This is a genomic window from uncultured Ellagibacter sp. (assembly GCF_934643285.1).
In the GTDB taxonomy this organism is placed as follows: domain Bacteria; phylum Actinomycetota; class Coriobacteriia; order Coriobacteriales; family Eggerthellaceae; genus Ellagibacter.
On the sequence record NZ_CAKUBT010000012.1, the window covers coordinates 1 to 44,706 of the forward strand.

At 61.4% G+C, this 44,706-nt stretch carries 42 protein-coding genes, 5 tRNA genes, 1 other RNA gene and 1 riboswitch; of the genes, 39 read left to right on the top strand and 9 right to left on the bottom strand.

Annotated features, from left to right (window positions below; translation table 11 throughout):
• Positions 1-81 precede the first annotated feature (81 nt).
• The 10 genes from Q0I65_RS06710 to map all read left to right on the top strand — a co-directional run bounded on the left by Q0I65_RS06710 (position 82) and on the right by map (position 5,214).
• Positions 82-157, top strand: a tRNA-Thr gene (locus tag Q0I65_RS06710).
• 9 nt (positions 158-166) lie between these two features.
• Positions 167-243 (top strand) — tRNA-Met (locus tag Q0I65_RS06715).
• 82 nt (positions 244-325) lie between these two features.
• Positions 326-1,528, top strand: a complete 1,203-nt coding sequence (gene tuf, locus Q0I65_RS06720) for an elongation factor Tu (RefSeq protein WP_296061498.1) — start codon at positions 326-328, stop codon at positions 1,526-1,528.
• A gap of 111 nt (positions 1,529-1,639) precedes the next feature.
• Entirely contained in the window at positions 1,640-1,789 is a 150-nt protein-coding gene (gene rpmG / locus Q0I65_RS06725) for a 50S ribosomal protein L33 (protein WP_158049739.1), read from the top strand.
• Between the two features lie 23 nt (positions 1,790-1,812).
• A tRNA-Trp gene (locus Q0I65_RS06730) sits at positions 1,813-1,889 on the top strand.
• An 81-nt stretch (positions 1,890-1,970) separates the two neighbouring features.
• Complete coding sequence (secE, locus tag Q0I65_RS06735) at positions 1,971-2,393, top strand: preprotein translocase subunit SecE (protein ID WP_296061503.1); 423 nt, start codon at positions 1,971-1,973, stop codon at positions 2,391-2,393.
• 3 nt (positions 2,394-2,396) lie between these two features.
• Positions 2,397-2,927 (top strand): transcription termination/antitermination protein NusG, encoded by a 531-nt coding sequence (gene nusG, locus Q0I65_RS06740; protein WP_158049737.1) that lies wholly within the window; start codon positions 2,397-2,399, stop codon positions 2,925-2,927.
• Positions 2,928-3,039: 112 nt separating this feature from the next.
• Entirely contained in the window at positions 3,040-3,531 is a 492-nt protein-coding gene (rplK, locus tag Q0I65_RS06745; RefSeq protein ID WP_158049736.1) for a 50S ribosomal protein L11, read from the top strand.
• Between the two features lie 67 nt (positions 3,532-3,598).
• Positions 3,599-4,309, top strand: a complete 711-nt coding sequence (gene rplA / locus Q0I65_RS06750) for a 50S ribosomal protein L1 (RefSeq protein ID WP_296061506.1) — start codon at positions 3,599-3,601, stop codon at positions 4,307-4,309.
• A gap of 107 nt (positions 4,310-4,416) precedes the next feature.
• Positions 4,417-5,214, top strand: a complete 798-nt coding sequence (map, locus tag Q0I65_RS06755) for a type I methionyl aminopeptidase (RefSeq protein WP_296061510.1) — start codon at positions 4,417-4,419, stop codon at positions 5,212-5,214.
• Here map and Q0I65_RS06760 read toward each other — a convergent pair whose 3' ends face one another.
• Both Q0I65_RS06760 and murJ read right to left on the bottom strand, forming a co-directional pair.
• Positions 5,215-6,510: a carboxylate--amine ligase gene (locus Q0I65_RS06760; protein WP_296061512.1), complete on the bottom strand. Its 1,296-nt coding sequence runs from the start codon at positions 6,508-6,510 to the stop codon at positions 5,215-5,217.
• Positions 6,511-6,537: 27 nt separating this feature from the next.
• Complete coding sequence (gene murJ, locus Q0I65_RS06765) at positions 6,538-8,535, bottom strand: murein biosynthesis integral membrane protein MurJ (RefSeq protein ID WP_296061514.1); 1,998 nt, start codon at positions 8,533-8,535, stop codon at positions 6,538-6,540.
• Between the two features lie 64 nt (positions 8,536-8,599).
• Between murJ and Q0I65_RS06770 the strand changes: the two genes are divergently transcribed.
• Positions 8,600-9,565: an NAD(+)/NADH kinase gene (locus Q0I65_RS06770; protein WP_296061516.1), complete on the top strand. Its 966-nt coding sequence runs from the start codon at positions 8,600-8,602 to the stop codon at positions 9,563-9,565.
• Positions 9,566-9,654: 89 nt separating this feature from the next.
• Here Q0I65_RS06770 and panD read toward each other — a convergent pair whose 3' ends face one another.
• From panD to Q0I65_RS06790, 4 genes are all read right to left on the bottom strand, one after another.
• Complete coding sequence (gene panD / locus Q0I65_RS06775; RefSeq protein WP_296061518.1) at positions 9,655-10,041, bottom strand: aspartate 1-decarboxylase; 387 nt, start codon at positions 10,039-10,041, stop codon at positions 9,655-9,657.
• A gap of 21 nt (positions 10,042-10,062) precedes the next feature.
• Positions 10,063-10,908 (bottom strand): pantoate--beta-alanine ligase, encoded by an 846-nt coding sequence (gene panC, locus Q0I65_RS06780; protein ID WP_296061519.1) that lies wholly within the window; start codon positions 10,906-10,908, stop codon positions 10,063-10,065.
• A 24-nt stretch (positions 10,909-10,932) separates the two neighbouring features.
• On the bottom strand, positions 10,933-11,769 hold the full coding sequence (gene panB / locus Q0I65_RS06785; RefSeq protein ID WP_296061521.1) for a 3-methyl-2-oxobutanoate hydroxymethyltransferase: 837 nt from the start codon (positions 11,767-11,769) through the stop codon (positions 10,933-10,935).
• 227 nt (positions 11,770-11,996) lie between these two features.
• A complete protein-coding gene (locus Q0I65_RS06790; RefSeq protein WP_296061524.1) occupies positions 11,997-13,478 on the bottom strand; it encodes a DUF1846 domain-containing protein in 1,482 nt (493 codons plus the stop codon).
• Between the two features lie 384 nt (positions 13,479-13,862).
• On the opposite strand from Q0I65_RS06790, the gene Q0I65_RS06795 reads away from it, so the two are divergent.
• The 22 genes from Q0I65_RS06795 to Q0I65_RS06900 all read left to right on the top strand — a co-directional run bounded on the left by Q0I65_RS06795 (position 13,863) and on the right by Q0I65_RS06900 (position 38,652).
• The gene (locus tag Q0I65_RS06795; RefSeq protein ID WP_296061528.1) at positions 13,863-15,122 is read left to right on the top strand and encodes an S-layer homology domain-containing protein; all 1,260 of its coding nucleotides are present in this window, start codon (positions 13,863-13,865) and stop codon (positions 15,120-15,122) included.
• Between the two features lie 188 nt (positions 15,123-15,310).
• Positions 15,311-16,918: a CTP synthase gene (locus tag Q0I65_RS06800; RefSeq protein WP_296061531.1), complete on the top strand. Its 1,608-nt coding sequence runs from the start codon at positions 15,311-15,313 to the stop codon at positions 16,916-16,918.
• Positions 16,911-17,801, top strand: coding sequence for a site-specific tyrosine recombinase (locus tag Q0I65_RS06805; RefSeq protein ID WP_296061532.1), 891 nt, complete (start codon positions 16,911-16,913; stop codon positions 17,799-17,801). Before Q0I65_RS06800 ends, Q0I65_RS06805 begins: the two co-directional genes overlap by 8 nt.
• Positions 17,802-18,175: 374 nt before the next feature.
• Positions 18,176-18,670, top strand: coding sequence for a division/cell wall cluster transcriptional repressor MraZ (locus tag Q0I65_RS06810; RefSeq protein WP_296061533.1), 495 nt, complete (start codon positions 18,176-18,178; stop codon positions 18,668-18,670).
• A gap of 12 nt (positions 18,671-18,682) precedes the next feature.
• A complete protein-coding gene (gene rsmH / locus Q0I65_RS06815; protein ID WP_158050219.1) occupies positions 18,683-19,639 on the top strand; it encodes a 16S rRNA (cytosine(1402)-N(4))-methyltransferase RsmH in 957 nt (318 codons plus the stop codon).
• 78 nt (positions 19,640-19,717) lie between these two features.
• Positions 19,718-20,173: a cell division protein FtsL gene (locus tag Q0I65_RS06820; RefSeq protein WP_296061537.1), complete on the top strand. Its 456-nt coding sequence runs from the start codon at positions 19,718-19,720 to the stop codon at positions 20,171-20,173.
• Positions 20,174-20,566: 393 nt separating this feature from the next.
• Positions 20,567-22,219 (top strand): penicillin-binding protein 2, encoded by a 1,653-nt coding sequence (locus Q0I65_RS06825; protein WP_296061538.1) that lies wholly within the window; start codon positions 20,567-20,569, stop codon positions 22,217-22,219.
• A gap of 10 nt (positions 22,220-22,229) precedes the next feature.
• Entirely contained in the window at positions 22,230-23,729 is a 1,500-nt protein-coding gene (locus Q0I65_RS06830) for a UDP-N-acetylmuramoyl-L-alanyl-D-glutamate--2,6-diaminopimelate ligase (RefSeq protein ID WP_296061541.1), read from the top strand.
• A 1-nt stretch (position 23,730) separates the two neighbouring features.
• The gene (murF, locus tag Q0I65_RS06835; protein ID WP_296061544.1) at positions 23,731-25,200 is read left to right on the top strand and encodes a UDP-N-acetylmuramoyl-tripeptide--D-alanyl-D-alanine ligase; all 1,470 of its coding nucleotides are present in this window, start codon (positions 23,731-23,733) and stop codon (positions 25,198-25,200) included.
• On the top strand, positions 25,200-26,237 hold the full coding sequence (mraY, locus tag Q0I65_RS06840) for a phospho-N-acetylmuramoyl-pentapeptide-transferase (protein ID WP_296061588.1): 1,038 nt from the start codon (positions 25,200-25,202) through the stop codon (positions 26,235-26,237). Before murF ends, mraY begins: the two co-directional genes overlap by 1 nt.
• Before the next feature lie 30 nt (positions 26,238-26,267).
• Entirely contained in the window at positions 26,268-27,767 is a 1,500-nt protein-coding gene (gene murD, locus Q0I65_RS06845) for a UDP-N-acetylmuramoyl-L-alanine--D-glutamate ligase (RefSeq protein ID WP_296061547.1), read from the top strand.
• A gap of 14 nt (positions 27,768-27,781) precedes the next feature.
• Positions 27,782-29,128 (top strand): FtsW/RodA/SpoVE family cell cycle protein, encoded by a 1,347-nt coding sequence (locus Q0I65_RS06850; protein WP_296061549.1) that lies wholly within the window; start codon positions 27,782-27,784, stop codon positions 29,126-29,128.
• Positions 29,129-29,132: 4 nt separating this feature from the next.
• Complete coding sequence (gene murG / locus Q0I65_RS06855; protein WP_296061551.1) at positions 29,133-30,254, top strand: undecaprenyldiphospho-muramoylpentapeptide beta-N-acetylglucosaminyltransferase; 1,122 nt, start codon at positions 29,133-29,135, stop codon at positions 30,252-30,254.
• Positions 30,255-30,297: 43 nt separating this feature from the next.
• The gene (murC, locus tag Q0I65_RS06860; RefSeq protein WP_296061554.1) at positions 30,298-31,707 is read left to right on the top strand and encodes a UDP-N-acetylmuramate--L-alanine ligase; all 1,410 of its coding nucleotides are present in this window, start codon (positions 30,298-30,300) and stop codon (positions 31,705-31,707) included.
• 3 nt (positions 31,708-31,710) lie between these two features.
• The gene (murB, locus tag Q0I65_RS06865; protein ID WP_296061557.1) at positions 31,711-32,637 is read left to right on the top strand and encodes a UDP-N-acetylmuramate dehydrogenase; all 927 of its coding nucleotides are present in this window, start codon (positions 31,711-31,713) and stop codon (positions 32,635-32,637) included.
• A gap of 76 nt (positions 32,638-32,713) precedes the next feature.
• Positions 32,714-33,598, top strand: a complete 885-nt coding sequence (locus Q0I65_RS06870; protein WP_296061560.1) for an FtsQ-type POTRA domain-containing protein — start codon at positions 32,714-32,716, stop codon at positions 33,596-33,598.
• 152 nt (positions 33,599-33,750) lie between these two features.
• Positions 33,751-34,869, top strand: coding sequence for a cell division protein FtsZ (gene ftsZ / locus Q0I65_RS06875; RefSeq protein ID WP_158050201.1), 1,119 nt, complete (start codon positions 33,751-33,753; stop codon positions 34,867-34,869).
• 14 nt (positions 34,870-34,883) lie between these two features.
• A complete protein-coding gene (locus tag Q0I65_RS06880) occupies positions 34,884-35,726 on the top strand; it encodes a polyphenol oxidase family protein (protein ID WP_296061562.1) in 843 nt (280 codons plus the stop codon).
• A gap of 13 nt (positions 35,727-35,739) precedes the next feature.
• The gene (locus Q0I65_RS06885) at positions 35,740-36,426 is read left to right on the top strand and encodes a YggS family pyridoxal phosphate-dependent enzyme (RefSeq protein WP_296061591.1); all 687 of its coding nucleotides are present in this window, start codon (positions 35,740-35,742) and stop codon (positions 36,424-36,426) included.
• Positions 36,427-36,535: 109 nt separating this feature from the next.
• Positions 36,536-37,504, top strand: coding sequence for a cell division protein SepF (locus Q0I65_RS06890; RefSeq protein ID WP_296061564.1), 969 nt, complete (start codon positions 36,536-36,538; stop codon positions 37,502-37,504).
• 48 nt (positions 37,505-37,552) lie between these two features.
• Positions 37,553-37,813 (top strand): YggT family protein, encoded by a 261-nt coding sequence (locus Q0I65_RS06895; protein WP_158050198.1) that lies wholly within the window; start codon positions 37,553-37,555, stop codon positions 37,811-37,813.
• 32 nt (positions 37,814-37,845) lie between these two features.
• Entirely contained in the window at positions 37,846-38,652 is an 807-nt protein-coding gene (locus Q0I65_RS06900) for a DivIVA domain-containing protein (RefSeq protein ID WP_296061569.1), read from the top strand.
• Between the two features lie 82 nt (positions 38,653-38,734).
• On the opposite strand, the gene rnpB is transcribed toward Q0I65_RS06900, so the two are convergent.
• Positions 38,735-39,075, bottom strand: an RNA gene (gene rnpB, locus Q0I65_RS06905) — RNase P RNA component class A.
• A 54-nt stretch (positions 39,076-39,129) separates the two neighbouring features.
• On the opposite strand from rnpB, the gene Q0I65_RS06910 reads away from it, so the two are divergent.
• The 6 genes from Q0I65_RS06910 (at position 39,130) to Q0I65_RS06935 (ending at position 43,042) form a co-directional block, all read left to right on the top strand.
• Positions 39,130-39,801, top strand: coding sequence for a thiamine diphosphokinase (locus tag Q0I65_RS06910; RefSeq protein ID WP_296061572.1), 672 nt, complete (start codon positions 39,130-39,132; stop codon positions 39,799-39,801).
• Positions 39,802-39,867: 66 nt separating this feature from the next.
• Positions 39,868-39,993, top strand: a riboswitch (TPP riboswitch).
• Complete coding sequence (thiC, locus tag Q0I65_RS06915; protein WP_296061574.1) at positions 39,985-41,316, top strand: phosphomethylpyrimidine synthase ThiC; 1,332 nt, start codon at positions 39,985-39,987, stop codon at positions 41,314-41,316. (Overlaps the previous riboswitch by 9 nt.)
• 21 nt (positions 41,317-41,337) lie before the next feature.
• Entirely contained in the window at positions 41,338-41,934 is a 597-nt protein-coding gene (locus Q0I65_RS06920) for an isochorismatase family cysteine hydrolase (RefSeq protein ID WP_296061577.1), read from the top strand.
• Between the two features lie 9 nt (positions 41,935-41,943).
• Positions 41,944-42,729 carry a bifunctional hydroxymethylpyrimidine kinase/phosphomethylpyrimidine kinase gene (gene thiD / locus Q0I65_RS06925; RefSeq protein WP_296061580.1) on the top strand — a complete coding sequence of 262 codons (786 nt, stop codon included), beginning with the start codon at positions 41,944-41,946 and terminating at the stop codon, positions 42,727-42,729.
• Between the two features lie 139 nt (positions 42,730-42,868).
• Positions 42,869-42,942: transfer RNA gene (locus Q0I65_RS06930), tRNA-Gln, on the top strand.
• A gap of 23 nt (positions 42,943-42,965) precedes the next feature.
• Positions 42,966-43,042, top strand: a tRNA-Glu gene (locus Q0I65_RS06935).
• 47 nt (positions 43,043-43,089) lie between these two features.
• Here Q0I65_RS06935 and Q0I65_RS06940 read toward each other — a convergent pair.
• Both Q0I65_RS06940 and Q0I65_RS06945 read right to left on the bottom strand, forming a co-directional pair.
• A complete protein-coding gene (locus tag Q0I65_RS06940; protein WP_296061583.1) occupies positions 43,090-44,505 on the bottom strand; it encodes an HD domain-containing protein in 1,416 nt (471 codons plus the stop codon).
• Between the two features lie 17 nt (positions 44,506-44,522).
• The coding region (locus Q0I65_RS06945) for a hypothetical protein (protein ID WP_296061585.1) at positions 44,523-44,706 on the bottom strand (184 nt) is incomplete at its 5' end.

Below are 44,706 nucleotides of genomic sequence, written 5' to 3' on the forward strand. Positions count from 1 at the left end.
CCCGAGTGGTTAAAGGGGACGGGCTGTAAACCCGTTGACTCTGTCTACCTAGGTTCGAATCCTAGCGCGCCCACCATGATTGCCTGTTTAGCTCAGTCGGTAGAGCACTTCGTTGGTAACGAAGAGGTCACCAGTTCGAATCTGGTAGCAGGCACCAGTCTTTTACGGCGGTGTAGCTCAGTTGGTTAGAGCACACGGTTCATACCCGTGGCGTCACTGGTTCGAATCCAGTCACCGCTACCATTGATATTAGCGCGTCCTTTATGGGCGCGTCGTTGTTTATTACGTTTTTGCTCAAGCGAAAACCAAAATAAGGAGGAAAAGAATGGCAAAGGAGAAGTTCGAGCGTACCAAGCCGCATGTTAACATTGGTACGATCGGCCACGTCGACCATGGTAAGACCACGCTGACGGCAGCCATTTCCAAGACCCTGTCCATGAACGACGGGTCTCATGGTACTGCCCATGCGGACTTCACGGCTTTCGAGGACATCGACAAGGCTCCTGAAGAGCGCGAGCGCGGTATCACCATTTCAATTGCTCACATCGAGTACGAAACCGACAAGCGTCACTATGCACACGTTGACTGCCCGGGCCATGCTGACTACGTCAAGAACATGATTACCGGTGCTGCTCAGATGGACGGCGCGATCCTCGTTATCGCTGCTACCGACGGCCCGATGGCCCAGACCCGCGAGCACATCCTGCTCGCCCGTCAGGTCGGCGTTCCCTACATTGTTGTGTTCCTGAACAAGTGCGACATGGTCGACGACGAAGAGCTCATCGAGCTCGTCGAAATGGAAACCCGTGAGCTCCTCAACGAGTACGAGTTCCCCGGAGACGACCTGCCGATCATCAAGGGCTCTGCACTCAAGGCTCTCGAGGGTGACCCCGAGTGGCAGCAGAAGATTTGGGACCTCATGGACGCTGTCGATGAGTACATCCCGACTCCGGAGCGCGACGTCGACAAGCCGTTCCTGATGGCTGTTGAGGATACCATGACCATCACTGGCCGTGGCACCGTTGCTACCGGTCGTGTTGAGCGCGGCGTTCTGCATGTCAACGACCCGCTGGAGATCATCGGCATCAAGGAAACCCAGAACACGGTCTGCACCGGCATCGAAATGTTCCGTAAGCTGCTCGACGAGGCTCAGGCTGGCGACAACATCGGCTGCCTGCTCCGCGGCATCAAGCGCGAGGACATCGAGCGTGGCCAGGTTCTCTGCAAGCCGGGTTCGGTTACCCCGCATCAGGAATTTGAGGGTCAGGTCTACATCCTTACTAAGGAAGAAGGCGGCCGTCACACCCCGTTCTTCGATGGCTATCGTCCGCAGTTCTACTTCCGCACCACCGACATCACTGGTGTTGCACACCTGCCCGAGGGCACCGAGATGGTCATGCCTGGCGACAATGTCACCATTACCGCTGAGCTCATCCACCCGGTCGCTATGGAGGAAGGCCTCCGCTTCGCTATCCGCGAGGGTGGCCGCACCGTTGGTTCCGGTCGCGTGACCAAGATCATCAAGTAACTTAAGTTTGTAGTTGCTTATGGCGAGGGGATGCGATATAGTATCCCCTCGCTGTTCGAATTCATGTGTATGCGACAGCTTGCTAGAAGTGATTGGTAAAAGGAGTTATTAATGCGTACGTTGGTCACCCTGGCCTGCACTGAGTGCAAGCGCCGCAACTACACGACCAAGAAGAACAAGCAGAACAACCCCGACCGCCTCGAGTTTAACAAGTATTGCAAGTGGTGCGGTAAGCACACTGTGCATCGCGAAACTCGTTAGAGGATCGGTCTAGAATCAGGTACAGGCCAGTAGCTCCAATTGGTAGAGCGGCGGTCTCCAAAACCGTTTGTTGGGGGTTCGAGTCCCTCCTGGCCTGCCAGCTTGTCGTATGCGAGCAGCCTTGAAAGGCTGCTTGTTTGGCGTTTAGAAGGAATGATAAATTCCCGAATAAAGGAAGCACATGGCAAAGAAATCTAAGACTCAACGAGCGAAGGCTTCCGCTGCTCGTGCCCAGCGTAAGCAGGCGCGCGAGGAGCTCGAAAACGAATCGCCAGCCTCTGAGAATGTAACTGAGGCCGTCGAGGAGAAGCCGAAGCGTTCTTTGTTTAAAAAGGATACGGATTCGAAGGAAACCGCTGAGAAATCGGCGGCTAAAGCTGTCTCCAAGGACAAAAAGGACGCGAAGTCCAAAAAGAAGCGTTTCCAGTTCTTCCGCGATGTGAAGGCTGAAATGAAGCGCGTTACGTGGCCGACGAAGCAGGATGTCGCACGTTGGAGCGTCGTTGTTGTCTGCGCTTTGGTTTTCTTCGGTGTCTACGTTGCTGTTCTCGACAACTTGATTGCCACGCCGTTGCTTGTCTTTGTCTCGGGGCTGGGAGCTTAAGTCATGTCGAAGAAGTGGTATGTGCTGCACACGTATTCCGGCTATGAAAACAAGGTCAAGACCAATCTTGAGATTCGTGTCGAGACCATGGGGCTTGAGAACAACGTGTTTGCAATTGAAATCCCTACGGAGATGGTGACTGAGATCAAAGAGGGCGGTCGCCGTGTGGAAAGCGAGAAGAAGGTTTTCCCCGGCTATGTTCTCGTCCGTATGGAGCTCGACGACCGTAGCTGGGCTGCGGTTCGCAACACCCCTGGTGTTACGGGTTTTGTCGGCAGTGATGGTAAGCCCGCTCCGCTCACGCGCGATGAGTACAACAAGATTATGAAGCGCACGAGCCATGAGGCTCCGAAGAAGACTTCCACCACGTTGGAAGTGGGTCAGACTATCAAGGTGGTTTCCGGTCCTTTGGCCGAGTTCGATGGGGTTATCTCCGAGGTTGCGCCTGAATCCGGCAAGGTGAAGGTCATGGTATCCATCTTCGGTCGCGAAACGCCGGTCGAACTTTCCTTCGATCAGGTCGCTCGCATTTAAGTTGAGTGCACTAGCGTATGCGTCGGTGCCCGCGTGGACCGGGGCTTCTCACCGTGTATATGCTTTGCGATAGAGAGTAACCAGTAAGCGATTCATCTGAAAGGTAGTACAGATGGCTGAAAAGAAGCAAACCGGCTTCGTCAAGCTGCAAATTCCGGCTGGCGCTGCCAACCCGGCTCCGCCGGTAGGCCCTGCTCTTGGTGCGCAGGGCGTCAACATCATGCAGTTCTGCCAGGCGTTCAACGCTCAGACGCAGGACCAGTCCGGCACCATCATCCCTGTTGAGATTACGGTTTACGAGGACAAGTCCTTCACCTTCGTGTGCAAGACTCCGCCCGCGGCCGTGCTCATCAAGGAGAAGCTCGGCATCAAGAGCGGCTCTGGTATCCCCCAGCTGAAGACCGTCGGCACGCTGACCGACGCTCAGCTCACCGAGATCGCCGAGATCAAGCTCCCCGACCTGAACGCCAACGATATCGATGCCGCGAAAGAAATCATTGCCGGCACCGCTCGTTCCATGGGTGTTCGCATCGAGGGCCGCGAGATGAAGATCAAGTACGTTCCTTCTCGCAAGGTCGCCGCAATGCTCCAGGGCAATGCCTAATCGCACTTACCTGTTTGTTTAAGTGGAAGAGCTAACAACTCGCCAATACCACGAAAGGATTTAAAGAATGGCTAAGAAATCCAAGGCTTATCGCGAGGCAATCGCGAAGGTTCCTTCTGAGGCCGTGGCCCCGCTCGAGGCTATGAAGGTCGTCAAGGAGCTCGCCACCAAGAAGTTCGACGAGACCGTGGAAGTTCACTTCCGTCTCGGCATCGACACCCGCCAGGCTGATCAGCAGCTCCGCGGCACGGTGTCCCTGCCCAACGGCTCTGGCAAGACCGTCCGCGTTGCCGTGTTCGCCGAAGGCGCCATGGCTGAGGCTGCCAAGGAAGCTGGCGCCGACATCGTGGGCACCGAGGAACTCACCCAGCAGATTCAGGCTGGCGAGTTCAACTTCGACGCCGCTGTGGCTACTCCGGACCAGATGGGCAAGGTTGGCCGCCTCGGTAAGATCCTCGGCCCCCGTGGTCTCATGCCGAACCCCAAGCTCGGCACGGTGACCACCGATGTTGCCAAGGCTATCAAGGAGCTCAAGGGCGGCCGCGTTGAGTATCGCGCCGACCGTTACGGCATTGCTCATGTCGTCCTCGGCAAGGCCAGCTTCACCGCTGAGCAGCTCGCTGAGAACTACGGCACCGTTTACGACGAGGTTCTTCGCATGAAGCCGGCTGCTGCCAAGGGCAAGTATGTGAAGTCCATCTCCGTCTCCTCTACGATGGGCCCGGGCGTTGCGGTCGATTCTTCCGTGACCCGCGCGTACACCGAAGCTGCTGAATAGCTTATCAGGCTACTCACTCTATCGATAAAAGAGCGTGGCATTCGTGCCGCGCTCTTTTTGTATTTGCGGGCTATACTGTCTATAGCCGAGCGAAAGGGATGGTATCGATGAGAGCTAATGCTGTGATCTTGAAGTCTCCTGACGAAATCGACGCGATGCGCGAGGCAGGGCGCCTTTCTGCGAAGGTGCTTCGAATCCTGGGCGAGCATGCGAAGCCAGGCATGTCGACGCTTGAGCTTGACGAGATTGCGGAGGAAACCATCCGCTCCGAAGGGGGTATCCCGGCTTTCAAGGGTTACGGCGGATTCCCTGGTTCGATTTGCGCCTCGATCAACGATCAGATTATCCACGGCATTCCTTCCGCGAAAGCGATTCTTCGCGATGGGGATATCCTTTCGATTGACACGGGCGCCACGGTTGACGGATGGGTTGGCGATAATGCGTGGACCTTCCCAATCGGCAAGGTCAGTGAAGAAAAGAAGAAACTGTTGCGCGTGACTGAGAAATGCATGTGGGCTGGTCTCGATGCTGCTCGTGCGGGCAATCATCTAGGTGATATCGGTCATGCCATCCAAAGCATTGCCGAAGGGGCGGGCTTCGGCGTTGTACGCGATTATGGAGGCCATGGCATTGGTCGCGATATGCACGAGAACCCGCATATTCCCAACCATGGGTTTCGCCACTGGGGGCTCACGCTGCGTGTGGGCATGGTTCTTGCTATCGAACCGATGATTAACGCGGGGACGCATAAATTCGTTACCATGCCTGATGGATGGCTTGTCTGTACCAAGGACGGTAAACCATCGGCTCATTTCGAGAAGACGGTGGCGATTACCGAGGACGGCCCCGTCGTTTTGACGACCGAACCCGATTTCAAGAGGCCAGTCTCGAAAGAGAGTGAATAGCTACTTCAGCTGCTTGCCTTTCGTATCCCAATAGAACTTTTTGAACTTGCGTATTTGGTTCATGAACATGATCTTCGCCCAAAGGTTGTGAGAGAAGGTATCGGGCGTATAGTGCAGCGGATAGGACTCCTTGTTCGAGCGCAGGCGTCCGAGCGCTTCGGCGAGACGCGACTCGTTCTCCATCGAGCGCTTCAGCACATATGCGGGAACGCAGCAGTATACGAACGGGTCGTAGGCCTCGTGGTAGGGAATGTCCTCGCCGAGAACGAACTGCCGAACCATGAGCTCAACGAAGTTCTGCCCGCCAAGGCTCATGTAATAGGTGTTGCGGCCGCAGCGCGTGTTCACCTCGAAGAAGCGGAACGATCCGTCGCGCTCGTCGAGCTTGATATCGAAGTTGGCCATGCCGCAGTACCCGACGCGCTTCACGAATCGCTTTGCGCACTCAACGATGGCGTCCTCTCTTTCGCCAAGAATGCACAACGGGTTGCCGATAGCCGTGGGGTCGTGGTCCTGCAGGCACACGACGCCGCCCGACACGCAACGAACCTCGCCTTCCGCATTCGAGAAGGTTGTCAGTGTGCGAATCGCATCATCGCCACCGGGGATGAAGTCTTGGAGCACCATGAGGTTGTTGTAGCTCGATTCGCGCAGAGACTTCCAAACCTCGGCCATCTCGGCAGCATCTTCGATCTCGTAGATCTTGCGCCATCCGCGCACCGTCGGCTCGGCGTCCTGGAACTGCGCCGAGTTCGACGGCTTTGCGATAAGCGGGAACGGGAGCTCGTCTAGCGGAAGCTCGTCGGGACCTGCATCGCTGCAGTCGAAGTACCAGGTCTTGGGACAGGGGATGTCGAGCTCCTCGCACAGCTCGTAGAAGCGGCGCTTCTGTGTGATGTCGTCGAGCAAGTTGAAGTCGATGTAGGGGACGACGATGCCCGCCGCCTCGAGACGGGGCTTCGCCTCGGAGAGCATGCGCGCATGACAGTCGTCGCAGCCGAAGACCATGGGGACGAAATCGGGGTTCTCGCGGGCGAACTCGGCGGCGATGCCCTCGAGCGTCGCATAGAGCACTTCCGCGTTGTGCACGTCGGGGGTGAGGCGGTAATCGGTGAAGCGGCTCGTCGAGAGCATCTTGATGTCTGCGGCGGCAAGCACGATGGTTTGCCCGATGCCAAACGCCCGATTGAGCTCGCGCACGTAGCTGTAAGCGAGGATATCGCCTCCCACGACGATGGGCTTGAGCAGTTTTCCGACTTCTTCTTTGCGTGCGATACGAGGCTTCAAGTTGGTCATGACGTTCCTTTTCATAGTGAGCATGCGCTAACGGCGGCGCAGTTTGCGGAAAACCTTCCCAGCGATGTTGGTGATAAACGACGCTTCGGGGATATGCAGCTTATGGGCAAGGCCAAAGGTAACGATAAGGCTTACAAGCCCACCTGCGACGATGTAGCCGAATGCTTGGAGAAGGGACCCAGAAAGCGGGCTTACGAAGGTTTCGAGTGCGGTCAAAATTCCAAAGCCGCAGAGCGCTCCGATGCCTCCGAGCAGAAGGCCGGCGAATGAGGCGCCGAAGATTTTCCGAACACCCACATGTCCGAGGTGCGCCCTCAGGTAGATGAACATTGCCACGTCTCCCACCACGTAAAACGCAATCGAGGCGAGTGCTATGGACTCGATGGTCGCGGGGTTTGGATCCCCGTTGTAGGTCGTCCATGCCCAAAATGCCGTAAGCGCGACCTGCACGATGCCCGCGAGGAAGTTCAGCGCCGCGTAAACGCCCATTTTGCGCAGGCTCGAGAATACTTTCTGCAGATAGGAGCTGACACCGTAGAACGGCAGCGCAAAGGCGAGCACCACAAGGTAGCTCGAGATGGACTGAATGTTCTCCATCGTGAAGGCGCCGACGTGGTAGAGCGTGACGAGTGGGACGGAGAACACGGCGAGATAGAGCGCGAAGGGTACGAGCAGGAACATAATCTGCGCCGTGCCGTTCGTGATGGCCGATACGACGCCCTTCATGTCGCCTTCCGCCTTCATTTCCGAAAGCTCGGTAAACAGGGCGGTCGTGATGGGAATGGCCAGGAAGGAGTAGGGCAGCGTGTACCACAAACGGGAGTATGCGAGGATCGAGGGGCCGTCAACGGCAAAACAATAGGAGGCCGCGTTCATGACCGACACGGTCGCGAACGAGATGATCATCACGAGAAACGTCGGCCCGCCGATGGCGAGGGTGTCGCGAAGCGCCGGGTCGTGAAGGTCGACGCGGGGGCGCAGGCGGATACCGTTTCGCCTGAGCGCGGGGAGCTGAATCGCCATCTGGACGAAGACGCCGAGCGGGTTGCCGATGGCGATGACGTAGAGCGCGGCGTCGGGGTTTACGGGCGCGATCGCGGCGTACATGAGGAAGGTCGCGATGACGATGGCATTGTTCGCCACCGGGGCGATCGAGGACCACAGATAGTCGCGGTTCGCGTTCAAAAGACCCGACACGATCGACGAAGCTCCGTAGAACATGAGCTGAATGGCGAAGTACTGGAAGAAAAACGTCGCAAGCGCGCTCGATGATTGGTCGGAGTAGAACGTCTGCGTGTAGATGACCTGGGCAGGGAAGACCATGCAGAGGATAGACAGAACGCCGAGGAAGATGGTCACGAGCGTGAGCAGATTCGATGCGTAGGCATTGCCCGCCCTGGTGCCTGATTTCTTCTTGACCGAGATATAGACCGGGAGAAACGCCGTGACCAGCATGCCGCCCATGACGAGCTCGTAGAGCATGTTTGGCAGGTTGTTCGCAACCTGATAGGAGCTTGAGAGGAACGACGAGCCGAGCGCGAAGGCCATCGCCCACGTTCGCAAAAACCCAGTGACGCGGGAGAAGAGCACGCAGACGCTCATGAGCGCCGCCGACGCGCCGACGGAAGATGCCTTGCTTTCGGGCTCTTCGCCGACGATGGTGACATCGGGCGCAGGCGCGGGGGTCCGGACGTCGTTGCCCGCTTTGACGCGCGCTTGGACAGGCACGTTCGTGCGGGCGTCCGACGATGCGGCAAGCGTCTTGTCGACGCCTGCGTGTTTGCTCACGATGGGAATCGCCGAGGTTTCACCTGGGGCTGCACTGCGCATGAGGGTCTGTCGCTCGCGACGGGCGTCGAGCTCGGCCGCCTTATCGGTGCCGGCGTGCTTGCCTATGACGGGGATGCGGCCGGTTTCGCCTGCTTCCCAGGTGTGAGGCTGTGCTGATTGCGTCTCGTTTGCACGATGGGCGCCGTTTTGCTCAGGGGCGCGCCTATGTTGAGCTCGTGCGAGCTTGTCTGACATGCAAACGACCAATTCTCTTCGGATATAATCATCTCATCTTAGCAAACACAACGAAAGCGCTCTCATGAACCTGCTCATCGTACGCAATAACTCCAATTCGCAAGCGATAGATGCATCGCTGCTTTTAGCCACTTACCTGGGAACACAGGGAATCGGCTACGCGATATTCAATTCGTCCGACCTTGAGGGCCTCGATCCCAATCCTCTCGTTTCGCAGCAGCTAGCCCGCGGCGTTGATCTGGCGGTCGTTCTCGGCGGGGACGGGACCATCCTACGCACGGCGCGCGCCATCGGTACCTCGGGCGTCCCGATTTTGGGCATCAACTTTGGAAGACTGGGCTTTCTCGCGAACGAGAGCGACGACGGTGTGGTCGCCATCGTGGCGGCGGCGCTCGCGGGAGAGACGGTGAGCGAGCGGCGCAGCAATCTGCGTGTCGATATCGTCTGCGAAGGGGAGGCCGACCCGTGGGCGTCAAGCGATGCGGACGGGTTGTTTGCCGAATTGCCCGATGAAAAGGTTTCCACTTGGTTCGACGAAGATGAGGATGCGAGTGCGGGCTTTTTGGCAGAGAATGCCCCGGGCCATACCTTCTTCGCCCTGAACGAGGCGGCAGTGACGCGCGGTGCGAACGGGCGCATCATCGATTTCTCGCTTTCCATCTCCGATGTCCCTATCGCGGACATGCGCGGCGACGGGCTTGTGGTTGCTACGGCGACAGGCTCGACCGCCTATGCGCTCTCCGCTGGCGGACCGCTTGTGGCACCCGGCTTCAACGGGCTGATCGCCGTGCCGATAGCCCCGCACTCGCTTCGCGCCCGTGCGATGCTCACCTCGGAAAACGATGTGGTGGAAATGGATTTGTCGCAGAATGCGGCGGGACGGGAGGCGACGCTGTTCATCGACGGAGACATGGCGAAGCTTCCGTCTCCCATCAAGCATATGTACGTGCGCCGCGGTGCCGAGCCGACGACGCTTCTGCGCTACAAGGGTGAGAATTTCTACGAATACGCTTCCTCGGCTTTCTTTTAGGGGCGGCGACCCCCGTCGAAAGAGCGTAAGCGACTCCTTGTAAAAGAGGGCGGTGCCTGCTTCGGAGTAGGCACCGCCCTCGAATGGTTTTACTGCTCGAGCACCCCGTGGCGCTCGTAGCGGGCAACCTGCTCGGGTTTGTTGTTCGCGCCCACGAGCACGACGCGCGGCGGGTTTGCGTCCGCCTCCTGCTCGGTCATCATCGCGTAGCACATGATGATGATCTTGTCGCCGACCGAGACGCAGCGTGCGGCCGCGCCGTTCAGGCAGATGGTGCCGCTGTCGCGCTCGCCTGCGATGACGTAGGTCTCAAAGCGCGCGCCGTTGTTCACGTCGACGATCGCCACCTTCTCGTACTCGCGGATGCCGGCCGCCTCCATGAGCGCCTCGTCAACGGTGATCGAGCCGACGTAGTTGAGTTCGGCCTGCGTGACCGTCGCGCGGTGGATCTTTCCCTTCAGCATATGCAAGAGCATGGGTCGTCTCCTTTCCGTGCGCTACATCTCGAAGATGAAGTTGTCGATCAAGCGCGTCTTGCCGATGCAGACCGCCATCGCCACGAGGACCGAGGAGTCGGCAACATCGACGGGTTTGATGCCGTCCCACGACACCATCTCGACGTAGTCGATGCGTGCGAGCGGCTCTGCTTCGATGATCGCACGCATGGTGCCCAGAATCGTCTTCGCGTCGCGCTCGCCTTCTTTCATAAGGCGCTGCCCTTCGCGCACCGCGCGGGACAGCACGAGCGCCGCTTTACGCTCGGCGGGAGAGAGATAGGTGTTGCGCGAGCTTTTCGCGAGGCCGTCTTCTTCGCGCACGATGGGGCACCCGACGACCTCGACGTTCATGTTCAGGTCGCGAACCATTCTCCGCACGACGGCGAGCTGCTGCGCGTCTTTTTGGCCGAAGTACGCGCGGTCGGCCTGCGAGATGTTCATGAGCTTGGAGACCACGGTGCACACTCCGCGGAAATGCGTGGGGCGCGTTTTGCCGCAGAGCTCGGAGGTGATTTCTTCCACGTTCACAAACGTGCATGCATCGGGGGCGTAGAGCTCGGAGGGCTCGGGGTGGAAGACCAGGTCGGCGCCGGCGTTCTCGATGAGCACGGTGTCGGCGTCGAAGTCGCGCGGGTAGGTGGCAAGATCCTCGTTCGGCGCGAACTGGATGGGGTTCAAAAACACGCTCACCATCACGCGGTCGCATTCGGCGACGGCGCGCTTGATGAGGCTCTCGTGGCCCTCGTGGAGATATCCCATCGTGGGGACAAGTCCCACGGTCAGCCCCTCGGCCTTCCATTGGCGCACGGTCTGCTTCGCCTGCTCGACGGTTGTTGCAATATTCATAGGAGAGTTGTCTTTCTTGCTCAATTAGTACAGTTTCTTAATGACGTCGTCGCCTGCGTGGAAGGTCTCGCTGTCAGCGGGGAAAGTACCGGCGCCGACTGCCTCGATGTAGTCGGAGAAGCCCTTGCGCATCACGTCGCCCACCTCGGCGAAGCGTCGCGCGAACTTGGGGGAGAAGCCGCTCGTCATGCCGAGCATGTCCTGGTAGACGAGAATCTGCCCATCGCATGCTGCGCCGGCTCCGATGCCGATGGTGGGAATCGAGATGCGGCTGGTGACGAGCTCGGCCAAGGCGGCGGGCACGCACTCGAGCACGATGGCGAAGGCGCCGGCTTCCTCAAGCGCACAGGCGTTGTCGAGGAGCGCTCGGGCGGATTCCTCGGTCTTGCCCTGCACCTTGAAGCCGCCGAAGGCGTTCACCGACTGCGGCGTCAGGCCCAGGTGCCCCATCACGGGGATGCCTGCGGCCACGATGGCGCGCACCTGCGGGCAGACTTCGCGCCCGCCCTCGAGCTTCACGGCGTTTGCGCGGCCTTCCTTTAAAAGACGGCCGGCGTTGCGCACCGCATCTTCCACGCTCACCTCGTAGGAGAGGAAGGGCATGTCGCACACGATGAGGGCATGCGAGGCCCCGCGCGCAACCGCGTGGCTGTGGTGGATCATATCTTCCATGGTAACTGAGAGGGTATCTTCGTACCCTAAGATGACGTTCCCTAAGGAATCGCCGATGAGGATGCCGTCAACGCCCGCTTCGTCTTGAAGCTTCGCGGTCGAGTAGTCGTAGGCGGTTAGCATTGCCAACTTTCTGCCCTCGGCTTTCGCGCGCTGGAACGTGGCGACGGTCTGCTTGGAAGCAGGCATAGCCGTCCCTTTCATTTGTATGCTTCGAGGCTGGATGCCTGGCCGTGTGCCGGGTCACCCGCACTCCTTGTGCAGCTGGACAGTATATGTCGTGCGGCTGCACAAGGGAAAGGGAAAACAAGAAATCGCCCGCAAAACACGTGATTTTGCGGGCGATTCGCGAAGGTTGTCGGGCGCCAGCGCATTCCGAGGAGGCATTGCGCCGATCGCAGGAGTTTGCGGGCGTCTTACTTGTGGTAGTAGCGGCGCTGCTCGTATTTCGGCTCGCAGCAGACGTTGATGCCCAAGGTGCGATAGAGCCTCTCGTCGGTGGCGGAGAGGATCACGCTGAAGAAGGCGTCGCATCCGCGCAGGTCGTCCACGTGGTCGAGAAGCTGCTGGGCAAGCGGGTCGGTCGCAGAGCTCACCGAGAGCGCGAGCAGCGTCTCGTCCGAGTGCAGGCGCGGGTTCTTCGAATGCAGCGTCGAGGTCTTGAGCGTGCAGATGGGCTTGATCACGTCGTCGCTGATGACGTAGACGTCGTCGTCGACGCCCGAGACCGCCTTGAGCGCGTTCATCAGAAGCGAGGATGCGGCGCCCAAAAGCGGGGAGGTCTTGCCGGTGACCACGCGCCCGTCGGCGAGCACCATAGCTCCTGCCGGGCCGCCTGTCGTCTCCTCTTTAAGAAGAGCGGCCGAGCGCGCGGGCGAGAAGCTCGAGTCGATGCCCGCCTGGTTCATCAAAAGTTCAAGGCGCTTGACGCGTTCCTCGTGAATGCCGGTGCGGCGCGCGTCGACGGCGGCTTGGAAGTAACGGCGCACGATTTCCATCTTCGCGGCCTCGCGCACGGCGTCATCGTCCACGATTGCGAGTCCCGCCATGTTCACGCCCATGTCGGTAGGCGACTGGTAGGGGCTCTCTCCCGCGATCCGCTCCATCATGGTCTTAAGGACGGGGAAGATCTCCACGTCGCGGTTGTAGTTCACCGTGGTTTTCCCGTAGGCCTCCAGATGGAAGGGGTCGATGCAGTTCGCGTCGTCCAGATCGACTGTCGCGGCCTCGTAGGCGATGTTGACGGGATGTTTCAGCGGCAGATTCCAGATGGGGAACGTCTCGTATTTCGCGTATCCCGCCAGGTTGCCGTGCTTGTGCTCGTGGTAGAGCTGCGAGAGGCAAGTGGCCATCTTGCCCGATCCGGGGCCGGGCGCGGTCACCACGACGAGCGGGTGCGTCGTTTCCACGAACTCGTTTTTGCCGTAGCCCTCGTCGGAGACGATGCGCGCGGTGTCGTAGGGGTACCCGGCGATGGGGTAGTGCAGGTAGCTCTTGATTCCCAGGCCGTCGAGGCGCGAGCGGAATGCCACGGCGGAAGGCTGGTTCTCGAAGTGGGTGATCACGACGCCCGAGGTGGCGAACCCGCGCGAACGGAACACGTCGAGCAGGCGCAGGACCTCCTCATCGTAGGTGATACCCAGATCTCCGCGCGTTTTGGATTTCTCGATGTGGTTCGCGTTGATCGCGATGATGATCTCGACCTCGTCGACCATGGTCTTCAGCATGCGGAACTTGCTGTCGGGCTCGAACCCGGGGAGCACGCGGCTTGCGTGGTAGTCGTCGAAAAGCTTGCCCCCGAACTCGAGGTAGAGCTTGCCTCCGAACTGGTTGATGCGGCTCCTGATGTGCTCTGCCTGAAGTGCTATGTACTTGTCGTTGTCGAATCCTTGGCGCATATGATCGAGACCTTTCGCTTTCCGCAACCCTTGCATACCCATGAACCGAACCATTATATAGGATGTCCACGGCGCTCGGCGTGCGGGCTTGCGCTTCGAATCGAAGATTCAAAGATGAGAAGGGGCGGCGTCCGTCGCACGGGGATTCACGATAGGGAACGGGGCGCGCGTCAATCGAAAACGGGGCGCACATCGATGCTTTCCTTTCGGTTAGTATAGGGTAGAAGCTCTCACCTGGCATTATGGAGGGGGCGCGCAGGCGCAGGCGGGGAAAAGAGGCCCTCATGCTACAATCGACGCTGTTTTATGTTCTCGCGATCGGCGGGTTTGCGAATTCCCGCTGCAGGACGAGGGGTGCGGCCCTTCGTCCGGATAAGAGGTTTCATGGCTTCTCGACCGTCTCGCTTTCTCAAGGGCCCCGTCGCCGTCACCTGCACGATAGCCCTCGCCTCCGCGCTCTCCCTTCCGCCTGTCGCCCTGGCGGCAAGCGATGGCTCCTTGTCGGTCGCGGACCAAGCCCGCATCACGTTGCAGTCGAACGGGCGCATGCTCAAGTTCGACCAGGCCCTCATCAATCAGGTGGGGCTTCAGCACACGGGCGGGTCATGTTTGGGCTACGCCGCGGCGTACGCGAAGACCATCACGACGGGTACGGTGCACACGTGGGCGGAGTTCGACTACAACGGCGGCGCCTACGGCGAGAGCGGGTTTTACGGCAAGAACATGACTGACGAGTTCGACTGCCGCGTCATCGGGAGCGAGGCGGAGGTGCTCCGCACGCTCTATAACGCCATCAACGACGGCCACCCGGTCGTCCTCTACGTGACCACGGGAAGCGGCTCGCAGCACTGGGTCACCGTCATCGGCTACGAGGGCGTGGACAACCCGGACAATCTCTCTACCGGCAACTTCATCATCTTAGACCCCGATAGGACTTCCGGCCTCGAGCCCGAGTCGCTCTCCTCGCGCGGACTCACGTTGCGCTACGGCGATTGGATGGGCAACGTGCGCATCTCGTATGCGTCGGCAGACGTCGACGACGGGCGCGTTCCCTCCGAGCATTTCAGCGACTGCTTCTACGGCGACTGGTTCGTCGACTCGGGCGTCATCGATTACGTCTTCGACCACGGCTACATCACCGGTTATGCGGGCACGACCCTGTTCGGGCCTGCGAACGGCCTGAGGCGCTCGGAGGCGGTCACCATTCTTTGGCGTGTGGCAGGCAAGCCCCAGGTCACCTCTGACAAGCCTCAATTCGACGATGCGAACTACGAGGACTTCTACGGCGAGGCGCTTACCTGGGCGCGCGAGGTCGGCGTCGTGAACGGATGGGATGGGACGAACGATTTCGCGCCCGACATGGAGGTCTCGCGCGAGCAGCTCGCCAAGATGATCTCGAACTACGCGAACAAGATCGCAGGTGCGAACACCGCGGCCGATCTGTCGAACCTGGACATCTTCGACGACGCGGACGCGATCTCGCCTTGGGCGCGCGACGCGGTCGCCTGGTGTGCCCAGGCGGGCGTTTTGACGGGCTCGCCCGCAAACGGCTCGAACAACGCGCTCCCGCAATTCGTGGCCGACCGCGCGGCGACGGCAAAGATGGTCACCGTCCTCGCGCGCGACGTTCTGGCGCTGGGGTAGTGCGCCTTCCTTCTTCGTTACTGATGTGTTAAATGCCAGGCGCGCTCCCCGCGCGATTTTTCCGTTCGAGTAAAATGAACGAACGTTTGGAGTTCGCCTGGCCGCGTCCGAGCGTATCGGCTCGCGCAGCCTGAGGCCGTAACTCATGAGGTTGGATAGCATTTCGGTTGCGCAGCAGAAGGAGAATCATGGCCAAGCATATTTTCGTGACGGGCGGCGTTGTCTCATCATTGGGCAAGGGCATCACGGCGGCGTCTTTGGGGCATCTGCTCAAGGCGCGCGGCTACAAGGTGACCATGCAGAAGATGGACCCGTACCTGAACGTCGATCCGGGCACCATGAGCCCGTTCCAGCATGGTGAGGTCTTCGTTACCGACGACGGCCATGAAGGCGACCTCGACCTGGGCCATTACGAGCGCTTCATCGACGAATCCCTTTCGCGCGAGTCCAACTTCACGCAGGGTTCAATCTATCAGACGCTTATCGCGCGCGAGCGCCGCGGCGACTTCCTCGGCGGAACCGTGCAGGTCATCCCGCATGTGACCGAGGCCATCAAGGAACGTTTGCGCCGCATCGCTTCCCAATCGAACGCCGACATCGTCATCTCCGAGATCGGCGGCACGATCGGCGACATCGAGTCCCAGCCGTTCATCGAGGCTGCTCGCCAGTTCAAAAAGGAGAAGGACCCGGGCGATGTGCTCTTCGTGCACGTGACGCTTGTTCCCTATATCGCCGCAGCTCACGAGGTGAAGACCAAGCCGACGCAGCATTCCGTGAAGGAGCTGCGCTCCATCGGCGTGCAGCCCGACTTCATCGTGTGCCGTTCCGACCACGAGATCACCGACAAGGTGCGCGAGAAGATCGCGCTGTTCTGCGACGTGGCGACCGAGGACGTGCTCGCCTGCGTCGATTCGCCCTCCATCTACGAGGTGCCGCTTGCCCTCGATGAGCAGGGCTTCGACGTGAAGGTTCTCGACAAGCTCGGGCTTGAGGTGCGCCCGATCGACCTGACGCCGCTGAAGTCGTTTCTCGAGGCGGCGGACAATTGCGAGGGCCAGGTCGACATCGCGGTCGTGGGCAAGTACGTCTCGCTCCCGGATGCATATCTCTCCGTCATCGAGGCGCTCGGGCATGCGGGCGTCCACGAGGGGCGCCACGTGGAAGTGCACCTCATCGATGGCGAGGAGCTCACCGACGACAATGCCGAGGAGACGCTCGGCTCGATGGACGGCATCCTCGTGCCGGGCGGTTTCGGCCAGCGCGCCTTCGAGGGGAAGATCGCCGCAGCGCGCTATGCCCGCGTGCATAAGGTTCCGTTCCTCGGCATCTGCCTGGGGCTTCAGGCGGCGGTATGCGAGTTCGCCCGCGATGTCGCCGGCATGCCGGGTGCCACGTCGGCAGAATTCGACGAGCAAGCGGAATACCCCGTGATCGACCTTATGCCCGAACAGGAGGACATCGAGGACAAGGGCGGCACCATGCGCCTGGGCGCCTACCCCTGCAAGGTGTCGCCGGGTTCGCGCGCGTTCGAGGCGTACGGCGAGGAGATCATCTACGAGCGCCATCGCCATCGCTACGAGGTGAACAACGCCTTCCGCGATCGCCTTCAGGAGGCCGGGCTCGTCATCTCCGGCGTGTCGCCCGACGGCCGCCTGACTGAGATGATCGAGCTTCCCGATCATCCGTGGTTCGTTGCAAGCCAGGGTCATCCCGAGTTCAAGAGCCGCCCGACGCGCCCCCATCCGCTGTTCAGCGCTTTTGTGCACGCCGCCTCGATCAGCAAATACCGTGGTTGATCCGATTTCGGAATACCTGACCTGCCTGCGCATCGAGCGCGGGCGCTCGCCGCGGACGATCGAGGCGTACGGACGCGACCTCGCCGATTACGTGTCGTTTCTGGAGCGCAATCGGCTGGGGTCCGTCGCCCACGCCGATCGCGCGGCGCTCGCCGCTTACGAAGCCGACCTTTCCGAGCGTGGGTTCGCTCCCACGTCGGTGAAGCGTCGGCTTTCGGCGATCAAGGGGCTCTACCGCTATCTTGTGAGGGAAGAAGTCATCGCCACGAGCCCCGCTGACCTGATCGCCGTGCCCAAAACTCCCGATCGCTTGCCTGATGTCCTCTCGATCGCCCAGGTGAGCGCGCTTATGGAGTGCGCTGATGATTCCACGCCCGCCTCCTTGCGCGACCACGCCCTGCTTGAGGTACTCTACGGGTGCGGCCTGCGTGCGAGCGAGGCATGCGGTTTGAACCTTGCCGACCTCGCGCTTGACGAGGGGTATCTTCGCATTCGGGGGAAGGGCGGAAAGGAGCGCGTTGCCCCCATTTCCGGTGCAGCGCTGCGCACGCTGTCGATGTATCTCGACGACGCGCGCCGGGTTCTTGACGGAGGGCGCGGGAAATCGAGCGGTGCGGTGTTTCTGAACGTGCGCGGCGGGAGGATCACGCGGCAGAGCCTGCACAAGATCGTCGCACGCGCCGGGCTTTCCATTGGCGTCACGAACTTGCATCCGCATACGCTACGCCATTCTTTCGCGACTCATCTCCTCGAGGGTGGGGCCGATTTGCGAGCTATCCAGGAGATGCTCGGCCACTCCGATATCTCGACGACTCAGATCTACACGCATGTCGACCGCTCGCACATCCGCGAGGAATATCTCGCAGCGCACCCGCGCGCGTAAGGCCGTATTCGGAGTTGTTCTCCCAGACGCAGGGCATGCCAAGCGCACCCGCACGTTGAGGCCGCATCCTTCGACCATCCATGAAGTATCGGGGAGACGGGCGTATTGTGCTCTGCTACTCGCCGTTCGCGGCTCCCACTTCCTCCCACACCCACACAAACCCCCCACATCGCCCCACCGCGATGCACAGCCCATATCTTGGGCTCTTTTATTTTTCCGCCCCATATCTTGCGCTGCGCGACGCGTTCAATGAAGACGGTGCAGCTCAAAGCGTCCAAGATGAGCATCGAATCCCATGAAATGATTGAAAAGTGGGAGATTGTGGGATAGAATGCAATGCATTGGAAGCCACTGCAGGGTTTCGAAGGGAACAGATGACGGACGATGCCAAACAGATCGAGGAGGTAGCCGAAGAGGTCGCGCCGCATCGCGACGTGGTTCTCAACGGCGAATACCGCTTCAAGGTCGACGGCAAGGGCCGCGTGTCTCTCCCCGCGAAATTCCGCAAAGTGCTTTCAACCCAGCTCGTCGTCGCCAGGGATCTGGACAACGAATGCCTTTACGTGTTCGAAACGCCCGATTTCGAGGCATGGATCACCAAGTTGTTCGATTCGTTCGTCGAGAAGAAGCACCCCACCAAGCGCGAGTGCCGGCACATCATGCTGAAGCTCAAGTCGCTTGCGAAGGACGTGGAGGTCGACAAGACCGGCCGCATCATGCTTCCCGCCGATGCCCGCGAGAAATGCGGCATCGACAAGGACGTCGTCGTCATCGGCAACACCGGTCGATTCGAGATCTGGGACGCGAAGCGTTACGACGAAGTGATCGACGACACCGATATCTCGATGTTGCTCGACCTAGCGGAGTAAGACGTGAGCGAAATGACAAGCGAATATCGGCACACACCGGTCCTGCTCGCCGAGTGCCTCGAACAACTTACACTACAAACACAGCACACGTTCGTGGACGCCACGCTCGGCGGGGCAGGGCATTCCTTCGAAGTCGCGAAGCGGCTTGGGCACGAGGGGACGCTCATCGGTATCGACCAAGACGAAGTGGCGCTTGCCGCCGCTCGCAAGAAGCTTGAGTCGCTGCCGGAGCAAACTCGCCCCGCGCTCGAATTGCTTCACGGCAACTTCGGGGAACTCGATGGACTTCTCACCTCTGCCGAGGTGCCCGGAATCGACGCTATCCTGTTCGATCTCGGCGTTTCCTCCGTGCAGATCGATACGCCGTCACGCGGCTTCTCCTTCAAAGAAGAAGCCCCCCTTGACATGCGGATGGATCCGAGTACACAAACTCAAACCGCAGCAGAGATCGTCAACACCTACAACGCAGCAGATCTCACTCGGATAATCCGCGCCTATTCGGACGAGAAGTGGGCATCGAGAATCGCCGACTTCATCGTGCGCGAGCGCGAGAAGGAGCCGTTCGAGACCAGCGGGCAGCTGGTGGAGGTCATCAAGGCCGCCATCCCCGCTTCGGCCAGACGCGCAGGCGGGCATCCCGCGAAGCGAACCTTCCAGGCTCTTCGGATCGAAGTCAACTCGGAGCTGGATGTGCTGCGTCGAGGTTTGGACGCAGCCATCCGCTGGCTGAATCCGAAAGGCAGGATAGCCGTCATCAGCTATCACTCGCTGGAAGACAGGATTGTGAAGGACACGTTCGCCTCGATGGCGAACCGGTGCACCTGCCCGCCAGACCTGCCGGTCTGCGTGTGCGGGAAAGAGCCGATACTCAAGGTTGTCACGCGGAAGCCCATACTTCCGACGCCTGAGGAGATAGAGAGCAATCCTCGGGCCCGCAGCGCGAAGCTACGTGTCGCGCAGAAGCTCTAACCGAATAGCGAACCCACGTCGCCCCTTCGGGGGCGTCGTTGCCTGAAATGCCGATTAAACGAAAGAAAGGGGTGGGGCATGAGCGCTGTTCCTGCATATACGCGCGCCGCAGAGCGAGTGCCCGAGCGTTATCCTGAACGCCCCCGCATCTCTGTCGTTCCTGGTGGCAAGCCCCATGTCGAGACGCTTTCTCCGGCGATCATCGCGCTCGCCCGGGTGGTGGCGGTAGCCCTTGTGGTGCTTGCGCTCGTGGCCTTCGCCCGTATCGCGCTTACTGCCGCTGCTGTCAACGTCGAAATCGAGTCGAAGAGCTACGACAGCCTTATCGACACCGCGCGCTCCGAGGGCAGCTCCCTCGAGGTGGCGCAGAGCAGTCTTTCCAATCCGTCCCGCATCAAGTCCGAGGCGACCGCCCTTGGCATGGCTGCGCCCGAGTCGACCAGCAAAATCGTGCTGCCCGAAGACATCGTCGCGACCGACGGCTCGGGCAATCTCTCGCTTTCCCAGAGTCTGGCCGCCGCCGCGCGGAGCTAGCGGGCGGATATGACCGACCGCAGACGCGACATGCGCGATGGGGATTATTCCCGCAGGCGCGAAGGGGGGAGAGCGAATACTTCTCGCAGCGAGGGGCGATCGTCCCGCACTCGCTCGCAGGGCAGGGGCACCTCCCGTCCGAGCGAGCGCTCGCGTCGCGGGTCTTCCTCATCACGCACGCAGCGACCATCGCGCGAGGCGGGCTCGTCGCGAGCAGCCCGCGACGCGAGGGGTTCGCGCAGCCCCCGCGATGAGCGCGCCTCTCGCGGGGCGGCTTCTTCTCAAAGCACGCTTTCCAACATCATTGGCGCTGTTGGTGTCGTCGGCGGCTCCATTGGGAGAGCGGTTGGCGGCGCTGCCGAGCGCATCAACTCAAGCCATACCGCCGAGAGGGTGAATTCGAACCGCCCCTTCGTCCTTCTGCTTATCTTTGCCGCCATTGCCGCAGTTTTCTTCCTGCGCTTGGGATATCTCCAGATCATCGAGTCGGCCCATTATTCGGCGATGGCCGAAGAGGCGCGCACGATCTCGTTCACCACCACACCCCACCGAGGCACGATCTACGATCGCAATGGCACGGTGCTCGCGAAGAGCGTCGACGCGACGACGATCTATGCGAACCCCGCTGAGGTCACCGACGCGGCGGCGGAGGCGCAGGCTATCGCCAACGTGCTCGGGGGCGACGCGTCGACGTACCGGGAACTGCTCTCGAAGGAGTCCGCCACCTTCGTCTACGTGAAGCGCCAGGCGGATGTTGATGCCGCCGCCGAGGTGAAGAAGCTTGCCCTCGATGGCGTCTACTTCATCGCTGACACGCGGCGCGAATACCCCTGCGGCCAGATCGGCGGCCAGGTTATCGGCTACTGCAATGTCGACGGCGAGGGTATCACAGGTCTCGAGCTGCAATACAACGACATTCTTTCCGGCACGCCGGGCACATACACCGCCGAGCGCGGGGAAAACGGCCTTCCCATTCCCGGTGGAGTCAAGGAGGAGACGCCTGCGGTCGATGGCCAAGACATCATGATCTCGATCGACATCGAGCTGCAGGAATATGTGGAGAACCGCGTCGCCGAGGCCGCCGAGGACATGACCGCTGCCGGCGGCTCCTCGGTCGTGATGGACGCGGGCACGGGCGAAATCTATGCCATCGCCTCGCTGCCCTATATGGACCCCTCTGACATGACGAGCGCGAAATCTAGCTCCGACCAGGTAAAACCAATTACGCAGGCCTTCGAGCCGGGCTCGGTGTTCAAGACGGTGTCGGCGACGACCATCTTGGAAGAGGGAGCGATGACGCCTGACGACACGCTCTTCTGCCCCGCGGTGATCGAGGCCGACGGCTACAAGGTCTCCGACGCGCACGAGCGCTCCGACCAGACCTTCTCGTTCCGCCAAATCCTCGACCAGTCCTCAAACGTCGGCATCTCGCTTTCGGTGCAGAAGATGACCGACGGGTTTACCAAGCTCTACGAGCATATCCAGAAGTACAATCTCTGCGAGAAGACGGGCGTCGACTACCCGGGCGAGGCATCGGGCACGCTTCAGCCACTTGAGAACTGGGCCACGATCACGGGGTGGAACGTGAGCTTCGGGCAGGGCGTCGCGGTGACGCCGCTCCAGCTCGTGCGCTTCTATGGGGCGCTTGCCAACGATGGGGTCGAGGTGACTCCTCACTTCTTGGTGAGCAAGCCGCAAACAGGTGAGATTCCTACCTACGACACAGAGGATGTGATCGAGAACAAGGCTGCCATCCCGACCATCACCGACATGCTGAAAACGGTGGTCACCGATGGTACGGGCAAGAATGCCCAGATAGAGGGCTACTCGGTGGCAGGCAAGACCTCGACTGCGGAAATCGCGGAGGGCGGCGTGTACCGTCAAGGGGTCTACAACCTGTGTTTCGAGGGATTTTTGCCCGACTCGTCGAGCCAATTAGTTTGTTTTGTGGGACTCAATGAGGTCCCAAGCCAAGGAAACGTGTCGAATGTTTTTAAGGATATAATGGCCTTTGCCATCGATCGATACAAGATTCAGCCGGAGTGAGGTAGACAACATGGCCAAAACGTGTGCGGATTTATTCGAAGGCTTCAATTGCACCATTCTCGGCAATCCATCTGAAGAGGTTTCGGGCATCGCCTATCGCTCCGATCGCGTGCAGCCCGGCGATGCGTTCTTCTGCATCGTGGGCCTCGCCGTGGACGGTCATTCCTTCGCGCAGGACGCGATCGACCGCGGTGCGAAGGTGCTCATCGTGGAGCGCAAGCTCTACCTGGCCGACGCAACCGATGTGACCGAGGTCGTCGTTGCCGATTCGCGCAAGGCGCTCGCCTATGCTGCCGCGCAGTTCTACGACAACCCCTCGCGCGCCTTCTCACTCGTCGGCGTCACGGGGACCAATGGCAAGACCACCACGACCTACCTCGTCGAGCACATCGCGCGCATGGCGGGGAAGAAGACGGGCGTCATCGGCACCGTCGGAACAACCATCGGCGATGCGCACGAGAAGTCCGAGCACACCACTCCCGAGTCGAGCGACTTACAGCACCTGTTTGCGCGCATGCGCGATGCGAAATGTGATTGCGTCGCCATGGAGGTCAGCTCCCATGCGCTCGATCTGTGCCGCACGTGGGATACGCGTTTCTCGGTGACGGCGTTCACCAACCTGACGCAGGACCACCTCGACTACCACCACACGTTCGAGGCGTACTTCGAGGCGAAGGCGCTGCTGTTCTCGCACGATTACCCGGCCCGCCGCGTTATCTGCATCGACGACAAGTGGGGAGCCGAGCTTAACCGCCGTTGCATGGAGGCGGGCGACATGGTGGTGACGACCGGCTTTGACGAGTCGGCGGCTATCCATCCCGTGAAGGTCGACTACGGCGTGGCAAGAACCGACGTCGTGCTGTCCGTTCGCGGCGAAGAAATCGCGTTCTCCTATCCGCTTGTCGGGCGCTTCAACGTTTCCAACATCATGACGGCGTTCGGTGTCGGCCTCATGCTCGGCATCCCCGCGGCCGATATCGCGAAATCGCTGGAGGATGCCACTCCCGTGCCCGGCCGGCTCGAGCGCGTGCGCACGCCCCATGACGGCGGCGTGTCGGTGTACGTTGACTACGCGCATACCCCCGATGCGCTCGAGAAGGCGCTCGGCTCTATCATGGCGCTCGGCCACGGCCGCACGATCGTCGTCTTCGGCTGCGGCGGCAACCGCGATGCGGGGAAGCGCCCGCTCATGGGCAAGAAGGCCCTCGCTGCGGACTACGCCATCGTCACGAGTGACAACCCGCGCCACGAGAACCCCGACGCCATCATCGCTGATATCGTTGCCGGTATGGGCGATTCCCAGGACAAGTATGAGGTTGTGCCCGATCGCCGCAGCGCTATTCGCCGTGCAATCGAGCTTGCCGACGCGAACACGTCGGTTCTCATCGCTGGCAAGGGGCATGAGGATTACCAGCTTGTAGGCGACGAGGTCTTGTCCTTCGACGACCGCGTCGTTGCGCGCGAGGAACTTGAGCGCCGTTTTGCCGGCGCTGCAGCGGAGGCGAACTAGCTTGCAACTTTCCGTAACCGAAATCGCAGAGGCGGTCTCTGCGCGCATTGTCGCGGCTCCGAACCCGGATGCTCAGATTGCGTCCGTCACGTGGGATTCCCGCACAGCGGGCGAGGGCTCGCTCTACGTCGCGCTTGCAGGTGAGCGAGTCGACGGACACGACTTTGTTCTCGCCGCCGTCTCCGCAGGCGCGCGCTGCGTGCTCGTCACGCGGGCGCTTCCCAATGAGATGGTCGCCCGCGTGCAAGAACTCGGGGCGGCGATTCTGCTTGTGGATGACGCGCAGAAGGCCATCACCGACCTTGCCTGCGCATGGCGTTGCTGCTTGCGTGGCCGCGTCGTGGGCCTGACCGGCTCGAACGGCAAGACGACTACCAAAAACCTCGTGCGCGACGTGCTCTCCTGCGCGGGGAGCGTCACGGCTACGCGCGGTAACCAGAACAACGAGCTCGGCGTGCCAAACACGCTGCTTGCTGCCGATGCTGATACCCGCAACGTCGTGGTCGAGATGGGCATGCGCGGACTCCGGCAGATCGAGTCGCTGTGCTCCTTCGTGCGCCCCGAGTGGGGAATTGTCACGCAAGTCGGCGAAAGCCACATCGAGCTGCTCGGCAGCCGCGAGAACATCGCGCGCGCCAAATCCGAGCTCATCGCGGCGCTTCCCGAAGGCGGCATCGCTTTCCTGAACGGTGCCGACGATATGTCGGACTTCGTGTGGGACAACGCTCGGGGAGCCGAGCGCGGAGTAAGCGCAGTGTGCTTCGACGGATCGGGAAACTATTGCGAGGATGCGGCTTGCGGCTGGCGCGCGGGGCGTGCGGTTTGGGCGACTCATATCTCGCTCGACGATGCGGGCCGTGCCTCGTTTACCCTTTTCGCGCGCGGGTTCTCGGGCGATGCGGGATGCGAGAGCGCTACCTGCTCGCTTGCGCTCTCTGGCCTGCACAACGTTCACAACGCGTGCGCGGCGGCGGCGGTGGGCCTCGCTGCGGGGCTTTCCCTCGAGGTTATCGTCGAGGCGCTCGGCGCTGCCAAGCCCGAGTCGGGGCGTCAGGAGATACTCGCGGCGCGCGGGGGCTTCACGGTTGTGAACGATGCGTACAACGCGAATCCCGATTCCATGCGCGCGGCGCTCAATACTTTCGCCGCGATGCGCGTCGCGGGTTCCCGCATCGCAGTCCTCGGGGACATGGGCGAGCTGGGGGATTTCGGTCCTGCAGGCCATCGCGAGATGGGTGCTCTTGCGGCAGCGCTCGGCATCGATCGGCTCGTGAGCGTGGGTGATTTGGGGTCCCTTATCGCCGAGGCCGCCGAAGAGGGCGGCATGCCCGAAGATCGTGTTTTCCGCGCCGCTGACGCAGCGGGTGCGCTTGAAGTTGTGAAGGGGCTCGTCGGGCCAGGGGACGCGGTGCTTGTGAAGGCGTCGCATTCCGTTGGTCTCGAGAGGGTCGTTGAAGGATTGGTCGAATGATGTTCAGCATATTCTCGCAATATCCCACGTTCGTCGTGTTCCTCGCCGTTGTGCTTGCCATCGTGATCACGATGGCGCTCATGCCGGCGTTCATTCGCGCGCTTCGCTCGTACCATATCGGCCAGCAGGTTCGCGCGGACGGTCCCGAAAGCCATCTCGTGAAGCAGGGTACGCCGACGATGGGCGGACTTATCATGCTGATCGCGGTCGTGGTAACAGTGCTGCTCATCGGCATGCCCTCGCCCGAGACGTTCGCCCTCGTCATCGCGACGGTGCTTGCCGGCGCCCTCGGTCTTGCCGACGACGGCGAGAAGGTCGTGAAGGAACGCTCGCTCGGGCTTACTCCGAAGGCGAAGCTTATCGGGCAGTTCATTATCGCAACGGCGTTCTGTCTTGTCGCGGTGAACTTCCTCGGCATCGAGCCCACCGTCGACATCCCGTTTGTCGTGGACCTCGACTTCGGCATCCTGACCACGCAGATCGGGGACTTCTCCATTCCGTGGCTCTACCTTATCTTTGTGAACATCCTGCTCGTAGGCATGTGCAACGCCGTGAACTTGACCGACGGCCTTGACGGTTTGGCCGCGGGCACCGTCATGATCGTTATGATCGTCATGGCTGCGATAGCCTACCGCACCGACGCGCTCGACTCTGCCATCGTGGCCGGTGCGCTTGCCGGCGCATGCATCGGGTTTTTGTGGTTCAACTCCTACCCAGCCGACATCTTCATGGGCGACACCGGCTCGCTTGCGCTTGGCATGGCGCTCGGATGCCTGGCCGTCCTCACCAAGACCGAGTTCGTGTCGATCATCATCGGCGGCCTGTTCGTCGCCGAGGCGCTCTCCGTCATGATCCAGGTGTTCTACTATAAGAAGACGCACAAGCGCATCTTCCTCATGGCGCCTTTGCACCACCATTTCGAGAAGAAAGGGTGGAGCGAGACGAAGGTCGTCGTGCGCTTCTGGATCGTTTCGGGAGTTTTGGCGGCAATCGGCTTCTCGATCTATTTCGCCGAGTCCCTTGTGGCGGTGGCGTAGAGCATGCAGGTTTTCTCGGAAGGAACGTCCATGCTGATCGAAGGTAAGAAATACGCGCCCGAGCATCTGGGGCGCGTCCTTGTTTTGGGACTGGGCAAAAGCGGGCATGCAGTACTTGATTACCTGCTGCCGCTTTTGGGCACGCGCGTGGACGCGCTTGCCGTGGCAGCGGGCGGCGATACTCCGGCGGCCCGTGCCGACGCCGAGCGGGCGAAGGCTGCGGGTGCCGCGGTCGAGTTCGGAAACGACGCCGTGGCCCCTCTTGCGCAGGCTGTCGGCGGCTCGTTCGATTTGTGCATCGCGAGCCCCGGCATTCCCGAGATTTCTGAATTCTTCCAGTCCGCGAAGGCGGCGAGCGCCGAGCTGGTGAGCGAGGTCGAGTTCGCGTGGCGCGAATCCGACGAATCGAGCACGTGGGTCGCCATTACGGGCACGAACGGCAAGACCACGACCACCTCGATTGCGGCCCACCTGCTTAAAGACGCAGGTCTTGCGGCGCACGCTGTCGGTAACATCGGCGATGCTTGCATTGCTCGCGTGGCTGCGGGAGATACTGACGTGTACGTCGCCGAGGTGTCGTCTTTCCAGCTCGAGTCAACTTCTCGCTTCGCCCCGAACGTTGCGGTGCTCTTGAACATCACCCCTGACCACATCGAGTGGCATGGGACGCTTGACGCTTATGCTGCGGCGAAGTGGAAAGTGATAGCGAACCTCTCGCAAGTCCCGAACTCCACCGCCGTCCTCTGCGCGACCGATGACGCGGTTCGCGCGCGTATCCGCGAGCTACGCACCATGACGCCTGACGAGCGCGGCTTCGACTATGTCCCCGTCGGCACCAAAGATGGGATCGCTGGTGACATGCGTGCCCGCTGCGGATCCGAGAACGCCGCGTTCGTCTCAGCTGACGGCGTGCTCACGGTTGCGTTTCGGGGTATGGAGCATCGGCTATGCGCTGCATCCGACCTGCAAATCAAGGGCGATCACAACACGGAGAACGCTCTTGTCGCGGCATCTTGCGCGATTGCGCTCGGTATTGGCGACGCGCTCGTCGCCCAATCGCTTCGCTCCTTCGCGCCGCTCGAGCATCGCATCGAGCCCTGCGGTAGCGTTGCCGGTGTGGCCTGCTACAACGATTCCAAGGCAACCAACGTCGACGCGACGCTCAAGGCCTTCTCTGCCTTCGGCTCAACGCGCCCGATCGTGCTGCTCGGCGGGCACGACAAAGGAACGGACCTCGCTCCGCTCGTTGGCGCCGCCCATAAGCATGCCAAGGCCGTCGTGATCTTCGGCGAGGCGCGCGAGCGCTTCCTTGCGGCCTTCGGCGGCGAGTGCCCTGACGAGGACGGCGTGCTTGCCGTCATCGCGGCGAATCATATGGAAGATGCGCTCGACGCGGGCCTTGCGGCAGCTGCGCCGGGAGATGTGCTCTTGCTTTCCCCCGCATGCTCCTCGTTCGACGAGTTTACCTGCTACGAGCAGCGCGGCGATGTCTTCAAGGAACTTGTCGCCGTCCGCTCGGCAGAGGCATAGCGGGGTAGTTTCGCATGCCCAGAACCCAGCGTTCCCGCAACGCCGTCCCCGCATCGATACACGGCCCGCGCATCGGCTTTCTGCTCTGCGTGCTCGCGCTCGTGCTCATCGGGTTCGTGATGGTGTACTCGGCGGGATCGATCTCGAACATCAACAATGGGGTCGATGAGCTCAAAAGCCTGACCGACCAGGTGATGTATGCCGTTTTCGGTGCGCTTATCGCGTTCGCGATCTACCGCTTCATTCCGGTGTCGATATGGAGAACTAAGTGGCTTTGGGCGGCATTAGCGCTGCTCGTCGTCGTTATCTTGCTGACGGCTCTCGTTGGCGTCGACAACTACGGCGCTAAGCGCTGGCTGCGCCTCGGTCCTGTGACGATCCAGGTCTCCGAGTTCGCGAAGATCGTGTTCGTCTTGGTCTCCGCGCGCATCTACGCCGATTTCGTTTCGGGGGAGATTAGCGGGAAACGCTGCGCTCTCGGCTTCACTCTGCTCGTGCTAGTGCCGCTTGCACTCATCTACAAAACGCAGTCCGACCTGGGCACCACGATGATTTGCATCGTTGCGGTACTTGCGGTGCTGTGGTACGGCGAGCTTCCGATCGGTGCTATCGCCATCATTCTTGTCGTAATCGTCGTTTTCGGTCTTATCGCCATGTTCGGCACGGGCTATCGCGCTGACCGCTGGTCCTTCCTCAATCCTTGGGACGACGGCCAGGGCGGTTACGGTAGCGGCTACAACATCATGCATTCGTATTTTGCGTTTTCCGAAGGTGGCATTTTCGGCGTCGGCCTCGGTAACGGGCATGAGAAGTACCAGTATCTCTTCGCAAGCGACAGCGACTTCGTGTTTGCGGTCATCGGCGAAGAGCTCGGCATGGTCGGCTGCCTTGCCGTCATCGCTCTCTTTCTGGGCGTTCTCTACACCGGTACGCTTATTGCCCGATCGGCTCGCGACGATTTCTCTATGATGATTGCGGGCGGGCTTACAATTGCCCTCGTTTTCCAGGCGTTTTTGAACATCGCGTGCGCTATCGGCGTGTTCCCCACGACGGGCAAGCCCCTGCCGTTCATCTCGTCGGGAGGCTCATCCATCTTGGCATCGCTCATCATGGTGGGACTTATCCTGTCCGTATCGCGCGATGCGGCCTCTTCCGATGAGTTCGATCGCCGCCGCTCGAGTCTGCGCGTCGTCAGGCGCGAGGAGGACGGCGCAGGCGATAGCCCGCGGGACGCTGTCCGCTCGGGGGCTCGTAGATCTACGGGGGACCGGACCTACGATGGCGGCCGCTCGAAGAGGACCGCATCGAATCGCACGGAATCTCGGACGGCCGCAGGACGGCCGTCTTCTCGAAGGAGGTAGTCGAATGCTCGTCGTACTGTCGGGCGGGGGAACCGCCGGTCACATCAATCCTGCGCTCGCGCTCGCAGAGGTGCTTGAAGAACGGGGGGTGGAGGTGCGCTTCGCTGGCACGCCGCGCGGAGTAGAGTCGCGCCTTGTGCCTGAAGCGGGCATCGCGTTTCAGCCCTTCGAGGCATCCGGCTTCAACCGCAAGCACCCCCTCTCGCTCGTGAAGGCGCTCAAGCTCATCTCGCACTCGACGAAGGAAGCCAAGCGCTGGTTCGCCGAGATCGAGCCGAGTGTGGTTGTCGGCTTCGGCGGGTATGTCTCCATTCCGGTCGCCCGTGCGGCCGAGCAGATGGGCATCCCCGTGGTCGTCCACGAGCAGAACTCCGTCATGGGCCTTGCGAACAAGGAGCTTTCCAAGAAGGCACGTGCGGTGTGTTTGACCTACGAGTGCGCGAAGGAGGGCGTTGCCATTCCGGCGGCCACGCAGGTGCACGTGACGGGCAACCCGGTGCGCAAGAAGGTGCTGCTTGCGACGCGCGAGGAGGGCCGCCGTATGCTCGGGATACCCGACGACGCGCTCATGCTGCTCGTCTTCGGCGGAAGCCTGGGTGCGCGCCAGCTCAACGAAGGCATCGCGGCGCTCAAGTCCGAGCTGCTCTCGCGGGAGAACCTGCATGTCGTGCATATCACGGGCCCCAAAGAGCTCGAGCGCACGACCGCCGAGCTTGCGCTCACCGAGGAGGAGGCGAAGCGCTGGCACGTCATGGGGTATCAGGACCGCATGGGCGAGACGCTCGCCGCGACCGACGCCATCGTGTCGCGCGCAGGTGCGACTTCCCTGGCCGAGATCTCGGCGCGCGCCATCCCGGCGCTGCTCGTGCCGTACCCCCATGCGACAGCCGATCATCAGACCACGAACGCCCGCGCTTACGTTGCGGCGGGGTGCGCGAAGATGATCCCCGACGCCGAGGTGGGCTCAGAAAAGTTCGCGCAGCTCGTGTTTTCGCTTGTCGACGACGCGGATGTGCGCGCGGGTATGACTGCGGCCGCTCGTGAGCAGAAGACTGCCGATGCGGCGGCGAAATTGGCTGATGTTGTGATGGGCGCCGCGCCTTCGGCTGACCATGGACTACAATAGGCTCTTTGGAATAACGGGAAACCAACGGGTGGGATCGATCACTATGAGCACTGAACGTTTGCATTTCATCGGCGTCGGCGGCGTGGGCATGAGCGGTATCGCGCATGTGGCGCATGACCAGGGCATGGTCGTCACCGGCTCGGATATCAAGGAGAGCCGCTACACCAAGCAGCTGAAAAGCTACGGCATCCCCGTGGCCATCGGGCAGGCGGTGGAGAACGTGCCCGAGGGCGACGATGTCACCGTCGTCATTTCGACGGCGATCCTCGATAACAACCCCGAGCTCGAAGAAGCGCGCCGCCGCAACCTCAACATCATCCACCGTGCCCAGATGCTCGCGCGCTTGGGCGAGCGGCTCGACACGCTCGCGGTGGCAGGCACGCATGGCAAGACCACCACGTCCTCCATGCTCGCGAGCACGCTCGACGGCATGGGCCTCGACCCGACGTTCCTCATCGGCGGCATCGTCCGCTCCTACGGGACCAACGCGCATTCCGGCACGGGAAAGTACTACGTGGTCGAAGCCGACGAGTCCGACAAGTCGTTCACGTTCCTCTCTCCCGCAGGCGTCATCGTCACCAATATTGAGGCCGACCATCTTGACCACTACAAGGACCTCGGCGAGATCTTCGAGAAGTTCAAGCAGTTCATGGCTTCTGTCCCCGAGGACGGCCCCGTCGTCGTGTGCGGCGAGGAGGAAGCGCTCGTCTGCGCGGCGCGCGAGGTGCACCCCCGCGCGATCACGTACGGTCTGGGGGAGGAATGCGACGCGCGCGTCGTGTCTTACGGCCCGCATGGCGTGGGTTCTTCCTTCACGCTCGAGCTTCCCGACGGCACGCAGGTCGAAGGCAAGGTTAAGCAGAATCCCGGTGTGCACAACGTGCTCAATGCCGCGGCGGTGCTCACGCTCATCTGGGCGCTCGGGCTCGACGTGCAGAAGGCGGCCTGCGTGCTCGCCGATTTCGCGGGTGTCCGCCGTCGCTTCGACTTGGTGGGGGAGGCGCAGGGCGTCACTGTCGTGGACGATTACGCCCACCATCCTACCGAAATCGCGGCAACCATCGCCGCTGCTAAGACGCTCGATTTCAACCATGTTCACGTGCTGTTCCAGCCGCACCGCTACTCGCGCGCACCGCTGTTCACCGAGGTGCTCCACGACGAGTTCGGCGCAGCGTTCGACGATGCCGACACGGTGACGTTCATGGACGTCTACCCTGCCGGTGAGGCGCCGGTTCCTGGCGTATCGGGCAAGACCTTCCTCAACGTCGTGCTCGACCACAGCGGGCATCCTGCGGCGAGCTATGTTCCGCGCCGCCTCGACGTCGTGCCCCATATGGTCGCCCTCGCAAAGCCGGGCGATTTGGTCATCACGATGGGCGCGGGCGACGTCACGGCGATCGGCCCGCAGCTTGTCGAAGCGCTCGGCGCGGCGGATGCTGGTGCGGGGGAGTAGCTCATGGTCGCACGTCACGCCTCGCCGCTCGAGGCGCTGCTCGTCGACGAGCGCTTCGACGGGGAAATCAACCCATTCGAGCCCATGTCTCGCCATACCACCTACCGCATCGGCGGGCCGGCACGCTATTTCGCGCGCGTCCACTCGGTGGGCGCGCTCGCGCGCGTGCTCGAGGCGTGCAAAGCCATGGGCGAGAAATGGTACATCGTCGGCCGGGGCTCGAATCTGCTCGTCGCCGACGAGGGCGTCGACGCGGCGGTCATCGTGCTTGGACGCGACTTCCGCAGCATGCGCTACGACGAGGAGAAATCGCGCCTCATGCTCGGCGCCGGCGTGCCGCTTTCCGCTGCTGTGCAGGAGGCTTTCCGCCGCTCGCTCGCGGGGCTCGAGTTCGCAGTGGGCACGCCGGGGTCTGTCGGTGGGGCCTTGCGCATGAATGCCGGCTCTCGAGACGAATGGCTCGGAGCGCGCGTGGAGAGCGTCACCTCGTTCTCGGCCGAGGGGGGCCTTGTGCGTCGCCACGGCAGCGAGATCGAGTGGGGATATCGCTGCTCGTCGTTTCCCGCCGACGAGATACTGGTCGAGTGCGAGCTCAACATGGAGCCTGCCGACCCCTTCTACATCAGGGGGAAGATGGAGGCCTCGCTCAAGCGCCGCAAGGCGACCCAGCCACTGCGTCAGCCCTCGTGCGGAAGCGTTTTCAAGAACCCCGAAGGTGCGTCGGCAGGCGACTTGATCGAGCGTGCGGGGCTCAAAGGTAGTGCCGTCGGCGGCGCGCGCATCTCCGATGTCCATGCGAACTTCATTGTGAACACGGGGAACGCGTCGGCCCGCGATGTGTTGTCGTTGATCGAACTTGTCCAGGGGAAGGTAATGGAAGCTTATGGCGTTGCGCTCAAGCCGGAAGTCAAGCTCCTCGGCTTCGAATAGGCGTCCCCAAAACGCACCGGCCCCGCGCCCACGGTCCTCTGCGCGTCCACAGTCGTCGCGCACGCCGGGCTCGGGCATGCCGCGCTCCGTCCAAGGTGGGCGCGCGGTTGAGGGCGGTTCGGTGCGCTATCGCTCCCGAAGCGTGGGCGACATCGAGCGCGCAAGCCGCGCCGAGCGCGTGCGCGCAAGCTACCATCGCCATCTTGTGAAGCTTGGGATCGTCCTCGGGGCGATCGCGGTCCTCCTCGCATGCGCCGCGGTCCTGTACTTCTCGAGTGTCTTCTCGATTGACGAGGTCAAAGTCGAAGGCGTCGAGCACCTCACCCAGTCCGATCTGCAGGCGCTCGTGTCGGTGCCCGAGGGTGAGACGCTTCTGCGCGTCGATACGAAGGCGATTGAGGACAGCCTTCTGCGCGATGCGTGGGTGAAAAGCGTCTCGTGCAACCGCATCTTCCCCCATACGCTCCAGATCGTCGTGACCGAGCGCACAGTGGCGGCGGTCGTTGAGGTTCCCACATCGGATGCGAAGTCGACCCAGCCCTGGGCGATCTCCTCGGACGGGATGTGGCTTATGGCCATTCCAGACCAGGACACTCAGCTCGGCCAATCGCTCAATCAGCGCATTTACGACGACGCGCAAAACGCGCTCCACATCACCGACGTGCCCTATGGAACCTCGGCGGAAACCGGGACGAAGTGCACCGACGAGAACGTGAACAACGCCCTCGCGATCGTCTCCGGTATGACGACCGATCTTGCCAATCAGGTGAAGACCGTGTCCGCGACAGATGCGGAATCAACGAAGCTCACGCTCGAAAGCGGCGTGGAGATCGCGTTCGGACCGGCCCAGAACATTCGCGAGAAAGAGCGTGTGTGCCTGCAGATTCTCAACGACAACCCGGGCAAGGTCGCCTACATCAACGTGCGCGTGGTCGATCGCCCGACGTGGCGGTCCTTGTAAAGTAGCCCAATAGTGGCACTTTCATGGACTCGGCCGAAGGCCTCGACCCGTGTAATTTGCAATCGAGGTATCATCGTGTACAATAACGCAGGTAAAACTGCACCCACAGTGGGAAACGCAGCATTTTAATCGCAGCAGGTGTGGAGGATACAATGCCAAACACAATAGGTTCCGAGCATTTGGCGGTCATCAAGGTCGTCGGCGTAGGCGGCGGCGGTACCAATGCCGTGAACCGCATGGTTGAAGCGGGCGTGAAGGGCGTCGAGTTCATCGCCGTCAACACCGACCGCCAGGCTTTGCTCATGTCGGACGCCGATAAGACGATCCACATCGGCGACGAGCTCACGCGCGGGCTCGGTGCGGGCGCGAACCCCGAAGTGGGGTGCCAGGCAGCCGAGGAGTCGCGTGCAGAAATTCGCGAGGCACTCGCCGAGGCCGACATGGTCTTTGTCACCGCTGGCGAAGGCGGCGGCACGGGTACGGGCGCCGCTCCCATCATCGCAGAAATCGCGCGCGAGGAAATCGGCGCGCTGACCGTCGGCATCGTGACGAAGCCCTTCTCCTTCGAGGGGCGCCTTCGTCGCAACCAGGCCGATCAGGGCATCGACTTGCTCTCTCAGAAAGTCGATACGCTCATCGTCATCCCGAACGACCGACTGCTTGAAATCGTCGACAAGAAGACGAGCATGCTCGATGCGTTCCGCATTGCCGACGATACCCTGCGCCAGGGCATCCAGGGCGTCACCGACCTCATCACCATCCCGGGCCTCATCAACCTCGACTTCGCGGACATCCGCACGGTCATGAAAGACGCGGGCACGGCGATGATGGGCATCGGCATCGCGACGGGCGAGAACCGTGCGCTCGATGCGGCGCAGCAGGCGACCAACTCCAACTTGCTCGAAGCGTCCATCGCGGGCGCTTCCCGCGTGCTGTTCTCCATCGCTGGTGGTCCCGACCTCACGCTGACCGAGGTTGACGAGGCTGCGCGCACCGTCGAGGCATGCGCCGACGAGAATGCGAACATCATCTACGGCCAGATCATCGACGAGTCGATGGGCGATCAGGTTCGCATCACCGTCATCGCCACCGGCTTCAAGATGAACGCCCCGCAGCAGTCTTCGCTCGACTTCTCGCGCAAGGATCTGTTCGCGTCGACGGATCCGACCCCGGCGCCGAGCAGCGCTCCGGTTACTTTCTCGACCACACCGAGCGCAGGCCGCTTCGCCGACGAGGATTACATTCCTGATTTCTTGAGGCGTCAGCGCTAAGGAGGTAATCGGCCATGGTGGCATCAAGCCTACCGTTGCCGCGCCTCGCTGCCCGAACTATCGATTCGATTCCGCTTTTCACCGACGACGCGTTGTATGGCGCGTCGTCGGTTCGTATTGCCTTCACAGGCCGTGCGGGAGGGGCAAGCGAGGGCGATTACGCAAGCCTTAACTTGGGAACTCATGTTGGTGACGACCGTGACGTCGTCCTCGGGAACCGACGTGCGCTCCTTTGCGCACTCGGCGAGCCCGATATGCCGCTCGTCGTGCCCAACCAGGTACACGGAACCGACCTGGTGAACATCGAAACGTCCGACCCCGAAACGCTGCGTGGCATCCAGGATGCCGCGGATGCGGGTACCGATGGGCTCGTTGTTTCCTGCCCTCGCGTTGCTGCGCTCCTCTGCTTCGCCGATTGCGTTCCCGTGATCATTGTATCGCCGACGGGGCGTGTGGCGGTGGTCCATGCGGGCTGGCGCGGAGCTGTGGCGCGTATCGCCTCTTCAGCCTGCAAACGCCTTGCCGCTCTCGATGCGCGCGAGCTTGGTCATGATGCTCCGGCTCCTTCCGAGTTCAACGCCTATATCGGACCGCATATCTGCGCATCATGCTTCGAGACGGGGCCCGATGTGGCGCAGCGCTTCGCAAGCGAGATCGGGCCAGGCTGCGTGCCCGATGCGCGCCATGTCGACTTGGAGCAGGCGCTCATCCTCGACTTCGAATCGGCGGGTCTTTCGCGCGAGCGGATTGCGTCTGCGCACGCCTGCACGAAGTGCGAGCCCGACAGGTTCTTCTCGTATCGTGCGTCGGGCGGCGTATGCGGTCGCCATGGTGCACTTGCTTTCCGTTCAAGGTAAGGAGTTTGTGGCAATGGGAATAGCCGAGCGCTATGAAATGGTCGAAGAGGAACTCGCGCAGGAGTGCGCCCTTGCGGGCAGGGACCCGAAAGAGGTGCGGCTCATCGCGGTCTCCAAGACGGTCGGCGTCGAGGGCGTGGGGGAGGCGTTCGCTGCAGGTGCGCGGGATTTCGGCGAGAACCGTCCCGACCAGATCGTCCCCAAGTCGCAGGCGTTCCCCGATGCCCGCTGGCACTTCATCGGCAACATCCAGTCGAGGCGCATCCGCGATATCGTCGACTCTGCCTCGCTCATTCACTCCGTCTATCAGGAGAAACATGCGCGCAAGATCGACGAAGTCGCCCGTGAGAAGGGCATCGTGCAGGATATCCTCATCGAGGTGAACGTCTCGGGCGAGGAAAGCAAAAGCGGAGTCTCGCCCGATGAGGCAGAGGCTCTTGTGGATGTGTGCGAGACGCTTCCCAACGTGTGCGTGCGCGGGTTCATGACGATGGCCCCGCAAGGCGACTTGGAGATCGCAAGCCGCTGCTTCGAAGGCTTGGCGAAGCTCGCGGAGAAGGTTCGCGCCTCCCTCCCCGCGCCAAGCGCCGAGGCGTTCGATGAACTTTCTATGGGCATGAGCGAAGATTGGCGAGAGGCGGTTCGTGCGGGCGCTACCATAGTTCGCATCGGACGGGCGATTTTCAGCGACTCGTTTTAGGTCGCCTCCTTCCACCCCTGACGTGCGGATAGCACGCAAAGCGGCTTGTAAACGATGCAGGACAACCCACTACTGGAGCTGCCAGGAAGAAAGGAAACGGAGTTAAGGCATGTTGGACGAACTCAAATCGAAACTCGGCTTCGGCGGCGGTGCCGTGCGCGGTCGCTCGAACGACCGGTACGACGACTACGACGATGACTACGGCGACTACGAGGACGATTACTCGGAATACGCTGAATACGCGGACGACTATGCGGACGGTTCCGAAAACGACTATGATCCTTACGCCCCGGTAACGACCCGCAGTGCTCGTTCGAATTCCACCATCTCAAACCTGGTGTCCATCAACGACGTGCGCGCCCACTCGCGCGGGGAGGGCTCATCGAGTACCCCCACGTCCAGCGCGCGCCGCATGACGACGGCGCATACCCCGTATCGCGGTGAGCGAACCACGGTTGACAGCTCGCTGCCCCCGACGATGACGCCGGAAGGATCGGCCGCCGTTGCGGCAGCCGCTTCGCGTCCGACCCGCTCCGAAGGGCTGAACTCGCTGTTCGAGCCAACGGCGGGCGAGGCGAAGCCGGCGGGCAAGCATGCGGCGACCACGACCCCGTCCTCGCATATGGGCGTCACGTCCGGTGCGACGAGCGCGTCTGCAGAAGGCTCGCTCGGAGCCTTCACACGCCAGCCCGCGCAATCGAGCGCTGCCGCGGCAATGAGCGAAACCGCGCGGAAAGCTTCGGCGCAGGCGAGCTCCGCTTACGACCCCCAGTCCGCTTACGCTCAGGCGCAGGGCGCGCGCTATGTGGCAAAGCGATCGTGCACGGTGCTCAAGCCGGCGAGCTACGGCGAGGTTGAGAAAATCGCCCGGGCTCTTAAAGGCGGCGATGCGGTCATTCTCGCGCTCCGCAATACGCCCGACTCGCTTTCCAAGCGCATCCTTGATTTCTCCTTCGGCGTCTCGAGCGCGCTCGATGCGGGAGTGGAATGCGTCGGGGACAAAGTCTTCGCGATCACGAAGGGCGACGCCTTAACCGACGCGGAGAAGCTTGCGCTTCGAAACCAGGGAGTGCTGTAACGTGGCGAACATCTCGAGCGTGAAACGCGCAGCTGGGGAGGCTATCTCGTGCTGAGCCTGAAATACCTTATCGTATCGCTGTCCGACGTGTACTCGATGCTCATCTTCGTGTACGTCATGCTATCCTGGTTCCCGACTGATCGCGGTATCCTCGCCGACATCAACACGGTCCTTGGCAAGATCTGCGATCCGTACCTCAACCTTTTCAAGAAGTTCATTCCCCCGATTGGAGGAATGGTGGACGTGAGTCCAATCGTTGCGTTGCTTGTATTACAATTTGGTGTAAGACTGCTGATAGGCTTGCTGTAAAGATGCAGGCTTTGCTGGCGAAGGGAAGATAAATGGCTATCACCTCGGCTGAAATCCACAACCAAAGTTTCTCGATCGACCGCAAGGGTTACGACGTCGACGAAGTCGATGTGTTCCTCGAGCATGTCGCCGATGAGATTGATAATCTCAACAACCAGATTGCCGACCTGCAGGATCAACTGAACGATTCGCGCTTCGACGGGTTCGACACGCCGGCGAAGCCGATTGAGGAAGCCCCTGCCGCTGCGCCGGCGCCTTCGTCTGCTCCGGCTCAGGACTTCTCGCAGGAACTTGACGAGGCAAACGCACGCATCCGCGAGCTCGAGTCGCAGCTTGAGGAGAAGCAGGCCGACGGCAACGCCATCGCGCAGGCGCTCATCATCGCGCAGCGCTCCGCTGACGAGATCCTCGCGAAGGCCAACAACACCGCGGCCGAGACCATTCAGGACGCGAAGGACGAGGCTCAGCGCATCATCGACCGCGCCAACAACGACAAGCAGGACGTCATCGATGCCATTCGCAAGCTCGAGGACGATCGCGAGGACGCGCGCGAGGAGTATCAGGAACTTCTCACCGACTTCATCAACGACGCTTCCCGCAAGCTCGCCGAGATCGGCGGCGGCTCTCAGGCTTCCGTCGCTGCGGCGCACTACGCCGACACCACCGATGCGACGGCACAGGTCCAGGTTCCCATGAACGCCGAGCCTGTGGCGTATTCCACGCCCCAGACGGGCAACGTCGCCGTGGCGGCGGCAACCCCCATGCCCTCTGCGGTGGAGAAGGACCTTTCGGGCTTCGGTGACGCCGACGACGACTTCTCCTTCGACGAGCTCGACTAGGGGAATATTCCAAGAAACGCGAAAGGGGCAGTTCAAGCGAACTGCCCCTTTTTCATGCCCCGATGCGGGATTTGAGCCTCAAAGTGCGAGTGGGTCGATAAGCCGGGTTCTGTCGTTGGGACGGCCATTTATCTCGAACGCGTGTCGCCACGCGTCTCAAGCACGCAACCCGAGCGCACGGAAGGGCACCGTATCGCGTTCCTATTTGCGCTTGCTCCAGATGGGGTTTACCAAGCCACGCCGTTACCGACGCGCTGGTGCGCTTTTACCGCACCGTTTCAGCTTTTCCCTCAAGAAGAGGGAGTCTTCTTTTCTGTGGCACTAATCCGTCGGGTCGCCCCGCCCAGCCGTTAGCTGGCATCTTGCCCTTTGGAGCCCGGACTTTCCTCACGCCTTGCGGCGCGCGACCGTCAGGCCCACTCGCGTATAATAGTGTACCACGAGCATGCTCAAAGTGACGGAAAGGACAAATCAACCATGGGAACCTGTGCGCTTGTCGGTGCGGTCGACTTCAACGCCGAGCATTTTAAGGCGATGGACGCCGCGGGCGCCTTCGATTTCGTGATTGCGGTCGATGGTGGGTTTGCGTCCCTCGAGGCAATCGGGCGCGAAGCCGATATGGCGATCGGTGACTTCGATTCCCTTGGCTATGTGCCCCGGTGCCGTCGCGTGTCGCGCCATCCGGTGAAGAAGGACAAAAGCGACATGGAGCTCGCTATGGAGAAGGCAGTCTTTTGGGACAACCAGGAGCTCTTCGTCTACGGTGCGCTCGCCAAGCGCCTCGACCACACAATCGCGAACCTGCAGCTGTTCGCACGCTACTCCGAGCAGGGCATCTATGTCACGGGGGTAGGGGACGACTTCGCGGTGCGCTGCGTCACGGGTCCCGACGTCTTCGAGTTGCCCGAGGGGCTTGATGCAGGTGTGGTGTCGGTGTTCTCGGCGAACGACACGGCGCGCGGCGTCATCGAGCGCGGCCTGGAATACTCGCTCGATGACGAGCCGCTTTCCAACCGCACGTCGCTCGGGCTCTCGAACGAGCTTACGGGAAAGCCGGCGGCGGTGAGCGTCGAGGAGGGTACGCTCTACGTCTTCTATCCGCTTGCGACGGGCGAGGCTGCCGCCGCGCCGTCGCCCGCCACCGTGTGACGCTTGTCGGCTTTTCGGCGATTGCGCGGCGGGCCTTTCCCGCTGTCGTATAATTCGCCTAGCATCTTTGCATAACCGGGGAGCTCGCATGCAGCGCTGTGCTGCGCGGCGGGCTGAGAGGAAGCGCGCTTTCGCTTCGACCCGAAACCTGATGTGGATAATGCCAACGAAGGGAGTCGAATAATGGCGAACAGCCAGGTAGTTTCGCATACCAAAATCACGCAGATCGATTTCGCGCGCGCAGGGGAAATTACGCCCGCTATGCGCATCGTCGCTGAAAAGGAAGGCCGCGCGCCCGAGTTCATCCGCGAGGGGGTTGCAGCCGGCCGCATCGCCATCCCCGCGAACATCCACCACACGTCGCTTTCCCCCGAGGGCGTGGGCGAGGGGCTTCGCACGAAGGTGAACGTAAACTTGGGTATCTCGGGCGATCTTGCCGATGAGCAGGTCGAATGGGAGAAGGTCGACATTGCCTTCGAGCTTGGCGCCGAGGCGATCATGGACTTGTCGAACAGTGGGAAGACGCAGTCGTTCCGCACACGGCTTATCGAGAAGTCACCTGCGATGATCGGCACCGTTCCCATGTACGACGCTATCGGGTACCTCGAGAAGGCCCTCATCTCCATCACCGCCGAGGACTTCCTCGACGTCGTGCGCCGCCACGCTGAGGACGGCGTCGACTTCGTCACAATCCATGCGGGCATGAATCGCCGTACCATCGAATCGTTCAAGGAAACGGGGCGGCTCATGAACGTGGTGTCGCGCGGCGGGTCGCTCATCTTCGCGTGGATGGAGGCGACGGGCAACGAGAATCCGTTCTACGAGTACTACGACGAGGTGCTCGCTATCCTGCACGAGCATGACGTGACCATTTCCCTCGGCGATGCGATGCGCCCAGGTTGCAATTACGATGCGACCGACGCTGGACAGATCTGTGAGCTCATCGAAATCGGCAAGCTCACCAAGCGTGCGTGGGACGCGGGCGTGCAGGTCATGGTCGAGGGGCCGGGGCATATGGCAATCGATGAGATTGCGGCGAACATGAAGCTCGAGAAGCGTCTGTGCCACAACGCGCCGTTCTACGTGCTCGGCCCGCTTGTGACCGACATCGCCCCTGGATACGACCACATCACCGCAGCTATCGGCGGAGCCGTCGCGGCAAGCTCTGGCGCAGACTTCCTGTGCTACGTTACGCCTGCCGAGCACCTTCGCCTTCCCGATGCCCATGATGTGCGCGAGGGTCTTGTCGCGACGAAGATCGCAGCTCATGCGGCCGATATTGCGAAGGGTATCCCGGGCGCGCGCGAGCGCGATGCGCGCATGTCGGATGCCCGTCGTCGCATGGACTGGGAAGAGCAGTTCTCGCTCGCGATTGATCCGGTGCGCCCGCGCAAAGTGTTCGAGAGCGCCCCTCCCGAAAACGAGGGGACCTGCACGATGTGCGGCAAGATGTGCGCGGTTCGCACGGTGAACAAGATTATGGATGGCCTGGTCATCGATCTCGACAACGAATAGCAAACGACGAAGGGAGACGCAATGCTTGGAGACGAGAACAACAACGAGCTGTTCGACCTCGCGAACTTCGATGCGAAGAAGACGGCCCTGCTCGTGATCGACGAGCTCGGCGACCCGACGGGAACCCCGCTCGAGCAGACGCTTCTGCCCGCAATTGAGAACACCGCCCGCATTGCGGCGGCTGCCCGGCGCGCAGGCGTCCCCGTCATCTTCACGAACGACGCCCATATCCCCGGTCTCGATCGCGAGCTGCTGCTCTGGGGCGATCACGGCATCGCCGGCACCCCCGAGGCGCAGACCTCGCCGCTGCTTGACCCCAAGGAGGGCGATTTCACCATCGAGAAGCGCCGCTACAGCGCGTTTTTCCAGACGGGACTGCGCCTTCTGCTCGACGAGCTCGGCGTCGACACGCTCATTTGCACGGGAATGGACACTAACATCTGCGTTCGCCATACGCTTGCCGACGCGTACTTCAACAACTATAACCTTATCGTTGCAGGAGACGCGACGGCGACGTTTCTCGTAGGGAACCAGGAGGAGGGGCTTGAGTACTTCAAGACCTGTTATGCCGCCTGTGTTCTTTCTACCGACGACGTCGTGGCGCTGCTCGAGAAGTAGGGGGCGCGCATGAAGGCGGTCGTGAGCATAGCTGGATCGGACTCAAGCGGCGGCGCGGGCATTCAGGCGGACATCAAGACGATAGCGGCGCATCACCTGTTCGCCGAGACGGTCATCACCGCGCTCACCGCGCAAAATACGCTCGGGGTAACGGGGGTGCACGAGGTGCCTGCCGCGTTCGTCTCGGAGCAGATCGACGCGGTCTTCTCCGACATCCGCCCCGATGCGGTGAAGGTCGGCATGGTGTCGTCGGCCGAGATCATCCGCGCGATTGCCGGCGGCCTCGACAAGTGGCATGCGGAAAACATCGTGGTCGATCCCGTCATGGTGGCGACGAGCGGCGCACGCCTTATCGGCGAAGACGCGGTGTCGGCGCTTATCGGGGAGCTTCTTCCCCGGGCGAGCGTCATCACCCCGAACATTCCCGAGGCACAGGTCCTTTGCGGTTGCGAGTTGTCGGACGAGGAATCATGCGAGCGCGCGGCTGTAAGCCTTGCCCGCTCGCTTGGGGTCAACGTCTTGGTGAAGGGAGGGCACGGTGCCCACGACGCTAACGACGTGCTCGCAACCCGTTCGGGCGAGACCCACTGGTTCCGCCATGAGGCGATTCCGACGAGCAATACCCACGGGACGGGCTGCACGCTCTCTTCCGCCATCGCATGCGGTCTTGCCTGCGGGTTATCCGTTCCCGATGCGGTTGAGGCTGCCAAGGAATACCTCACAGGCGCACTCTCGGCGGGTCTCAATCTGGGAAAGGGGAGCGGGCCGCTTGATCATATGTGGCAAAACACCTGATAAGAGTAATGCATCGCCGTTCCCTTTCAAATTTTTCAAAAAAGTTGAAATAAAGGCTTGACGGCATAGGGGAATGCGCGTAATATACTTTCCTGCGCTTGCGCCTTGCAGAACAGCAAGAGACGCACCGGCAGTAAGTTGGGGTGTCGTCTAATGGCAGGACAGCGGTTTCTGGTGCCGTATGTGAGGGTTCGACTCCTTCCACCCCAGCCATTACGATTCCAAAGCGCTTATGTGGCTCCGTCGTCTAGCGGTTTAGGACGCCGCCCTCTCAAGGCGGAGGTCGAGGGTTCGAATCCCTTCGGAGCTACCAAGAAACAACAGGCTAGGGCTTATGCCCTGGCCTTTTTCTTTTCCCCGCTACTTCGAAAGGTAGTCGAGGAGCGCACCCTTCTCGTTGGGAACCTTCTCATCGATGACGGCATCGAGCGCCCGCGAGAGGGCCTTGCCGACTTCCGGCCCGTGGGGAATACCCAATGCCATGACGTCGCGCCCATCGATGGCGAGGCTTTGCAGCGTGAACGCCTCGTTCGCCTTCTGGATATCGGCAAGAACCTTCTCAAGCTCGTACGCGGCATCGATCCTGCCCGCGCAATGGGGGGCCTGCCCGCGCGCGTCGCCGCGATTCAAGTCGCAAAGGGCGTGAAAAAGCTCAACATTCCCGTCGAGTCGCGCGAGCATACGCTTCACCGCGCGAGGAGTCGGCTCGACCACCTCATCGTGGTGCTTCACGAGCGTGAGCACGCGGTTCGCGAACGCCGGCGACATCTTAAGCCTTGACATGATGCCGCGCGCGAGCATGACGCTCACGTTCGCGTGCCCATAGAAGTGACCCACGCCGTTTTCCCCGAAAAAGAAGCAGGCCGGTTTCCCCATATCGTGAAAGAGCGCCGCCCAACGCACGAGGCGATAGGCGGGCACGCCGTCGACGACATGTGCCGTATGCTCGAGTACATCGTAAATATGGTAAGGAGTGTGCTGTTCGAACCCCTTCATGGAGACAAGCTCGGGCAGCACGCACGAAAGCACGTCGACGTACTTCACAAGAGCGCTTCCCGCGAAGGGGGCGGTGAGAAGGCGGTCGAGCTCATGGGTGACGCGCTCCGCGGAAACCCGGTAGACGATTCCTTTGTTGGAGAGCATGCCGAAAAGCGTCTCCTCCTCGATGTCGAACCCGAGCTGCGCGGCGAAGCGGCACGCTCGAAGGATCCTCAGGGCGTCTTCGGAGAATCGTTTGGCCGGGTCTCCCACCGCGCGTATCGTTTTCGCCTGCAAGTCGCCGACGCCGCCGTAAGGGTCGAGCAGTCCGCGGAGGGGGTGGAAAGCAACGGCGTTTATCGTGAAATCTCGGCGCGCGAGGTCTTCTTCAATAGAAGAAACGAACTCGACGGAGCTTGGGTGGCGCGAGTCGCTGTAGGCCCCGTCGCGCCGGTAGGTGGTCACTTCGAACGCGTCGTCGCCGACAAGGACGGTGAGCGTGCCGTGTGCGACTCCGGTTTCGTGGGTCTTAAACCCCGCAGCTTCGAAGAGCGCCTGCGCTTGCTGCCAAGAAGCGTTCGAGGCAATGTCGATATCGGAACAGGGGCGCCCGAGAAGCGCATCGCGAACGAATCCGCCCACAAACCACGCCTCGAAGCCTCCCGCTTCAAGAATGCCGACGACACGGATCGCTGCATCGGGAAGGTGGGAGAATGCGTTCTCAGGTACCTGCTGTACAGGATCGCCCGAAGCTTCGTCGCTTATAAGAGAAGGGAAAGAGCAGCTATTATCAGGCACGGTAAAAGTTCCTTACATTATTTTGAGAAAAGGGCTTGCATCATCGTGGAACACTCGGTAGTATACACAAGCTGCATTTGCAAGGAGGGTGCAGTCGCGAGCCATCGCGAGGGCTTTTCGAAGCTTTCAAAACCGCTCAAAACTTTTTGAAAAAAGTTCTTGACGGCAGGCGAGAGGTCGCGTAATATATCTCCTTGCGCC

Coding starts and splice junctions, on each gene's coding strand:
- map (WP_296061510.1), top strand. CDS start 4,417: ATGAGAGCTAATGCTGTGATCTTGAAGTCTCCTGACGAAATCGACGCG.
- Q0I65_RS06910 (WP_296061572.1), top strand. CDS start 39,130: ATGGGAACCTGTGCGCTTGTCGGTGCGGTCGACTTCAACGCCGAGCAT.
- panB (WP_296061521.1), bottom strand. CDS start 11,769: ATGCCTGCTTCCAAGCAGACCGTCGCCACGTTCCAGCGCGCGAAAGCC.
- Q0I65_RS06820 (WP_296061537.1), top strand. CDS start 19,718: ATGAGCGCTGTTCCTGCATATACGCGCGCCGCAGAGCGAGTGCCCGAG.
- murG (WP_296061551.1), top strand. CDS start 29,133: ATGCTCGTCGTACTGTCGGGCGGGGGAACCGCCGGTCACATCAATCCT.
- tuf (WP_296061498.1), top strand. CDS start 326: ATGGCAAAGGAGAAGTTCGAGCGTACCAAGCCGCATGTTAACATTGGT.
- rplK (WP_158049736.1), top strand. CDS start 3,040: ATGGCTGAAAAGAAGCAAACCGGCTTCGTCAAGCTGCAAATTCCGGCT.
- nusG (WP_158049737.1), top strand. CDS start 2,397: ATGTCGAAGAAGTGGTATGTGCTGCACACGTATTCCGGCTATGAAAAC.
- Q0I65_RS06770 (WP_296061516.1), top strand. CDS start 8,600: ATGAACCTGCTCATCGTACGCAATAACTCCAATTCGCAAGCGATAGAT.
- Q0I65_RS06885 (WP_296061591.1), top strand. CDS start 35,740: ATGGGAATAGCCGAGCGCTATGAAATGGTCGAAGAGGAACTCGCGCAG.
- Q0I65_RS06830 (WP_296061541.1), top strand. CDS start 22,230: ATGGCCAAAACGTGTGCGGATTTATTCGAAGGCTTCAATTGCACCATT.
- Q0I65_RS06800 (WP_296061531.1), top strand. CDS start 15,311: ATGGCCAAGCATATTTTCGTGACGGGCGGCGTTGTCTCATCATTGGGC.
- rplA (WP_296061506.1), top strand. CDS start 3,599: ATGGCTAAGAAATCCAAGGCTTATCGCGAGGCAATCGCGAAGGTTCCT.
- Q0I65_RS06790 (WP_296061524.1), bottom strand. CDS start 13,478: ATGCGCCAAGGATTCGACAACGACAAGTACATAGCACTTCAGGCAGAG.
- murD (WP_296061547.1), top strand. CDS start 26,268: ATGCTGATCGAAGGTAAGAAATACGCGCCCGAGCATCTGGGGCGCGTC.
- Q0I65_RS06760 (WP_296061512.1), bottom strand. CDS start 6,510: ATGACCAACTTGAAGCCTCGTATCGCACGCAAAGAAGAAGTCGGAAAA.
- Q0I65_RS06880 (WP_296061562.1), top strand. CDS start 34,884: ATGGTGGCATCAAGCCTACCGTTGCCGCGCCTCGCTGCCCGAACTATC.
- murJ (WP_296061514.1), bottom strand. CDS start 8,535: ATGTCAGACAAGCTCGCACGAGCTCAACATAGGCGCGCCCCTGAGCAA.
- Q0I65_RS06810 (WP_296061533.1), top strand. CDS start 18,176: ATGACGGACGATGCCAAACAGATCGAGGAGGTAGCCGAAGAGGTCGCG.
- panD (WP_296061518.1), bottom strand. CDS start 10,041: ATGCTCTTGCATATGCTGAAGGGAAAGATCCACCGCGCGACGGTCACG.
- thiC (WP_296061574.1), top strand. CDS start 39,985: ATGGCGAACAGCCAGGTAGTTTCGCATACCAAAATCACGCAGATCGAT.
- panC (WP_296061519.1), bottom strand. CDS start 10,908: ATGAATATTGCAACAACCGTCGAGCAGGCGAAGCAGACCGTGCGCCAA.
- murB (WP_296061557.1), top strand. CDS start 31,711: ATGGTCGCACGTCACGCCTCGCCGCTCGAGGCGCTGCTCGTCGACGAG.
- mraY (WP_296061588.1), top strand. CDS start 25,200: ATGTTCAGCATATTCTCGCAATATCCCACGTTCGTCGTGTTCCTCGCC.
- Q0I65_RS06850 (WP_296061549.1), top strand. CDS start 27,782: ATGCCCAGAACCCAGCGTTCCCGCAACGCCGTCCCCGCATCGATACAC.
- rpmG (WP_158049739.1), top strand. CDS start 1,640: ATGCGTACGTTGGTCACCCTGGCCTGCACTGAGTGCAAGCGCCGCAAC.
- rsmH (WP_158050219.1), top strand. CDS start 18,683: ATGACAAGCGAATATCGGCACACACCGGTCCTGCTCGCCGAGTGCCTC.
- murC (WP_296061554.1), top strand. CDS start 30,298: ATGAGCACTGAACGTTTGCATTTCATCGGCGTCGGCGGCGTGGGCATG.
- thiD (WP_296061580.1), top strand. CDS start 41,944: ATGAAGGCGGTCGTGAGCATAGCTGGATCGGACTCAAGCGGCGGCGCG.
- Q0I65_RS06795 (WP_296061528.1), top strand. CDS start 13,863: ATGGCTTCTCGACCGTCTCGCTTTCTCAAGGGCCCCGTCGCCGTCACC.
- Q0I65_RS06920 (WP_296061577.1), top strand. CDS start 41,338: ATGCTTGGAGACGAGAACAACAACGAGCTGTTCGACCTCGCGAACTTC.
- Q0I65_RS06890 (WP_296061564.1), top strand. CDS start 36,536: ATGTTGGACGAACTCAAATCGAAACTCGGCTTCGGCGGCGGTGCCGTG.
- secE (WP_296061503.1), top strand. CDS start 1,971: ATGGCAAAGAAATCTAAGACTCAACGAGCGAAGGCTTCCGCTGCTCGT.
- Q0I65_RS06870 (WP_296061560.1), top strand. CDS start 32,714: ATGCCGCGCTCCGTCCAAGGTGGGCGCGCGGTTGAGGGCGGTTCGGTG.
- ftsZ (WP_158050201.1), top strand. CDS start 33,751: ATGCCAAACACAATAGGTTCCGAGCATTTGGCGGTCATCAAGGTCGTC.
- Q0I65_RS06900 (WP_296061569.1), top strand. CDS start 37,846: ATGGCTATCACCTCGGCTGAAATCCACAACCAAAGTTTCTCGATCGAC.